General features: G+C 39.7%; 59 protein-coding genes and 1 pseudogene (2 of these 60 running past the window's edge). 28 read left to right on the top strand and 32 right to left on the bottom strand.

The genetic code is table 11. The features are described from left to right. Positions 1-495, top strand: partial view of an FxsA family protein gene (locus EGC82_RS20430; protein ID WP_124732374.1) — the 3' portion only. It extends 156 nt beyond the left edge of the window; only the last 495 of its 651 coding nucleotides appear in the window; the start codon falls outside the window, past its left edge; its stop codon occupies positions 493-495. Between the two features lie 142 nt (positions 496-637). On the opposite strand, the gene EGC82_RS20425 is transcribed toward EGC82_RS20430, so the two are convergent. Beyond that, on the bottom strand, positions 638-1,045 hold the full coding sequence (locus tag EGC82_RS20425) for a hypothetical protein (RefSeq protein WP_124732373.1): 408 nt from the start codon (positions 1,043-1,045) through the stop codon (positions 638-640). A gap of 90 nt (positions 1,046-1,135) precedes the next feature. Next, positions 1,136-2,602 (bottom strand): MATE family efflux transporter, encoded by a 1,467-nt coding sequence (locus tag EGC82_RS20420; protein ID WP_124732372.1) that lies wholly within the window; start codon positions 2,600-2,602, stop codon positions 1,136-1,138. Positions 2,603-2,815: 213 nt separating this feature from the next. Between EGC82_RS20420 and EGC82_RS20415 the strand changes: the two genes are divergently transcribed. Together EGC82_RS20415 and groL are read left to right on the top strand one after the other, a co-directional pair. Beyond that, entirely contained in the window at positions 2,816-3,106 is a 291-nt protein-coding gene (locus tag EGC82_RS20415) for a co-chaperone GroES (RefSeq protein ID WP_011639076.1), read from the top strand. A 57-nt stretch (positions 3,107-3,163) separates the two neighbouring features. After that, positions 3,164-4,801 (top strand): chaperonin GroEL, encoded by a 1,638-nt coding sequence (gene groL, locus EGC82_RS20410; protein WP_124732371.1) that lies wholly within the window; start codon positions 3,164-3,166, stop codon positions 4,799-4,801. 463 nt (positions 4,802-5,264) lie between these two features. Here the strand turns inward: groL and EGC82_RS20405 are convergent, their stop codons facing one another. The 10 genes from EGC82_RS20405 to EGC82_RS20360 form a co-directional block, all read right to left on the bottom strand. Next, positions 5,265-5,930 (bottom strand): DUF4336 domain-containing protein, encoded by a 666-nt coding sequence (locus EGC82_RS20405; RefSeq protein ID WP_059747811.1) that lies wholly within the window; start codon positions 5,928-5,930, stop codon positions 5,265-5,267. A gap of 135 nt (positions 5,931-6,065) precedes the next feature. Beyond that, complete coding sequence (locus EGC82_RS20400; protein ID WP_059747812.1) at positions 6,066-6,965, bottom strand: haloalkane dehalogenase; 900 nt, start codon at positions 6,963-6,965, stop codon at positions 6,066-6,068. Between the two features lie 20 nt (positions 6,966-6,985). Next, the gene (locus EGC82_RS20395) at positions 6,986-7,684 is read right to left on the bottom strand and encodes a DNA alkylation repair protein (RefSeq protein ID WP_124732370.1); all 699 of its coding nucleotides are present in this window, start codon (positions 7,682-7,684) and stop codon (positions 6,986-6,988) included. Between the two features lie 52 nt (positions 7,685-7,736). After that, positions 7,737-8,711, bottom strand: a complete 975-nt coding sequence (locus tag EGC82_RS20390; protein ID WP_208646914.1) for an SDR family NAD(P)-dependent oxidoreductase — start codon at positions 8,709-8,711, stop codon at positions 7,737-7,739. 125 nt (positions 8,712-8,836) lie between these two features. Continuing rightward, on the bottom strand, positions 8,837-9,280 hold the full coding sequence (locus tag EGC82_RS20385) for a nuclear transport factor 2 family protein (protein WP_059747815.1): 444 nt from the start codon (positions 9,278-9,280) through the stop codon (positions 8,837-8,839). A 127-nt stretch (positions 9,281-9,407) separates the two neighbouring features. Then, positions 9,408-10,421, bottom strand: coding sequence for a haloalkane dehalogenase (locus EGC82_RS20380; protein ID WP_124732368.1), 1,014 nt, complete (start codon positions 10,419-10,421; stop codon positions 9,408-9,410). Between the two features lie 18 nt (positions 10,422-10,439). Beyond that, the gene (locus EGC82_RS20375; protein WP_059747817.1) at positions 10,440-11,084 is read right to left on the bottom strand and encodes an SDR family oxidoreductase; all 645 of its coding nucleotides are present in this window, start codon (positions 11,082-11,084) and stop codon (positions 10,440-10,442) included. 78 nt (positions 11,085-11,162) lie between these two features. Next, on the bottom strand, positions 11,163-11,903 hold the full coding sequence (locus EGC82_RS20370; RefSeq protein ID WP_059747818.1) for an SDR family oxidoreductase: 741 nt from the start codon (positions 11,901-11,903) through the stop codon (positions 11,163-11,165). 10 nt (positions 11,904-11,913) lie between these two features. Next, on the bottom strand, positions 11,914-12,825 hold the full coding sequence (locus tag EGC82_RS20365) for a haloalkane dehalogenase (protein ID WP_059747819.1): 912 nt from the start codon (positions 12,823-12,825) through the stop codon (positions 11,914-11,916). A gap of 67 nt (positions 12,826-12,892) precedes the next feature. Next, positions 12,893-13,273, bottom strand: a complete 381-nt coding sequence (locus tag EGC82_RS20360; protein ID WP_124732367.1) for a hypothetical protein — start codon at positions 13,271-13,273, stop codon at positions 12,893-12,895. A gap of 152 nt (positions 13,274-13,425) precedes the next feature. Here EGC82_RS20360 and EGC82_RS20355 point away from each other — a divergent pair, with 152 nt between their 5' ends. Next, positions 13,426-14,028, top strand: coding sequence for a TetR/AcrR family transcriptional regulator (locus tag EGC82_RS20355; RefSeq protein ID WP_059747821.1), 603 nt, complete (start codon positions 13,426-13,428; stop codon positions 14,026-14,028). A 607-nt stretch (positions 14,029-14,635) separates the two neighbouring features. On the opposite strand, the gene EGC82_RS20350 is transcribed toward EGC82_RS20355, so the two are convergent. The 3 genes from EGC82_RS20350 to EGC82_RS20340 all read right to left on the bottom strand — a co-directional run bounded on the left by EGC82_RS20350 (position 14,636) and on the right by EGC82_RS20340 (position 18,000). Next, entirely contained in the window at positions 14,636-16,144 is a 1,509-nt protein-coding gene (locus EGC82_RS20350; RefSeq protein ID WP_124732366.1) for a coiled-coil domain-containing protein, read from the bottom strand. Positions 16,145-16,226: 82 nt separating this feature from the next. Continuing rightward, complete coding sequence (locus tag EGC82_RS20345; RefSeq protein WP_124732365.1) at positions 16,227-17,264, bottom strand: nuclease-related domain-containing protein; 1,038 nt, start codon at positions 17,262-17,264, stop codon at positions 16,227-16,229. Between the two features lie 295 nt (positions 17,265-17,559). Continuing rightward, positions 17,560-18,000, bottom strand: a complete 441-nt coding sequence (locus tag EGC82_RS20340) for a DUF6326 family protein (RefSeq protein ID WP_124732364.1) — start codon at positions 17,998-18,000, stop codon at positions 17,560-17,562. 452 nt (positions 18,001-18,452) lie between these two features. Here EGC82_RS20340 and EGC82_RS20335 point away from each other — a divergent pair, with 452 nt between their 5' ends. The 8 genes from EGC82_RS20335 (at position 18,453) to EGC82_RS20300 (ending at position 25,067) form a co-directional block, all read left to right on the top strand. Then, positions 18,453-19,472 (top strand): helix-turn-helix domain-containing protein, encoded by a 1,020-nt coding sequence (locus tag EGC82_RS20335; protein WP_164839175.1) that lies wholly within the window; start codon positions 18,453-18,455, stop codon positions 19,470-19,472. 71 nt (positions 19,473-19,543) lie between these two features. After that, the gene (locus tag EGC82_RS20330; RefSeq protein WP_415837650.1) at positions 19,544-19,720 is read left to right on the top strand and encodes a hypothetical protein; all 177 of its coding nucleotides are present in this window, start codon (positions 19,544-19,546) and stop codon (positions 19,718-19,720) included. A 332-nt stretch (positions 19,721-20,052) separates the two neighbouring features. Further along, positions 20,053-20,289 carry a helix-turn-helix transcriptional regulator gene (locus tag EGC82_RS20325; RefSeq protein ID WP_124732362.1) on the top strand — a complete coding sequence of 79 codons (237 nt, stop codon included), beginning with the start codon at positions 20,053-20,055 and terminating at the stop codon, positions 20,287-20,289. 2 nt (positions 20,290-20,291) lie between these two features. Further along, positions 20,292-21,593, top strand: a complete 1,302-nt coding sequence (locus EGC82_RS20320) for a HipA domain-containing protein (RefSeq protein ID WP_124732722.1) — start codon at positions 20,292-20,294, stop codon at positions 21,591-21,593. 348 nt (positions 21,594-21,941) lie between these two features. Further along, positions 21,942-22,577, top strand: coding sequence for a peptidoglycan-binding domain-containing protein (locus EGC82_RS21390; RefSeq protein WP_208646913.1), 636 nt, complete (start codon positions 21,942-21,944; stop codon positions 22,575-22,577). Between the two features lie 498 nt (positions 22,578-23,075). Continuing rightward, positions 23,076-23,795, top strand: coding sequence for an ATPase (locus EGC82_RS20310; protein ID WP_124732361.1), 720 nt, complete (start codon positions 23,076-23,078; stop codon positions 23,793-23,795). An 81-nt stretch (positions 23,796-23,876) separates the two neighbouring features. Continuing rightward, complete coding sequence (locus EGC82_RS20305; RefSeq protein WP_124732360.1) at positions 23,877-24,296, top strand: hypothetical protein; 420 nt, start codon at positions 23,877-23,879, stop codon at positions 24,294-24,296. Between the two features lie 432 nt (positions 24,297-24,728). Next, positions 24,729-25,067 carry a hypothetical protein gene (locus EGC82_RS20300; protein WP_124732359.1) on the top strand — a complete coding sequence of 113 codons (339 nt, stop codon included), beginning with the start codon at positions 24,729-24,731 and terminating at the stop codon, positions 25,065-25,067. Positions 25,068-25,111: 44 nt separating this feature from the next. Here EGC82_RS20300 and EGC82_RS20295 read toward each other — a convergent pair whose 3' ends face one another. Further along, positions 25,112-25,555, bottom strand: coding sequence for a TIGR00645 family protein (locus EGC82_RS20295; protein ID WP_124732358.1), 444 nt, complete (start codon positions 25,553-25,555; stop codon positions 25,112-25,114). A gap of 5 nt (positions 25,556-25,560) precedes the next feature. Here EGC82_RS20295 and EGC82_RS20290 point away from each other — a divergent pair. From EGC82_RS20290 to EGC82_RS20280, 3 genes and pseudogenes are all read left to right on the top strand, one after another. After that, positions 25,561-25,716, top strand: a pseudogene (locus EGC82_RS20290) (transcriptional regulator); the annotation flags it as partial. A 501-nt stretch (positions 25,717-26,217) separates the two neighbouring features. Next, positions 26,218-27,591: a type II toxin-antitoxin system HipA family toxin gene (locus EGC82_RS20285; protein ID WP_124732357.1), complete on the top strand. Its 1,374-nt coding sequence runs from the start codon at positions 26,218-26,220 to the stop codon at positions 27,589-27,591. Beyond that, a complete protein-coding gene (locus EGC82_RS20280) occupies positions 27,588-28,211 on the top strand; it encodes a helix-turn-helix transcriptional regulator (protein WP_124732356.1) in 624 nt (207 codons plus the stop codon). Before EGC82_RS20285 ends, EGC82_RS20280 begins: the two co-directional genes overlap by 4 nt. 224 nt (positions 28,212-28,435) lie before the next feature. Here the strand turns inward: EGC82_RS20280 and EGC82_RS20275 are convergent, their stop codons facing one another. Then, complete coding sequence (locus EGC82_RS20275) at positions 28,436-28,924, bottom strand: TIGR00645 family protein (protein ID WP_124732355.1); 489 nt, start codon at positions 28,922-28,924, stop codon at positions 28,436-28,438. A gap of 320 nt (positions 28,925-29,244) precedes the next feature. Here EGC82_RS20275 and EGC82_RS20270 point away from each other — a divergent pair, with 320 nt between their 5' ends. Beyond that, a complete protein-coding gene (locus EGC82_RS20270) occupies positions 29,245-29,646 on the top strand; it encodes a hypothetical protein (RefSeq protein WP_164839174.1) in 402 nt (133 codons plus the stop codon). A 317-nt stretch (positions 29,647-29,963) separates the two neighbouring features. On the opposite strand, the gene EGC82_RS20265 is transcribed toward EGC82_RS20270, so the two are convergent. Continuing rightward, a complete protein-coding gene (locus EGC82_RS20265; RefSeq protein ID WP_124011573.1) occupies positions 29,964-30,713 on the bottom strand; it encodes an IS5 family transposase in 750 nt (249 codons plus the stop codon). Between the two features lie 307 nt (positions 30,714-31,020). Here EGC82_RS20265 and EGC82_RS20260 point away from each other — a divergent pair, with 307 nt between their 5' ends. Next, positions 31,021-31,770, top strand: coding sequence for a class I SAM-dependent DNA methyltransferase (locus tag EGC82_RS20260; protein WP_124732353.1), 750 nt, complete (start codon positions 31,021-31,023; stop codon positions 31,768-31,770). A 285-nt stretch (positions 31,771-32,055) separates the two neighbouring features. Here the strand turns inward: EGC82_RS20260 and EGC82_RS20255 are convergent, their stop codons facing one another. The 4 genes from EGC82_RS20255 to EGC82_RS20240 form a co-directional block, all read right to left on the bottom strand. Further along, positions 32,056-32,334, bottom strand: a complete 279-nt coding sequence (locus tag EGC82_RS20255) for a DNA polymerase III subunit epsilon (protein WP_124732352.1) — start codon at positions 32,332-32,334, stop codon at positions 32,056-32,058. A gap of 158 nt (positions 32,335-32,492) precedes the next feature. Then, entirely contained in the window at positions 32,493-33,599 is a 1,107-nt protein-coding gene (locus tag EGC82_RS20250) for an alpha/beta hydrolase (RefSeq protein ID WP_124732351.1), read from the bottom strand. Positions 33,600-33,644: 45 nt separating this feature from the next. Beyond that, positions 33,645-34,415 (bottom strand): SDR family oxidoreductase, encoded by a 771-nt coding sequence (locus EGC82_RS20245; protein WP_124732350.1) that lies wholly within the window; start codon positions 34,413-34,415, stop codon positions 33,645-33,647. 89 nt (positions 34,416-34,504) lie between these two features. Next, a complete protein-coding gene (locus tag EGC82_RS20240) occupies positions 34,505-35,971 on the bottom strand; it encodes a flavin-containing monooxygenase (protein WP_124732349.1) in 1,467 nt (488 codons plus the stop codon). Between the two features lie 230 nt (positions 35,972-36,201). Here EGC82_RS20240 and EGC82_RS20235 point away from each other — a divergent pair, with 230 nt between their 5' ends. Beyond that, positions 36,202-37,206 (top strand): AraC family transcriptional regulator, encoded by a 1,005-nt coding sequence (locus EGC82_RS20235; protein ID WP_124732348.1) that lies wholly within the window; start codon positions 36,202-36,204, stop codon positions 37,204-37,206. A gap of 176 nt (positions 37,207-37,382) precedes the next feature. Here the strand turns inward: EGC82_RS20235 and EGC82_RS20230 are convergent, their stop codons facing one another. After that, positions 37,383-38,009 carry an excalibur calcium-binding domain-containing protein gene (locus EGC82_RS20230; protein ID WP_164839173.1) on the bottom strand — a complete coding sequence of 209 codons (627 nt, stop codon included), beginning with the start codon at positions 38,007-38,009 and terminating at the stop codon, positions 37,383-37,385. A 353-nt stretch (positions 38,010-38,362) separates the two neighbouring features. Here EGC82_RS20230 and EGC82_RS20225 point away from each other — a divergent pair, with 353 nt between their 5' ends. The 3 genes from EGC82_RS20225 (at position 38,363) to EGC82_RS20215 (ending at position 41,529) form a co-directional block, all read left to right on the top strand. Then, positions 38,363-38,878 (top strand): hypothetical protein, encoded by a 516-nt coding sequence (locus EGC82_RS20225; RefSeq protein WP_124732346.1) that lies wholly within the window; start codon positions 38,363-38,365, stop codon positions 38,876-38,878. A gap of 222 nt (positions 38,879-39,100) precedes the next feature. After that, a complete protein-coding gene (locus EGC82_RS20220; RefSeq protein WP_124732345.1) occupies positions 39,101-40,006 on the top strand; it encodes an ABC transporter ATP-binding protein in 906 nt (301 codons plus the stop codon). After that, complete coding sequence (locus EGC82_RS20215) at positions 40,006-41,529, top strand: ABC-2 transporter permease (RefSeq protein WP_124732344.1); 1,524 nt, start codon at positions 40,006-40,008, stop codon at positions 41,527-41,529. Before EGC82_RS20220 ends, EGC82_RS20215 begins: the two co-directional genes overlap by 1 nt. Positions 41,530-41,629: 100 nt before the next feature. Here the strand turns inward: EGC82_RS20215 and EGC82_RS20210 are convergent, their stop codons facing one another. Beyond that, complete coding sequence (locus EGC82_RS20210; protein ID WP_124732343.1) at positions 41,630-42,523, bottom strand: DMT family transporter; 894 nt, start codon at positions 42,521-42,523, stop codon at positions 41,630-41,632. Between the two features lie 161 nt (positions 42,524-42,684). Between EGC82_RS20210 and EGC82_RS20205 the strand changes: the two genes are divergently transcribed. Continuing rightward, positions 42,685-43,173 (top strand): MarR family winged helix-turn-helix transcriptional regulator, encoded by a 489-nt coding sequence (locus EGC82_RS20205; protein ID WP_124732342.1) that lies wholly within the window; start codon positions 42,685-42,687, stop codon positions 43,171-43,173. A gap of 72 nt (positions 43,174-43,245) precedes the next feature. On the opposite strand, the gene EGC82_RS20200 is transcribed toward EGC82_RS20205, so the two are convergent. Next, positions 43,246-43,497, bottom strand: coding sequence for a DUF2999 family protein (locus EGC82_RS20200; RefSeq protein WP_124732341.1), 252 nt, complete (start codon positions 43,495-43,497; stop codon positions 43,246-43,248). A gap of 388 nt (positions 43,498-43,885) precedes the next feature. Between EGC82_RS20200 and EGC82_RS20195 the strand changes: the two genes are divergently transcribed. Next, positions 43,886-44,644 carry a hypothetical protein gene (locus EGC82_RS20195; protein ID WP_124732340.1) on the top strand — a complete coding sequence of 253 codons (759 nt, stop codon included), beginning with the start codon at positions 43,886-43,888 and terminating at the stop codon, positions 44,642-44,644. A gap of 115 nt (positions 44,645-44,759) precedes the next feature. On the opposite strand, the gene EGC82_RS20190 is transcribed toward EGC82_RS20195, so the two are convergent. Together EGC82_RS20190 and EGC82_RS20185 are read right to left on the bottom strand one after the other, a co-directional pair. After that, positions 44,760-45,149, bottom strand: coding sequence for a hypothetical protein (locus EGC82_RS20190; protein WP_208646912.1), 390 nt, complete (start codon positions 45,147-45,149; stop codon positions 44,760-44,762). Continuing rightward, a complete protein-coding gene (locus tag EGC82_RS20185) occupies positions 45,149-46,732 on the bottom strand; it encodes a S41 family peptidase (RefSeq protein WP_124732339.1) in 1,584 nt (527 codons plus the stop codon). Before EGC82_RS20185 ends, EGC82_RS20190 begins: the two co-directional genes overlap by 1 nt. A gap of 245 nt (positions 46,733-46,977) precedes the next feature. On the opposite strand from EGC82_RS20185, the gene EGC82_RS20180 reads away from it, so the two are divergent. Further along, the gene (locus tag EGC82_RS20180) at positions 46,978-47,691 is read left to right on the top strand and encodes an arginine N-succinyltransferase (RefSeq protein WP_124732338.1); all 714 of its coding nucleotides are present in this window, start codon (positions 46,978-46,980) and stop codon (positions 47,689-47,691) included. A gap of 161 nt (positions 47,692-47,852) precedes the next feature. On the opposite strand, the gene EGC82_RS20175 is transcribed toward EGC82_RS20180, so the two are convergent. Further along, positions 47,853-48,131, bottom strand: a complete 279-nt coding sequence (locus tag EGC82_RS20175) for a peptidylprolyl isomerase (RefSeq protein WP_124732721.1) — start codon at positions 48,129-48,131, stop codon at positions 47,853-47,855. A gap of 333 nt (positions 48,132-48,464) precedes the next feature. Between EGC82_RS20175 and EGC82_RS20170 the strand changes: the two genes are divergently transcribed. Then, complete coding sequence (locus tag EGC82_RS20170) at positions 48,465-50,558, top strand: prolyl oligopeptidase family serine peptidase (protein ID WP_124732337.1); 2,094 nt, start codon at positions 48,465-48,467, stop codon at positions 50,556-50,558. Positions 50,559-50,760: 202 nt separating this feature from the next. Here the strand turns inward: EGC82_RS20170 and EGC82_RS21310 are convergent, their stop codons facing one another. Together EGC82_RS21310 and EGC82_RS20155 are read right to left on the bottom strand one after the other, a co-directional pair. Then, positions 50,761-51,339, bottom strand: a complete 579-nt coding sequence (locus tag EGC82_RS21310; RefSeq protein ID WP_164839069.1) for a hypothetical protein — start codon at positions 51,337-51,339, stop codon at positions 50,761-50,763. A 10-nt stretch (positions 51,340-51,349) separates the two neighbouring features. After that, positions 51,350-52,171, bottom strand: coding sequence for a cytochrome c3 family protein (locus tag EGC82_RS20155; protein ID WP_124732334.1), 822 nt, complete (start codon positions 52,169-52,171; stop codon positions 51,350-51,352). A 465-nt stretch (positions 52,172-52,636) separates the two neighbouring features. Between EGC82_RS20155 and EGC82_RS20150 the strand changes: the two genes are divergently transcribed. Then, a complete protein-coding gene (locus tag EGC82_RS20150) occupies positions 52,637-53,431 on the top strand; it encodes a winged helix-turn-helix domain-containing protein (protein ID WP_124732333.1) in 795 nt (264 codons plus the stop codon). A 4-nt stretch (positions 53,432-53,435) separates the two neighbouring features. Continuing rightward, complete coding sequence (locus EGC82_RS20145; RefSeq protein ID WP_124732332.1) at positions 53,436-53,954, top strand: hypothetical protein; 519 nt, start codon at positions 53,436-53,438, stop codon at positions 53,952-53,954. A gap of 172 nt (positions 53,955-54,126) precedes the next feature. Here EGC82_RS20145 and EGC82_RS20140 read toward each other — a convergent pair whose 3' ends face one another. Continuing rightward, positions 54,127-54,753: an acetate uptake transporter gene (locus tag EGC82_RS20140; RefSeq protein ID WP_124732331.1), complete on the bottom strand. Its 627-nt coding sequence runs from the start codon at positions 54,751-54,753 to the stop codon at positions 54,127-54,129. Between the two features lie 752 nt (positions 54,754-55,505). Here EGC82_RS20140 and EGC82_RS20135 point away from each other — a divergent pair. Further along, positions 55,506-56,012 carry a glycine cleavage system transcriptional repressor gene (locus tag EGC82_RS20135; protein WP_124732330.1) on the top strand — a complete coding sequence of 169 codons (507 nt, stop codon included), beginning with the start codon at positions 55,506-55,508 and terminating at the stop codon, positions 56,010-56,012. Positions 56,013-56,185: 173 nt separating this feature from the next. On the opposite strand, the gene EGC82_RS20130 is transcribed toward EGC82_RS20135, so the two are convergent. Then, on the bottom strand, positions 56,186-56,841 hold the 3' portion of the coding sequence (locus tag EGC82_RS20130; protein WP_124732329.1) for a GGDEF domain-containing protein. The gene runs 511 nt beyond the window's last position; only the last 656 of its 1,167 coding nucleotides appear in the window; its start codon lies off the right edge, out of view — the gene reads right to left on this strand; its stop codon occupies positions 56,186-56,188.

The raw sequence follows: 56,841 nt of genomic DNA, 5'->3' as shown, positions 1-56,841 counted from the left end.
AGCACCTTAATGAGCGTGCAACAAAAGTTAGCCCGAGGTGAAGCGCCTGGGCAGGAAATTGTTGAAGGCATGATGTTGGCTGCCGCTGGAGTGTTATTGCTTATTCCTGGTTTTGTGACCGACTTTATTGGCTTAATTTTACTTACCCCATTTACCCGTGCACCCATAGCAGCGTTTTTATATAAGCGCATGCAACTTCGAGTAGTGGCTAACGGTGGTTTTAAAGCCGGTTTTGGTGGCGGACAAAGTCCTTTTGGTCAATCAGGTCCCTTTGCAGGACAAAAGCCGTTTGATCAGCAGGGAAATACTTTTGATGGTGACTTCGAGCATAAAAAGGATCGCCCACGTAGCCATCAAATTGAACACGATAACCTTGATGCTGATTTGGATAAAAATCAGCATCAAGGTAAACAGGCAACAAGCAAGCAAGACAAGAATGACAATATTATTGATGTTGAGCCGGTTAAGTCAAAAGATGACCATAAGCCGTCTTAATCATAGTAATAATATTGACTCCTTGATTCGTGCTTGCAACGTTTGTTGATTGAATATCGCGATGAGTGAAAACCGTGGCTAGATGTTGATGAGATAGATGTTAATCAAACACTGCGAAAAACAGCCAAATGATGCAAACGCATTATTTGGCTGTTTTGTTTTTTGGTGCAGTATCGGTTTCAGTATCAATATGTGTTTGGCGTTTGAGCTGCTTATCTTGCTGAGCCCCTAACCAAAATGCGCTAATAATACTGAGCCCCCAATTAGTCAAAAACACCCATGTTAACGTCGACATGCTTGAGCTAGCGGTGTTGAGTGCTACGTCTGATACGGCGGCATAAATAGAGGCTAAGTCATTACCGATATCACCGGCCAAAATTTGCTCAGCTATCACTTGTGCCTGGCTGATGATCTGGTTCATTATCACTAATACACACACCAAGCTGACGCAGATAAACCCCCAGCCCAGTCGTTTTTTACCGAGCCAGAGTTGGCCACTACCAGGACAAATAATGCCAGAGAGCAAGGCGGCATAAATAGATTTTTTCATTATAAACCAATTTTTTTGCATTCAAATATAAGCTTATTGATCACCTCAGGGCGATTAAAAAGCAAGTATCGCGGCCATTATTAACACAGTTTAATATTCACGTAAGTGATTGGTTGCTTTTGTCGAATCGACTTGCTCGTGTAGCGCAGCGGCATCTGTAGGCGTGGTTTTATTGTCATTGTTATTATTGCTATTGTCAGGGCAAGGTACGGCATGCTTAATATTTTCTGGCTCGCTAATTTTAGTCGCCAAATAATAGCAAGCTATCCCCATCAATGTGTTCGCAATGGGTAACGCCAATAAAATCCCTTTCACCCCACCAACATACGAGCCTAGCGCCGCCAGCGGTAACATCAATAACATTAAGCGGCACACGTTAATTACCAGTGAACTCAGCGGCCTGTGGTAAGCATTTAAGCTAGTGGCAACCATAATCACTATCGCAAGTGGCCCATAAGAGGCAGGCAGCACCATAATATAAAAACTCAACCACTCAATAACCAGCGGGTCGTGAGTAAACAGCCCGGCAATTGATTCGGCATAAAAATATAACGGAATAAACAATAACGTTTGAAACACAAACGCAAATCGCAACGACATCAATAAGGCTGTTTTAGCGCGATCGTGTTGGCCAGCACCTAAGTTTTGCGCAATAAATGGCATTAAACTTGACGACAGTGCCATTACTACAATTAACAATACCGATTCCAGGCGAATACCGGCACCAAATGCGGCTACCCCAGCATGATCAATTCGAGCCAACATCGCCATAATAATGCCATTGGCAATAGGATTAATCACATTCATTAATGCTGCCGGGCGGGCAATATGAGACAACACTTTCCAATGTAAAATTAACCGACCCATGTCAAAGTCTGCAAACTGCACCAGTTTACGCTTCACTATAATGAGGTGACCAGACAATGACATCGCCACCACCCAGGAAATAGTTGTCGCAATGGCTGCGCCTTGTATTTCTAAACGGGGAAAAGGGCCAATGCCAAAGATAAGTAGTGGGTCGAGGATTAAATTAACAATGGCGGCTAACATCATAATTTTAGCAGGTGAGCGCGTATCACCGGTGGCGCGTAATGCTTGATTACCCACCATTAATAACACCAGTGCCGGTGCGCCTAAATACCAATACCACATATAGTCATTAATTAATGGCAAACTGGCACTGTTAGCACCCAATAAACTGAAAATAGGGTCGATAAAGAGGCAACCTAGTATCGATAAGCCCCAAATAATCACTAAGGTGATGCATAAGGTGTCATATAAAAACACCCGTGATTCGGGCGCATGCCCAGAACCCATTAAGCGACCTAGGTTGGTCGATACGCCTGCACCAATACCAATACCTATACTAGAAATAACCAAGGTCACCGGAAAGGTAAAGCTCACAGCGGTTAGCGCTTCTGTGCCTAACTGACTGATAAAAAAGATGTCTACTAGACTGCCGCCAAGAATGGTCATAATCCCAATCAGGTTAGGTAAGGTCATGTTAAGCAGCACACGACCAATTGGCGCGCTGAGCAACCCGTGTCTGTCTTTCATCTATTCTCAAACGTTTGGTGTTTTAAAGGAGTCGAATTCTATCAGGATTAGCGTTGCTTTAATAAAACAGACTTAAAAAAAGTAGAGTTTTTTTAAAATTCCCCTTGGATCTGTGACCAATCACCCCCATATCACATGCATTAAGGGGGAAACCCTTATTTGTTAGTCAATAGCCTCGCTTTTTGGGCATCACATCATTAGGAGAGTTCATAGATGAATATTCGTCCATTACATGACCGCGTTATCGTTAAACGTTTAGAAGTTGAATCTAAGTCTGCAGGCGGTATCGTGCTTACAGGCAGCGCAGCAGAAAAATCAACTCGCGGTAAAATCCTTGCAGTAGGCAACGGTCGTATTTCAGAAAATGGCACAGTTACACCGCTTGACGTTAAAGTGGGCGACGTGGTGATCTTCAATGAAGGTTACGGCGTGAAGAAAGAAAAAATTGACGGTGAAGAAGTGTTAATCCTGTCAGAAGCTGACCTGATGGCAGTAGTAGGCTAAGCCTCTCGCATCAATCGACTTTCCAATTAATCATTAAATTTAAAGGAACATCAAAAAATGGCAGCAAAAGAAGTCTTATTTGGTAACGACGCACGCGTAAAAATGCTTGCAGGCGTTAACATTCTAGCCAACGCAGTTAAAGTAACCTTAGGCCCTAAAGGTCGTAACGTTGTTTTAGATAAAAGCTTTGGCTCGCCAATGATCACCAAAGATGGTGTGTCAGTGGCTAAAGAAATCGAACTAACAGACAAGTTCGAAAACATGGGCGCACAAATGGTGAAAGAAGTTGCTTCTAAAGCCAATGATGCAGCCGGTGACGGTACCACTACTGCAACAGTATTAGCACAAGCTATTGTTGTTGAAGGCCTAAAAGCAGTTGCAGCGGGTATGAACCCAATGGACCTTAAGCGCGGTATCGACAAAGCGGTTATCGCAGCCGTTGCTGAACTTAAACTCCTTTCTCAAGAGTGTTCAGACACTAAAGCTATTGCTCAAGTAGGTACAATCTCTGCTAACTCTGACGAGTCAATCGGCGACATCATTGCAACAGCAATGGAAAAAGTCGGTAAAGAAGGCGTTATCACCGTTGAAGAAGGCCAAGCGCTTGAAAACGAATTAGACGTTGTTGAAGGTATGCAGTTTGACCGTGGTTACTTATCACCATACTTCATCAACAAGCCAGAAACTGGCAGCATTGAATTAGACAGCCCATTCATTTTATTAGTAGACAAAAAAGTCTCTAACATCCGTGAATTGCTACCAATCCTTGAAGGTCTAGCTAAAACAGGTAAGCCATTGCTTATCGTTGCTGAAGACGTTGAAGGCGAAGCATTAGCAACACTCGTTGTGAACAACATGCGTGGCATCGTTAAAGTAGCTGCTGTTAAAGCACCTGGTTTTGGCGACCGTCGTAAAGCAATGCTTCAAGACGTTGCTATCCTAACTGGCGGTACTGTTATCGCTGAAGAAATCGGTCTAGAACTTGAAAAAGCCACTCTAGAAGATTTAGGTACAGCTAAGCGCGTCATCATCACTAAAGATAACACTACCATCATCGATGGTAGTGGCGACCAAGTGCAAATTTCTGCACGTGTTTCGCAAATCAAACAACAAGTTGAAGATTCAACTTCAGACTACGACAAAGAAAAGCTTCAAGAGCGTATGGCTAAGTTAGCTGGCGGTGTTGCAGTAATCAAAGTTGGCGCAGCAACAGAAGTTGAAATGAAAGAGAAAAAAGCGCGCGTAGAAGATGCATTGCATGCAACTCGCGCAGCGGTTGAAGAAGGTGTGGTCGCCGGTGGCGGTGTAGCCCTTGTTCGCGTAGCAAGCAAAATTAAAGATGTTGAAGTATTGAACGAAGACCAAAAACACGGTGTGGTAATCGCACTACGTGCTATGGAAGCGCCTTTACGTCAAATCGCAACTAACGCAGGTCAAGAAGCATCAGTTGTGGCTAACACTGTTAAAAACGGTGAAGGTAACTTCGGTTACAATGCTGGCAACGACACTTACGGCGACATGTTAGAAATGGGTATCCTTGACCCAACTAAAGTGACGCGTAGTGCGCTACAGTTCGCCGCATCTATTGCTGGTCTTATGATCACAACAGAAGCGATGATTGCTGACGTACCACAAGATTCTGCGCCAGATATGGGTGGTATGGGTGGTATGGGCGGAATGGGCGGCATGATGTAGATTTTAAATCTATTACTTTAGCTCTAACCGTTTAAACGAAGCCTGAATAGTCATATTCAGGCTTTTTTATTCGCTGCTTATCAATATCTAATAATACTTTTGCTATGTCTTAATTGAGGGCAAGCGAAAGCTATCTCCCAGCCGAACCTAATGCTCACTAAGATACGAAACCGGACGTTAACCTTGTCTTATCTAGCGACGAGTAATCTGATGCAAATCAACTCTGCGTCAGATAATAGAATTGTTCTAAATTTCATCAAGAATCTGTCAAATAAAAAATTATAATTTGGTTAAAATACCAAAAGCGGACATTCGATTAACAGTATTTTAGGTATTAAATTTTTAAGAGTCTTTGGCGCTTTGGGGCACAAAGCGACTTAAAAATTTATTTCTGAATGAGTAGTCAAGCCTATGAACCACTATAAATGGCACTCTTTTTAATTGCGGATAATATCGCTATTCTCTAGCCAAGTTCGAGTATTAAATTTCGAATCTGATCAGCTAGCTCAGGTGATTTAATTAAAGCACCATGACAAGGCAGTAAAATTTTAGGCGGTGAAATTTCAATAAGTTGCATTACCGCGCTGGCAAAGACTTTTCGATCTTTAATACCAAAATTAGGAAATACTTTAACCATTTTTACAATGTCACATAGGGGGCCTTCAGTATGTTTTTGGCCCGAAAAGGCATCCACAACATGCCAAATATGGCCAATCTGCGCTGACTCTATAAGCCAAACCTCACCATTTTTCAAACCACTGGGTTCTTCCAAGGTAAGCCCGTCTGGTAGTGCATTGGCTAGCGATGATAATTCTTTGAACGTTAGTCCTGTCTTGCTAGTCAAGCGTGCATGAGCACTCTCAGATGCCACCAGATGCGCTTTGGGGTAGGCTTTTGAGTATTCTATCAAACCAGCATTATGGTAGGTATTGGGGGCGAGTAGATATTGGACTTCGCCTAATTCGATTAGGCTATCTTTAGCCTCTTCACTGAGGCCTGACACTGGACTATATAAACAAACGCCACCTGTTCTCAGTTTAATAGCCGTGCATCTAAGGCTATTTTTGGTGGCGGTATATAATGTAGCAGAGCCATCGACTGCTTCAAACTTGGATAATTTAGCTGCCATCGGTACTTCCTTTGTCGTGGTCAAATTATAGCGGTCAAATTATAGCGGTCAAATAAATCTGCTCATGGTTCCGTAGTCTACCCAATATAACGCTTAAGCATTTTTCTATTTGACCACTAGCCCTATAATTAGTGTTTATTTAATAACTTTTTTATACCAATCGACAATACCTTCACCAATTTCATGTGGATGCGACTCTTGTAGATAATGCTTTCCTTCACCTAAATCTACTGCAGTAATATTTTTCCACGTTTCAGCGATATGCTCACCTAATTCTCGATTAATGATTAGTCCTGGCTCTGCATAAAATAACAACTTAGGCACATCTGAATTTTTGTGGTATTCATTATATGAATTAACAATGTCAGTGGTAAATTTTGGGACGCCATCAAACGAAATTTGACCAGGCCACATAAGCAGTGGTTTACGGCTCTTTTCTTCCAAATAAGGCGCTCGGTAATGGTCCATTTCTTCTTGAGTTAATTCTCTGCCCGCCATCATGGGTAGCATAGCCTCAATAAAGAAGTTGTTTTTAACAATCATTTCATGCCCTTCTGCAGGGTCACGAAATTTTCTAAATAATGTTTCTGTCTCTTTGGTCGTATTTTTCCAATAAGAAACTTGAGACATAGCTTCAAAAAAAACAATCCCTTTTATATTTTCTCTATGCTGATTGGCATAGTTAAAACCTAAAGCAGAACCCCAATCTTGAATGACTATAATGATATTTTTTAAGGCTAACTTTTCAATAAACGCATCTAAATAGGTAATATGGTCTTCAAATGTATAATCTATATCGGGCTTGTCAGACTTACCCATTCCAATAAGATCAGGAACAACCACACGACCTAAGGCACTTACATGAGGAATAATGTTCCGCCATAAATAACTTGATGTAGGGTTTCCGTGTATGAGTAAAAAAGTATCTTTAGAATTTTTGTCTCCTTCATCTACATAATGCATTTTAGAATCTAATACTGCTTGAAATTTAGATTCAAAAGGAAATGCTGCTGATATTGGTTTGTTGTTTGACATATTTATTCCTTTTTAAATGTTTAAATTGAATTTTTGCGATTTAAAACTCTTGCTGCTTTTCTAATTTGCTTCAGTTTTTCTCGTTTTGTTTTATCCCACTTTTCTGTACCCGCGCTATATCCGTAAGCACAAATTTTAGTTGCGTTTTTAAATAGAAATTCTTCCTGCTCTTTAGGGTATATATTTCCTATTTCTCTAAGTGTCCAACCCACTCCTTTTTCAACATAATAAGCGTGGTCAGAAATTAAAGGTGTTACCAAATCTATAAGTACCTGAAAAGGTAAATAGTGTTTTCTATGAGCGCTGTAATAAAGTAAACCCACTATGCTTTGTCTTCTATGCCATGGGTTTTCAGACGTATTCCATTTTTTATATGTTGGCAAAATTAGTTCTGCATGATATTCTACTAATTGAGCATATATTTTTGAAATACTATCGCTTGTTTCCCATCGATTAATTTTGTCTTGCCATAATTTAATCGTTGGCCAAGCGGCCAGCATTTCATCTTTGTTTTTAATATGCTCCTCCAAGAAATACAAACAAAACATTTCTGCTCTATAAACTTTGGTGTTCGTCCAGATATAACTCCATATCGCTAGTTGTTCATAAAAAGACATGTGCTTAAAAGAAAAACCTCTTTCAAAAGCTTTTCTTTGTAAAGGAACGGTTTCACCTGCTTTAGAGGTGATTGTTTCTATTTCTTGAAGGTAGTTTTGCATATTATTTAAAACTCTAATGCAGATTTAAAGAAATTACCAACCGTTTGTGATTTTATATTTTAAATTCACCAACAGCTTTTTCACACCCATTCCAATTGATAGCGACATTAGATTCGTCAAAAAGTAGTTCTTCTGGCTCTAGCAAATTTGGAAAACCACTTATCCCTTCAGTTGGTCCATAAAAATCACCAGATTTTGCCTCTTTATCCATAGCAGCTCTAATAATTCCAGCGGCGCCATCTTCAGCAGACTGTGCTTGGCTCATAACGCCTCCGTTAACATCCATTCCACCTGTTTCAGCTGAAGTTGCTTGAAGGTTGGTTATGGCTACGCCAGGATGCGCCAATAATGAAATAATATTTTTAACGTTAGCCTCTAAAAGTTTCTTTTTTAAACCATAGGTAAAAGTGGCATTTGCCAATTTAGTTTGGTGATAACGTTCCCATCTAGCGCCTTGGAAATTCGCCGTTTCTTCAGGTGTGCCATTACCTCCTAAATTACCTCCATTTTTCTCAAAATAGGCAGGTTCTAAAGGTCCACCTAATCTAGCTAACGACGTTTGGTTTATGACTCTAGCTTCACTACTGTTTTTAAGTAAAGGATACAATTCTTTGGTTAAAAGAAAGTGTGATATGGCATTTGTTTGCATTTGAACATCATAGCCATCTTTAGTCGCTTCATCTTTCACAGCCATAATGCCGGCATTATTGACTAAAACATCAAGAACACTATATTCCGATTTAATTTGTTCAGCTGCTTGTTTTACACTTTCAAAATCTTGCAAATCGCACGTTATTGCTTCAAATTTTCCGCTTGGAACTGCTTCGGTTAACTGCTTATAGGCATTTTCTGACCTTGCACTTGTACGATTGAGCAATAGGACTGTAGCCCCTTTTTTAGCCACTTCTCTTGCGAATACAAATCCCGTACCACTTGTAGTACCGGTAATGGCAACCACTTTACTGGTCATATCTTGAGAATGTTCTTCAAGTACTTTATTAAGATGGATAGTTTTATTTTGAGTCATGATTATTCCTTAATTTGTTTCATAATTCTTCTGAGTGAAAAAACGAATTCAACACATTTACCTGGGAGGAGTTTAAACGACCTTCTAATTCGATTAGCCCAAGGTCAATGCTTGAATGACTATTATTAAGCGCCAAGTACATTAGCCATGTTGAGTCTTAAACTTTTAATACGCCAACCATTTGTCGTTCTAACATAATCATTGTCATAACTGGCAAGCATACAAATTACTTTTTCACCATCAATAGCTGGAGAAAAAAGAATCCATTTTGCTGTCGCTTTATCTTCATTAATTTCAATAATGGGGTTAGTAAAACTATGAATAAAGAATTTATTTTTTTCATCAAAAGATTTAAAGGATTCAATTATTTCTTTGTGCCCATTAGCTAATACTCCAGCTGCTGGCGCTTCCCATAAAGCATCTTCGGTAAATATGTCAGTAAGCTTTTCAATATCCATGTCTTTCCCATTCCAACCTTTATCTACATAATGACCATAGGTAGCTTGGAGTGTTCTTATCGCTTCTAAATCTTCTAATTTTTGAATTCTTTGTTCTAATGCGTTCATCATGGGTTTCACCTTGTTGAATATCGACATAAAATTTAAGTAACTACTCATTATTTTGGTAAAAGCGCTCAGTTTTAATGGGGGCTGAGTAGTTACAAATTTAATAACTTATTTTGATATTATTTTTTAGTTACTTCTTAGCTTGCAAACGACGGTACCAATCTGAAATTGCTCGACCAATTGCATATGGATGGTCTTCCTGAACAAAGTGCAAGCCATTACCAATGTAAACGGTTTCAATATTCTGAGCATGCTCTGTCCAGTAGTCAGCGGCTGCAGGCGTACTCATTATGCCAGGGGTTGCGTAGAGGAATAGCCAAGGAGTATCCGTCTTCTCTAACCAAGCATTGTACTCAGAGATATATTTAGCCGTTGCTGCTGGTTTACCACCAACAGGTACTTCTAGTGGCCATTGCATTACAGCGGTACGTGATTCAATCGTCTTGTAGGGTTCACGATAAACATCGTGAATTTCTTTTTTAAGCGGTCTATCAATCATTGCTGGGATTTCATATTCTACAACCATGTTGTCATCTAACAGAAATTTCTTACCTTCTTCTGTCGTTTGGATCATACGGAAGTAGTCTCCCATTACTTTTGACATAGAATCATAGCTTTTCGCCGGCAACATGGGGGCAAGCACTGCATCCATAGTAACAATACCTTTAATATTATCTGGATTTAGGTGTGCATAATGAAGACCTAAACCAGAGCCCCAGTCATGGACAACAAGCGTAATATTCTTTAAGTTCATTTTTTTTATAAAAGCATCGAGGTATTTGTACTGATCATCAAAAGTATATTTGAGATCTGGCTTGTCTGATTTACCCATACCGATTAAATCCGGCGCGATTATGCGTCCTTGATTTTCAACGTGTGGCATAATATTACGCCACAGATAAGAAGACATCGGGGTACCATGAATGAAAAGAATCGGATCACCTTTTCCCTCATCGATATATGCCATTTTTGAACCAAAAACATCCAGATAATTATAGTCATATTTATTTTCCACTGAAATCTCAAGCGGAGGAATTTTGTATTCTTCGTAAGCGTTAGGCGCTTGAGTTTCGGCAAATGATGCCGTTGTAGTAAATTGAGCAATCGTTGCGACTATGGCAAGTTTGGTGAATTTTTTTAACATTATTTTGTTCCTTATAAATTAATTGCTTGCGGTTAATGCAGTGCTAATCACTTCATTACCATGATAAAGTTCAACTATCTGGTTACTGGCACCGCCGTAATTAATGCAATACTCAATTGATTTAGCGACATCTTCTCTGCTAATGAATAAATCATTTGTAGAAGTTGAACGCGTGGTTGTTATCAATCCCTGACCTTTATCATTAGTAAGGAGTCCCGGTCTAAGAATGGTGTAATTTAGGCCACTGGATAATAGGTACTGATCGGCAAAATACTTTGCCACCAAATAGGGTTTTATTTCTGATTCAAATTCGTCAGGGTCTTGTGCGCCTAAACCACTTACCATTACAAAATGTTGTATGCCTACCTTTAAAGAATAATCAACTGCTTTTTTTGCTGCCCATAAATCTATTAAAAGTGTTTTATCGTAGCCTGTATTACCGCCAGAACCAGCACTAAATACTACTTTATCGCAGTCCTTAAAAGCGTGTTCAAAATCAGTTTCAAGATCGCCAACAACAACCTCTACACCCATATTTTCTAACGTCTCAGCTTGTTGTTTGCTACGAACCATTGCGACAACTGGGCGATCCTGATTGTGAAGCAACTCAACTACTATTTTACCAATCTGGCCATTAGCGCCAATAACGAGTATTTTTTTCATTTTTTATACCTTTAAAGCAATTTTTTTAAATTGACCTGCCAAACGATATATAAAAAGGCAGGATCAACTCACATTAGATTAGAAGTCTTGAATTGTTGGTCTGATAATAATTTCGTTAATATCGACATCATCTGGTTGTTCAATCGCATAGGCGACTGCTTTAGCAATAGATAACGCTGGAATAGCGACTTTATAAATATCTTGAACAAATTGAGAGGTGGCTTCATCCGAACTACCGAATTTTAATTCAGAATCAATTAAGCCGGGTGATAATAGCGTTGTACGTATATTGCCACCCACTTCCGCTCTCAATCCTTCCGTTATCGCTTTAACCGCAAATTTTGTACCGCTATAGACAGCCGAACCCGGTGAAACTTTATGTGCAGCAACGGAAGCGAGATTAATAAAGTGACCACTATTTTGTTTGGTAAACACGGGAAGTGCAGCGGCGATACCGTAAAGTACCCCTTTGATATTAATGTCGACCATGCGATCCCATTCATCAACCTTAACCTCAGCCATTGGGGCAATCGACATCAAGCCGGCATTATTGACCATGACATCTAAGCGTCCAAAGGTCTCAATCGCCTTGTCGACAAGCATTTTAACCTGATCGGATTTGGTGACATCCATCGTGACATATTCAGCTTCGCCACCCTGAGCACGAATATCATTTACGATAGCTGCTAGTTTTTCACTACGACGCGCACCCAATACGACTTTAGCACCTTTTTGAGCCAGAAAACGCGCAGTTGCTTCACCTAAACCACTGCTTGCACCCGTTATAACAATCACTTTATTTTCAATATTTGTATTCATTGGATATAGCCTATTTATTATTCATTTCTAAGTGAACAAGCGCTTTTTCAGCAATTTCAACACCGTATTCTTGAACAAAATGTCCTGCTTCTGCAATTTTTAAGGGCTCAGGGCAGCCTTTAATAAAGCTTCTTAAGTACTCCATCGGGCCTTCGCCTAAAGCTGTATCTTTCATGCCAATCGCCATGAAACTTTGACCGTTCCAGTCTTTTGACCAAAACTCTCTTGCGCGTTTTCCAAGTTCAACGCCATCCATCGTTGGCTCGACAGGCACCATGGCGGGAAAGCGTCTTACGCCTGCTTTATAGCTGTTGTCTGGAAATGGCGCATCGTAAGCTATAACATCCATCACAGACACTGCTGACCCTGCGTCACAGGCAAATAAACCACCGACAGGTATTTCAGGGGCATTTGCGCAGAAATCTCGCCACTGATAAAACCCTTCAGGGGCGGTTTCACCCACCGATATTGCCGTGTTCATAACAATCAAATTTTTGAATCGATCTTGCATATCCATTGGGATTGTTAACCCTAGAATTCCGCCCCAGTCTTGACAGACCAGCGTAATATTTTTCAGATCAAGGCGTTCAATTAATCGCATTAAACTATCACGGTGAAAATCAAAGGTATAAACTGATTCATCAACGGGTTTATCTGAGCGACCAAAGCCAAACAGATCTGGCGCAACAACACGATGACCTGCGCCCGTAAATATAGGGATCATTTTTCGGTATAAGTAGCTCCAAGAAGGCTCACCGTGTAAACATAAAAAAGTGTTTTCAGATGAGGAATCACCCTCGTCGATGTAGGCCATGCGTAAAGACTCAAAACCAGCTAAATCATCAATGTAGTTAGGTTGGTAAGGAAAGGCCGGTAATACAGAGAATCTTTCTTCTGGTGTTCTTAATGCTTTAATCGTCATAATATTTCTCCTGAAAAGTAGTTTATTTAAGTTAATGTTATCAATGCTAAAATTATTAATTTATAAGTTACTGAGTTTTGCCTAAAAATAGCGATTTAAAAGATAGTCCCGATACGCGCATACTGCCAATGACAAAAACAAGCGCAGCAACTAGATCCATGACAGAAATATAGACAAAGATCTTTGGTGCCAAGCCTAATGAAGCGGCATAAGTAACAGTGATAAAGCCGACCATTCTGACTAATCCATTCCAAACAATAAGAGGTGCACGGGTTTTAATGTCTGAAGTAGCCCAAAGTAACGCTGCTCCCATAAGCATAAAAGAGACGCCCAATACCACCGTGATAATTAACGTGTCTGCTTGAGGTGCTATCAATACTGAAATAATCATGCCTAGTGCGACTGGAAAGTTGCATAGCGCCATAATTTGTACGAATTTTTTAAACATTTTTAGTTCACTTATTTTATTTCTATGAAGCGTTCACTTCAGAATAGAACGCATTGTGTAACGATCACTTCAGAATGTCAATAGGGTGAATTGACATTTTGAAGTGACTGCTTCAGAATAGATTTGATTAATATTATTTTTAAGGGCACAGAGTGAAAGCAGGACGAAAAAGAGCGTTTGATAAAGAGGTCGTTTTAGATAAAGCGATGCGGTTATTTTGGGCCAATGGATATTCAGGTACTTCTGTTGCCAATCTTTCTTCTGAGCTTGGCATTAATACGTCGAGCTTGTACGGAACGTTTGTCAATAAAGAGCAATTGTTCAAAGATGCATTGGCACATTATCAAAAACAATATGTAGAAGTTAACTACAGCCATCTAGTAGAGCCATCAAATGCAACATTAAAGGAGCGGTTACAAGCTTGTTTCTATGGGCTTATTGAGCTATTCACCAGCGATGAAACGCCTCGTGGATGTTTGCTTGTAAAGAGTCTTAATGAATCAGATAGTGTGGCGTTTCCAGAAGATGCGGTTGTTTATATAGAAAAATCAGGAACAGAAACTCAGAAAATACTGACGGATTTATTCGTGTCTGGCATTGCGAAGACGGATATGCCCAAAGGTCAAACAGCTGAAAAACTTGCTACGTATCTATTGTCAATTAGTTATGGCATTGCCGTTCAAGCAAAGGCTGGTAAATCGGAAGAAGAGTTAAAGTCAGTCCTTGATCATAGTTTGAATTCTATCCTTGGTTAAAATTGATTAATAATTATGTCGAACTAATGTTGGATATAAATTTATAGTTTTACAAGGCGCTTTGGTGGCTAAGCAGACAATGAATAGGTACAAATTTTGGTTTAATTTAGTATGCTTTTAACAATTGTTGACAAAGTTGACCTAAGAGCTACATTGATTAGTTTTATGTCATATGTGTTAAATTGCTACTCTGTTTTGAAAAGTGATGAAATTTTAAATAAGGCCACTATCTCATTAAATTTTAACTTGTCAGCGAAAGTGTTTAGTTGGTAGGGGTATAAAGTGGGGTATCAATAAAATTCCCATGTTAATAATTTAATATAATCAATCAGATAAATGATATGTGGGCGGGATGATGTAATCTAGCTGGTCTAAATCGGTGATAACTGCGTTGCTTCACCACTCGTTTATGAAAAACTAAACGTCGTGGTAAAGCGCCTTGTTCTAACACGATTTATCCTGCGCTAGATCAAATGTTGTTTTAAAGCCTAAAAGCTTAAAGCTAAACTTCTTGTAAAAAAATTGAGAAAGCCCCGATACCTAACGGTATTGGGGCTTTTTGTTATTGAAAGTAAAAGATGAAATTTAGATTGCATCCATAAAGTGATTATGCAGTTTTTTCATTATCCCCTTTATCTAAAGAGTCCGTTACAGCAGCCATGGCCTTAGAGGCTTTATTATTTGCATCTTTTAATATTTCTTGTGATTCTCTTTCTAATTTAGCTGTAAGTTTTGTAAATCCGGGTATATTTTTCAATTTTTCGATTGCATCACCAAGTTTCACACTCTTTTCTAGCGCATCCATTAGCGGATGATCAGTTGTTTGATAGTCCGAAATTAACTTTCCTGGATTTTCAGAATTAACGTGAAGTAGATTGAAAAGTAGTTTAACTCTCAATTCATTCGATGTTTCACTATCTCCTAATTCTTCAATTTGAGTGGCTAAACCTTCGAATGTCTTACTTAGAACAGCCTTGTGGGTATATTCTTCAATTAGTCTTTTTGATAATTTGACTTTTTTATTTGAAGAGTAAGCCATCCAAAGAATAGGAAGATATAGTGGCAATATCGATAATACTAATTTAGGTGTTTCTGAAATAACTGAGACTAAATCTTTTTCTAAACCAACGAATAGGTATAAATCTGCAAAAAATGGAATTAAAGAAATGCACACAAGCGATTTTATTGCATTTGAAAAGGTTTTATTATGGCTGATTAACTCTGAACTTTCAGAGTTTATCTTTTCATTATAAGCAGCGCTTAGTCCAGTTGTTAAAGCTGCTGGTAATAAAGTTATGATTTTTTTGTAAACTTCGGAATATTGATTTTCGTGTTTTTTAATACTTTCTTCAGTTTTATTTTCAGCATTTTTTAGTAAAGATTGGTAATTAACCTCTGAGTCAGTGTATATCGTTTGTAAGTGATCATTAAGTTCAGAAATATGATTTTCTAAATCAGTATAAGTTGATTCTAATTGATATTTTATCCCATCAATTCTTTGTGATTCACCATCTTCGTTTTCTGTCTCGTAGCCAATAATTTCATCTCTTAACTCTTTTATTTTTGCATGGTTTGTTGTTATGTTTTTTAATATCCCTTGAGCTCTTGAATCTATTTCATTTAATGCTTCTAGCTGTGTTTCTGCACCATTAATACGTTCTTCAAGATCTTCATTATCATCAAGTATTTTTATTGTTGCATTAATTCTTTCTTCTAATTCATTGTGCATTTTACTAATTTCGTTGAGTAAGTTTTCACCATGATTGAAATTGTCGTCGTATAAACCTATCTTTTCATCTAAACTTACAACTTCACTTTGAACCTTTTCTAATAATGAAGTTAATTCAATATTTGTTCTCTGAATTTCTTGATGTAGATTTTCTACATCTTCCTTTGTTCTCTGAATTTTACCGTTATGTTGTGCTGCTGATCTTGCGGCATGCTGAGCATTCTTTTGACTTTCTGAAGGCTGTATAGTTTTTTCTTTTAATAATTCAATTTCTTCTTTTTGTGCACTAATTATTGAACTTAGAACCTCATTAGATTTTTCTAGAGGTACTAAACGTTGCCATAATTGTCCTATTTCGGTAGCATTACTTTTCTCACTTCCAAACATTTTTTATCTTCCTTAATTAATTCTGTATTTATTGAGATGATTTAACTATATACAAGTGAAATAAAAGTAAATTTTTTACCATCTAAATAATCTGCTTTTCAAACTCACAATCTACACAATTCAATGTGTAGGTTTCTTTGCGCTTAGTGACTTTGGTATTTTTACTCATGCATTGTGGGCATGGTAATTTCATCGATGTATTTTTGCTGCATTGGTTGCAGTTGATGTAGTAACCGAACTTGCCATACATTGGGGTGTATTGTGTTGATTCACCGCAATATTTACAGCTTAGTATTGGGTGTTGGTCTGGCGCTAATGTAGCTACTGGTGCAAGTATTGTGGCATTAGATTGAGCTAGATGATGAGTCGGCGCTAACGCTGGTTGAAGCTCTGGCTCAAGTTCTGGTGTATTTGCTATCGCTTGGGTTTGCTTTCGTTCCACCTGAGTATTATTGACTTGCTGAATATTTGAGTCGATATGTTGGCTAATAAGAAATTGGCCGATTGAATCGAGTTCTTGTTGGTTAAAGTCTGGGCGGGTGTCGGTGACGTTCACTAAACGGATTAGTTTGTGTTTAAGCTTCATGATCCTTTTGAGTTCATCGACCAAAAATTCAGTTTTGAAAAGCTTTTCCGAAACGTCTTTGGGCATGGTTTTTCGGTCGATTACAGCATTACTGGATACCGCACATAAATAGTGCCAACAACGTCCATTGAAACCTTGCTGCTTTATACCCAGTAACTTACTTAATATGTCATTCCTATGATGCATGAGCATTTCTTTCAACAAGGCTTGTTGTAGTTCTACTTGCTTGATAGGCGAGGGCATGCCTGACCAATGGCTGTTATAGCTGCGTGTCCATTCGCCCTGGTTGTTTACTTTAACGTGACCTTTTATGCTTTTTGATTCAATTAGCACGAAGCCATAGGTGTATACGAGCAAGTGATCGATTTGAGCCGTTTCATCATTAAAGCTGAATTTGAAGTCGTTGATAACCAGCACTTCAGGATGATCTTTAAATGCGCGGCGTAAGAAGAAGGCCACATCTTGTTCTTGTTTTTGACCGGCAATCGTTTGCGGCGTTTTGGTCATTTGTAGTGTTTTAGTTTTAAGAATCATTTACCAACAGCATCCATTCATAACTTGATAATAATCAAGCTCATGATATCTATGATGTGGATAAAAAAGCCAGTGTTAAATTTAAAAGCAGGGCGTAATCGATTTGATAGTGTAACAACATACACTTTAAACTCGTTCAACTACTTAGATCTTTTAAAAGTGTAGCAAAGTACACTTTGGACTAACGTTATGGTATCTGCACTCAATCAACAATCTTTGGGTTCAATAAGTGGGATCCCTCAGGGTCAGAGTAAACTTTCTGGCCCCATCGATTCTTAACTATTACCGTGAATGCTTAGTCATTGATTGCGCTATCCTTAACCCTCGGCCAGTTCCATGCATACCAAACAATTGCCACTGAAATTAAAATCTCTATTGCGGTTAAAAATAGATAGAACCACCAGCCTGTTTCAGTATTTACAGCAATGAGCAAAACGATATAAAACGCAGCTAATATTATATTCAGCCAACGATTAATATTAGGCTTAACCACTAAGGTAAAAAATATCATCACACTGGGCATTACCATCAATACCGCAACAGCAAAAAACTCTAGCTGAGTTTCAATACTTGATTTAACCATCATCGCATCAGCTATTACACCGGGTACATAAATCTCGATATAGTCGCCATAGACATAACAAAACATAACCGCAATCCAAAGGGCTGAAATCTTCAGTTTTACGTTTATTTGAAAGTCTTCAAAATTTTTTTCTGTACGATTAATTACACTCATTAATAACTCCATGGTATGTATTTTTATTAGTCCCATTGAATGGGTAAATTTAGTGGCAGATAGGGAAATGAAAGGAATTGCCAACCCATAAAACATTCACTGTGTGGCTGCAGAATAAGTGCTTTATTATTGCTACTTGCCGTAACGAGTTAAAATACTATATTTTATAATGGCTTATGTCGTCCGAGACTGAAAGCGCGGACACGTTTTTGTATGGTGAGGATAGAAAGTAGAGTAGAATTAGGGGCTTAAGCAGTTAGAAAATTATTAATGAGCTAAGAATAAAAGGACTTGATTTGACTGACCCTATAGTAATGGCCCTCACCTTGATCATGGTCGGACAAATACTGTTAAGTGTTCCCTTACTTTTGGTTAGAGTAAAAAAGTCTATCGTCTGTTTACCCCTAGCGCTTTTTTTACTTGCTAGCGGTCTTCTGGCAATGGAGCCCATAGTGAGTTTTCAGTTTCCTCAGTGGTATCAATTGTATAGTGCATTAGCACTTCCAAGTCTTTTTATTCTGTGTCCGTCCTTGTGGTTTTATGTTGAAGGCATTACAAGTGAAAGTCCTTGGAAACTTAACTCAAAACAAGGTCGTCATTTTATTTTATTATGGCCTGCACTGGTAATTAGCGTACTGATACTGCTATTGCCAAAGGACCTACACACGGCAATATTTATTGAAGATGCCGATATTGCAGATCCCTTCGCTATTACTTTGCTAATTGGTTTATTGTTGATTATTTTGCTCTGGCTTGCTCAGTGCGTCTACACCATGTTTCTAGTTATTCGCCGTTTATCTGCGTATCGAAAACGACTGAAAAATGTCTTTTCTAATCATGAGGGACGAGAACTTAACTGGATGAATTGGTTTTTATTTGTTGCGATCAGCACTTGGCTGTTTTCGATAGTGACATTATTCTATTCGAGCCTGTTTGATGACCTTTTATTTACGATAAGAACCGAGAGCTTGCTGTCATTACTATTAATATGGAGCATGACTCACTTTGGCTTACAACAAAAGCCGGGATTTCTTGAAGGTAATAATGTTGGCGAGAATATAATGCCTCAACATGATGATGAAGAGAGTAAAGTACTCTACTCTCCAACGAAGTATCAGCGTTCAGCATTGGATACAGAGCAATCAAATCGTATTGCAAAAAAAATAAATGACATAATGAGAAAAGATAAACTCTATTTAGATTCAAGCCTATCTCTGCAAAAGCTCTCAAGCACTATCGCTATTTCACCTAACTATATTTCGCAAACGCTTAATGAAACGTTATCAACAAACTTTTTTGATTTCATTAATAAGTGGCGTATTGAAGCGGCTAAGCCGAAAATATTAGCGAATCAAGATACAGTGCTTAATATCGCCCTTGAGGTTGGTTTTAATGCTAGATCTTCATTTTATAAAGCGTTTAAACAAGAAACTGGAAAAACCCCAAGCGAGTTTCGTAAACACACTATTTAAACATTGATCAACACTAACTAGCTGGTCTATCAGAGCTTTACTATCAAGTGTTTTATATGACTTCCATAGGGATGATGCCGAAACCGTGGTATGACTTAGTCAATGTGGCAATGGATATCGATGATGAATTCGATCCTAATCATATTTATGCTTATCAACTGGCTTCGTTCGCTGAGGTACTGAATTTACTACGAGCATTTAACAAGCAACAAGTGGGGTCAGATCAAACTTTCTGCCTCACTATCTAGATATCCCCATTGTAAGGCCGATAGCACAGATGTGATACGGATGAACGATCTCCACGTAACTTGTTGTTATATATTTATTTATGTCAATATTTGGGTCGATTTCACAATCTGTAGTGATTACATTTAATCAGTAAATCACGAAATAATCGTATAGTGTAACAACTTACACTTTAACTCATTTAACAACCTAGACACTGTGAAGGTGTACTATGTTACACTTTTAACTGAAGCAAAAGGGTAAATTACAATAAAGTGTAGGATGCTACACTTTGCTGTTGAATACTTAACCATTCAGAGATAAAGTGTAGCAAAGTACACTTTGGACTAACGTTATGACATCTGCACTCAATCAACAATCCTTGGGTTTACTCATTAAAGAAACCAGAAACAAAGCAGCACTGACTCAAGATGTGGCGGCGATGTTGTGTGGCGTGACCAAAAAGACCTTAATCCGTGTTGAGAAAGGCGAAGATGTTTATATCTCGACAGTGTTCAAAATTCTTAATGGCTTGGGTATTAACATTTTGGCGACGAAGCCCAGTGATGCTGATTCGAGTGGGTGGTACTAATGATGAGTACCGCTGAAAAACTGACTTTAGATATGCATCTGGGCGATCAGATAATTGGTGAGCTGTCATTTGATCCAGCGACTGAGACATTCACGGTCCAATACTCTCATAGTTGGCAACAAGGTGGTTTCCCTATTTCGCCAATGATTCCCCTAGAGGGAACCGCTAATAGTCATCAAATTGCGATGTTTTTAGTCAACCTATTACCTGAAAATAAAGGCTTAGAATACTTAATTGAATCGCTAGGGGTTTCTCGTGGTAATACATTTGCGCTTATTCGTGGTATCGGCCTTGATACCGCGGGTGCAATCGCTTTTTCGCCAACAGGAACATTACTACCGGCAACAGCCTTAAGGGCGATAAGTGTTGATGAAGTGATTAAGCGAATTGAAGATCCGCAGCTATGGCCAATGGAAGTGTGGGACGGAAAACCAAGGCTGTCAGTCGCTGGGGTGCAGTCTAAATTAAACCTGTTTTATAATGGCAATACTTTTGGCTTTGGTGACGGTTCGCTGGCATCCACACATATTTTGAAGTTTGCACCATACCGTCATTTAGTGATTAACGAGTTTCTTACCATGAGCTTGGCTAAGGCTATTGGTAACGATGTTGCTAATGTCGATATTGTCGAGTTTGGTCAACATAAATCCCTTTGTGTCGAACGCTTTGATCGTCGTTATATATCAGAGGCTCAAAAAGTCTTGAGACGACACATGATTGATAGCTGCCAAGCACTGGGTTTTAGTGTGAGCAAAAAATACGAGCGTAACTTTGGCACCGGTCGTGATGTGAAAGGTATTCGAGAGGGCGTAAGCTTTGCTCGTTTGTTTAGCCTCGCCAGTGAGTGCACTAATCCTGCAGCTGCTAAACAAAATATGCTGCAGTGGGCTTTATTTAATTTACTTAGCGGTAATGCTGATGCCCATGGCAAAAACTACTCATTTTTCATGACTCCCACAGGGATGGTACCGACCCCCTGGTATGACTTAGTCAATGTGGCAATGTATAAGGATTTCGAACAGGAGATGGCAATGGCTATCGATGATGAATTCGACCCTAATAAAATTTATGCTTATCAACTGGCCTCGTTCGCCGAGGAACTGAATTTACCACGACTATTATTAGTCAGTAATTTAACAAAGATGGCAACCAAAATAGAGCAAGTGATAGATGATGTGATTGCGATGCTTCCAGCGTTGGCTAAAGATGAACATGCTTTTGTGGCAGATTATCGCCAGCAACTCATGACAAGGTGCCAACGCTATCTTGATATGACGGCTGAAGTAAAGGCTGTTGAGTTGTAATAATAAAGTGAATGTAATTTAGTTTAGTCAGATTTAGTGATACCTCTGCTAATTTAATATTATGTCTTTTGAGAGGTGATCAATAAAATGATTGCTCTATTCAGCTTTGGATATCTACAATCGCTCAGAGATTCCCTGACGAATAATAAATCTATTCTAAAACTATCATAAGTAATTGTTTTTAATTTTAAAGCTATCATTTCTGATGATTTAACCTGTTTACTATTTCAAGTATATTCTTTCTATAGATTTTCTAGATTTTCTAGATTTTGTTTAGATGCACTAATAAGTTACAAATTTTATAAGTCAGTGCTAATTAAAACGTTTAGACATTTACAAGGAGTAATAATGGCTAAGTTAATAATCACTCAATCTGTAGGGGTGGGCGGTGTAAATACACCAAATGATGTGAAAGCCGTGCAGGGAGCACTAAATAATTTATTAGGACTCATACCGCCAACTAGAAAACTGGTTGAGGACGGTAGATTGGGTTCTCGTCCAGAGCATTCAAAAACAGTCGCAGCGATTAAGATATTTCAAAGTAAATCTGTTGGCATGGTTCGTCCTGACGGAAAAATCGATGCAAACGGTCGCTCCCATCGTAAGTTTAACGAAAAATTAAGTGCATATTTGGCGGCTTCAGTAGTACCTATTTCAGGTTCACTCAAAGTGATTTTGAAGAAAAATCTAGAGAAATATGAGGGGCGGGTACCGCATATGTATTTAGATACTGTTGGTAAAGTCACTGTCGGTGTTGGGCATATGATGACCGGTTTTCAGGCTGCTCAAAAGGTACCTTTTGTTGTGAGTAGTACGGGGGTGCCTGCTACAGCTAAGCAGATTGAAGATGAATTTAATGTAATACAGAAGCGCCCATTTGGTAAAGATTTCGAAGCGAATGAATTTAAAGTGCTCACTTCGTTGATATTGACTGATTCTGTAATGAATAATCAAGTTCAAGAACATATCACTAGGGCCTGTTGATCTTTCAAGGTTATTTTTGCAGCGAATTGTTGGCCATTTGTACAAGGCAGAGACTTTGAGGTGTAGTTATTCTACATAAAAAGTCGATAACACAGTAAAAATGGCCAACAAACGCTGCCCGAAGGGTTCGGCTAAAAACGTTTTACTCTTTGTTGAATGCATTTTGCTTAGATGACTAGGCATCAATCCATTCGCCTCGATTAAAACGTTTTTAACTCGAACAAAATTCAACCAGCAAAGATCAACAGGCCCTAGTTTTGAAGCTGAATTAAAACGTATTTATGGGGCCACTAAGTTTGCTGCGTTTCCCAATGATGTTAAGTTAGCATTGTTTGACATGATATTTAATCTGGGAATGACTAAGCTAAAAAATACCTTTCCTAACTTTAATAAGCACCTTAAAGCTGGTGACTTTAAAAGTGCCTCTTTAGAGTCTTCTCGTACAAAAATATCGGATGAACGTAATGCTTACGTTTGCAATTTACTAGGTAATGCAAAATGATTAAAAAAATTGCTCTGTTAGGTGCACTTATTTTCTCCCATACAGCCTGCGCGAGTAACGAACCGCTCATAGCGCCTAGTTTTACAGAACATAATAGAACTAATGGTTATTTTATGGAGCCTATAATAGCAACGACTTCAACAGATATGGCTGAAGCGTTGGCTAAAGAATGGTCTTATTCGAAAATGATGAAGCATGATTTGGAAATCGTAAAGGTTAACAGTTGCGCGTCACTATTAAGTCTCACTTCATTGGGGTATTTTGCAGCAGACAAGAGTAAACAGGAAATGTTTGATGCTAAGTATACAGTCTGTATGACTTGGCAGACCATGGCTGATTTTAAGGCTTCAAAACAGTCTTTTCTCGGAGAACTTGAGTTAAATAAAGCTTTTGCCAATATGACGCCACCTCAATTGGCATTGGTCATATCTAGAGATGATGAACGTCGCCTAGTTAAATCAGTTAGCTGGGAAAATATGAGCCAAATTAAAAGTGTGGAAAGACTGAATAATGAACAGGCTATTTTTGCCGATTCAACAGGTGGTAGACAAAAAATAACATTAATGGCAAAAGGCGATTATAACGGCGATGGTATCGAAGATGTATTGTTCTATATGGAAAATAGCGTAGAGGGTGGGAGTTACTCGTCTGTGTATGCTTATGTGTTAACACGTCTATCTTCAGAAGCATCCTTTACCTTGTTAAAGCAATGGTAGTAAAACTAGCCCCATTCGATAGGGGCTTATTTTTCATTCTGCTTAGATACTGTCGGTAAAGTCACTGTAGGTGTTGGGCATATGATGACCGATATTCAGGCTGCTCAAAAGGTACCTTTTGTTGTTAGTAGTACGCGTGTGCCCGCAACCGCTCAGCAGATTGAAGATGAGTTTAACCTCATAAAAGCACAATGGGTTAGAGTTCAGGGCGCACAGAAACTACCTAATGCTGCTTATTACAAAAAATTTACTAAGTTGGAACTTCTTAATACAGATATTGATGTAACTAGGGACTCTCATATTGTAAATTTTGAAAAAGAGTTAAAAGGTCTCTATGGATACTCTACGTTCTCGACTTACCCTGACGATGTTAAGCTAGCATTATTTGATATGATTTTTAATCTTGGATTGACAAGGTTGAGTAATAAATTTGTTAATTTTAATATACATATCAAGGCTAGTGATTTCAAAAAAGCGGCATTGGAATCTAATCGATATTAGCTAAGTACAGATCGTAATTTGTATGTGCGTAATTTTTGAGTAATACAAAATGATATTAAAAGTAATGTTAGTAGTAGGATTTGTAGCTGTATTTGGGATTGGGTGTGTGAGTGCAACGGGAAATATAGCACCATCATTATCATCTGATGTAGGTGAATTTTCCTCGAACAAACAAGGGAAATACACAATGCTGATGACTTCAAACTTTTACACAAAGACATATGGGGTTATGAAACAGAGCTGAAACATAATCACCATAAGAAGTTAACGGTTAATACCTGCGCAGATTTAGTTGCGAGTATAGATTTAGGATATGAAGCTTCGCAGTCTGCGGATTATGGGGCCGTTATAATAAATTATAAAATATGTAAGTCATGGCAAGAATTATCTCTGTTTAAGCCGTCGCATCAAAGCTACCTTAGTGTTGTTAATTTGGACCAAAACTTTGCCAAACGTGTTCCGCCGCAATTAGCTTTAATTATCTCGAAGGATGATGAGCGTCGTTTGGTTGTAGCCACAAATTGGGATGAAATGAGTCACATCGTGAAGGTTGAAGCCATCGATGAAACTAGCGCAATTTTTGTTGATAATTCTGGAGGATCGCAAAGGCTTAATATAAGAGCTAAAGGTGACTATAATGGTGACGGTATTGAGGATATGCTTTTGAGCACCAGTAATACCGTCGAAGGTGGGAGCTACCATTCAGTAGATTACTTCATTCTTACGCGTCTATCTTCAGAAGCATCTTTTACCTTGTTAAAGCAATGGTAGTAAAACTAGCCCCATTTGATAGGGGCTTATTTTTAATTCTGCTATTACTTTCGCGTAATCTTATCCAAATATCCCATGGCAAAGGCCGATAACACAAAAGTGACGTGGATGAGCAAATACCACATAATTTTGTCGTTCGCGATATTTTCGGCATTCATAAAGACTTTAAGTAGGTGAATAGACGAAATCGCCACAATAGACGCTGCTACTTTGTTTTTTAGCGAGCCTGCATCCATCTTGCCAAGCCAGTTGAGTTTTTCACTGTTTTCGCCCACATCAAGTTGTGAGACGAAGTTTTCGTAACCTGAAAACATCACCATGATGAGTAGACCACCGACTAAAGTGATGTCGATTAACGATAGGGTGATTAGCACTAAATCGACTTCTTTTATCGAGAAAATATTAGGGATAATATGAAAGATCTCTTGAAAGAACTTTATGCCTAAGGCGAATAAGATTAGGCTTAATCCCAGATAAATCGGCGCCATGATCCAGCGCGATGCTGTGTGGCGTGACCAAAAAGACGTTAATTCGTGTCGAGAAAGGCGAAGATGTTTATATCTCGACAGTGTTCAAAATTCTTAATGGCTTGGGGATTAGTATTGATGTCGCGCAGAATCATAACGCTGATTCTAAAGTGTGGTACTAATCGACAGTAAATAAAAAGCCCTGATGCTGTTATGTATCAGGGCTTTTTATTTTGTGATGGATTGTTATTTATGGGTAATTTTATCCAAATATCCAAATATCCAATGACGAAGACCGATAAGACTGATATTTACCTCGTATTCGTAAGTGTGGGTCGAATTTATTTTTCTTAAATAAGCGTTCAATTTGTTGTTTGGCGTTTTATTTAAGTTTAGTAAGCCAAGCATTTAAAGGATGTTATGTAAACATGCGATTATTGAGTTCTATAATGCTCAATACGTAGTGTTAGGGCTTGTTATTGAGTATTATAAGACGTATTCGCTATCAGCGTAGCAATCTTCTAATTATCCAAATTAACGACAAGAATAAACAACTCAATGAGTCTTATAATACTCAGTAGTTGAGGGTGATAACAGTTATTGAGTACTATAAGTTACTTTTATTGAAAATTTACATGTTTTTGAGTATAATAGTATTCATTAAATATAAGAGAGAGTATTCAATGGAAGATATTAATCTTGAAAATTTAAATGAACTAACTGTACAAGCTTTCATTGATAACTCATGGAAGGATATTGCGAAGATTACATTCCCGAATAATGCTGATTACACATTTAACGCTACCGAAGTCGATTATGAACTTGACTATATAATTGCTAATCTTTCTGCGGATGATCACCATGCAGTATCTATAAATCACCCTGTTGAATTCTATTTTGATGACAATGGACAACAAGGTTGGTTGAAGTTCATTGACGACATCATCCCTAGTGGCTCAAGCCGAAAGTACTGGCTGACTCAAATAGATACAGAGGGGATGTCAGCCAATCAACAAAAGTTCGTGTTGCTAGCATATGGCACTATTTCTCCCATTGGAAATTTGCGTATCAAAGAATCTATAGAAGCAGTTAATAGAGTTCCTACTCAATACTTTGAAGTTTCAGACGTAGCAAGTAGAGCTGCAGACTTTTTGAGTTACGCACAAACTCGGGGGGCCGCTGCTGGTGGAGCTACTGGAGCAGGTGGAGAAGCCCCAAAACTGCTACTAAGACGTAGCAAAAACGATGTTGTGTGGATAGATACCTATCAAGACAATACAAATATCGATGATATGTATTACCTCGTTAAATTCCCAAGAGGGAATAGAAGGGGAGTTAATGATGCGGTGTTAGTTGCCGAGTACCACTATTATCATGAGTTAACCGCTATGGGTTTTAGTACTATACCTGTAGCAGACATGAAACTAGAAAAAGGTGAAAACTATCATTCACTTTGGTTGCCAAGGTTCGATATAGAGACTCAAGTAGATGGGACTACCAAACGTTATGGTATGGAATCTGTGTACTCAATGTTAAAAAAACCGCCAGCTACTATTTTAGATCATGGTGAGACAATACGTGAGTTGGTTGACCTGATCACTCAGAGTAATACAGTCAAAGAGAAGCACCTGCATTTTGATGTTGAGGCATTTATTATTGAATGGGTTCGCCGTGACTTATTAAATATTGCGTTTGGTAATAGCGATAACCACGGACGAAATACTTCATTCTATAAAGATGACAAGGGTATAAGGTTAACCCCCATTTATGACTTTGCGCCTATGAAAGCTGATCCAGATGGTATACCAAGAACAACGAAATGGGCTGCTCCAGATCTTGAACTTGGTGGTAAATTTAATTTTATTGAGATTGCCTACTCTTTAAGTGATTTAATTGATCCAGAACTATTGATAAATGAACTAAGGACAACAGCACATCAACTAGTCGGTTTAAAGCAAAGGCTAATCGATCGTGGTGTTCCTGATCAAATAGTGAATATGCCAACATTTGGGTTTGATTTTCTAGATGAAAAATTAAAACAATGGGAATTATTATGAAAAAGAAAAATTTAACGAATACAGTTAACTTCTTAAAAAAACATAATTCAGATAGCAATATGAAATTTAACAGCGAGGGTGAACGTATACAGACTAGAAGCGACCAAATTATAACGAATCGAGTTGATAACAGCGTTGTCCATATGACTGTTGAAGATGCTGGAAAACCCGTTGTTGTTCAGAGAGGCCCGCTCCCTAGATTGGAGGGAACTCCTAGAGGTAAGTCATTTGCAAGCGATGTAACAACTAGTGATAAAACTCAAACTAGGCAACGTTCGTCTACGAACACGGCTATTAAGGATGCTAAGTTACGTAGGGCAGTTATTAATAATGTTATGACTAAATTACTATTTTCTAACATTACACAAGGAGATGCCTTAATTCAGTTACGAATACAGGTACTCGGTTTGAACCAAGAAAAATATGCAAAGTTAGTGAACGTTTCTCGTAAAAAGCTTTCTGATATAGAAAATAACAGAAGCAACCCAAGCGTTGAGGTTTTGAATAAAGTTTTTAAGCCTTTTGGTTTAAATGTGGGTTTGATACCAATCTCACCCACTGTATTGCAAAACGTTCTAGATGATTGTGATGATGACTTTGCTAGCTATTTACCCGAGTAAGGCTAAACAGAAAAGGCCCTTAATCACTGAGCAATGCTACTCGTAATAAGTTGGGGCAGAGTCTGAGGGATCTCCACAAATTTAATAGCATGCTTGTGGATCCTTGATTAAACCTTGTAACGTCTTAATTCCTGCTAACCTGTGAGACTTCAGTAATAAGTTGGGCAGAGTTAACTTTCTACCCCACTATTTAACTATGCCGTCAGCACCACTAAATTCTGCTATTACTTGCGGGTAATTTTATCCAAATATCCCATGGCGAAGGCCGATAATACAAAGGTGATGTGGATGAGCAGATACCACATGATTTTGTCGTTCGCGATATTTTCGGCATTCATAAAGACTTTAAGTAGGTGAATGGATGAAATCGCCACTATAGATGCAGCGACTTTGTTTTTAAGCGAGCCGGCATCCATCTTGCCAAGCCAGCTGAGTTTCTCGCTGTTTTCGCCTACATCAAGCTGTGATACGAAGTTTTCGTAACCTGAAAACATCACCATGATGAGTAGGCCACCGACTAAAGTGATGTCGATTAACGATAGGGTGATTAGCACCAAATCGACTTCTTTTATCGAGAAAATATTGGGGATAATATGAAAGATCTCTTGAAAGAACTTTATGCCTAAGGCGAATAAGATTAGGCTTAATCCCAGATAAATCGGCGCCATAATCCAGCGCGATGCATACATTAATCTTTCAAACACTTTTTCCATAAAAAATTTAACCCTTCAGATAAAATACGTAGAAATAACTCAAGTCACTCATTCTAAAACAATAACAACATGAACGTTAACAGCGCCGACATGCAGCGGTACACGTGATGATGTGTTGCCTGTACACTTTGCATAATGCACAGTGTATTGCATTATGGTTTTAGTGGTTGATATTTAGTGAGGGCAGAGTAAACGTTATTGCCGTCTAAATCACCTATTGTCTATTCATCCCAGACATTTTTAATCTAAGCCTCAGGTTTATTGATTATACTGTTTTGCTTGGGTACGTATTTCAACACTTAAAAGAGAGATCTATCAATATGGATAAACCTGCCAACGCACCTCGTAAAATGCCTTGGGTTGCGATAAGTGTCATAGCATCCATAGTATTGCTGTTTGGGCTGTTGCTAATGCTGATGCCCAAAGGGTTTACATCTAATCTTGAACAAATCGGTACCGGTAAACCTGCGGTAGTATTTGTCTATGATCCTAACCTTGTTTCAAGTATCACCCAAACAGAGCAGATGAATGAAGCTCGGTCTCATCTTGGTGATAACGTGTACTTTCTGCTTGCTAGAACAGCAACGCCTGAGGGCGATGCGTTTATCGCCAAGCATAACGCACGAGTAACTGAACTATTCCTCTTTGACTCAGCTGGAAGCCTAACTAAAAGACAGCTTGCAGTAATAGATGCGAATGAGCTGATGCGATGGGTACGTTAGTCATTTTAGCGGGATCGCCATCTGTGATTAGCGAGAGATTAAGTGAGTGAGTCAGTTGAGAGAGTAAGTGGGCCTGCTTTAACGTTTCATCTGACTTAAAGCAGCAATAACTGCGTTGCTTCAACACTATTTTATAAAGCCTCGATATTTAATTGTATTGAGGCTTTTTAATAGCAGAACTAATCAACAGTGTATGAAGCTACACTTTATGGCTGGTTTACGGCTTTGTGCCCTGAAAGTGTATGTAAGCAAACTTTTTTGGGGCATGCGAGATCCCAATAAATTATTTCCTAAACTGTTTAGGGGCTGTTGATCTTTCACATTGGCAGCCAAATTATAGAGCAAGCTAGAGCCAGCAGGCTTTCAAAATTAATTTTCAATTTATCATAGCGGGTCGCTATCGCTCTAAAATGCTTAAGCCGAGCAAAAGCATTTTCAACTAAATGCCGATATTTGTATAAACACCAATCGATATCTCCATTTCCTTGCTTCGAATTTTGTCTTCTAGGGATCACTGGCTTGGAACCACATTCACGCACTTTATCTCTAATCGCTTCACTGTCGTAGCCTTTGTCTGCAATAATAAAATGACTTTGTGGCAACAGTTCAATAAGGGCATTAGCTGCTTTACTATCATGAACTTCTCCACCTGTAACAATGAATTCTATCGGTAAACCATAGCTATCTACCGCGAGATGGATTTTGCTTGTATTACCACCACGACTTAGCCCAATTGCTTGATTTTCATCAGATGATGCACCTGAACTGTGTTGATGTGCTTTTACATAACTTCCATCAATAAATTCCCATTCAGTATCACTATTAGTCGATAATGTTTTGAACAGCCTGAGTAAAATACCTTTTCTTGACCACAGTAAAAAACGACGGTAAATGGTATTCCATAAGCCAAAATATTCAGGTAAATCTCGCCAAGGGCAGCCGACACGCAATCGGTAAAGGATCCCTTCCATCGTAAATCGATGCTCTTGCTTGTTATAAACTCTATCATCAAGCAGAATAGCTTTTAGCTTCGACCACATCTCATCAGTGAGCATTAATCGGGGCATGGTAATCTCGTTGTATTTGTTTTTGGCGAAGTGAATTATACGAGATTACCTTCTTCGCACAAAATTCAAACAAAGATCAACAGCCCCTAGTACAAAATGCTTATTCATTGATGATTACCCAAAATTTCCTGTTATTAAACGGTATTTTGGGCTTCTTTTAGTATTTTTGTGAATGAAGGTTCGCTAGATTTTAGTCGTTAGCGATTTTTCATTTCTGATTGCTTATTTCTCACTCCTTATTTCTCAATCGTGCGATTTGATATATGATGCGCCACCCTAAATTTGCCTATGTCGCCGATCCCTCTTTATGTCTACCAATGCCCTTTATACCGATTTGTCCGGTTATTACGATTTAATGTGTTGTGACATTAACTACCTGCAGCAAAGCAATAGTATAGTGCGCTTGCATCAGTTTTTGGGTAACAGTGGTAAACAGCATTTAGATTTAGCCTGTGGAACGGGGCCTCATGTAAGGCATTTTATCGACTTAGGTTTTCAAAGTAGTGGCCTCGACATCAACCAACCCATGCTCGATATAGCTATGCGTCGTTGCCCTGAAGCGCAGTTTAGTTTGCAAAACATGACTGAGTTTTATGTAGAAGAAAAACTCGATTTGATCACCTGCTTTTTGTATTCCATTCATTATTCACCAGGTATTGAGGGGCTTAAAGCCTGTATTGCCAGTGTGCATAAAGCATTAAATACCGGCGGCTTGTTTTGTTTTAACACCGTTGATAAACATAAAATCAATAACAAGGCGTTAGTGAGGCACAGTGCCGAATTTGAAGATAGTCAGTTTGTGTTTGAATCGGGTTGGCATTACAGCGGTGAAGGTGAGATGCAATCGCTCAATCTAAGTATTGGCAAAACTCAGTTTGATGCGACGCAGTTATGGCAAGATTCTCATGCGATGGTCGCCACCAGTTTTACTGAACTTGAAGCATTGTTAAGCCCGTATTTCGATATTCAAATATTTGAACACGATTACGACAAAATCATCCCTTGGGATTTAGCATCTGGCAATGCCTTATTTGTGTGTACGAAACGTGAGATTTAGTGGTTAAGTTTTTAGCTGCTATTCACTAAGGTTTTTAAGCGATAATGCTTATAAGCCGGAATGAAACGTTGATCTTTAGACTATAAATAAGTAGTTCAGACTAATACTTTTAAACATGGACCATTAAACTGCGAAAGTCGAATTGGAGTGAGTGGATTCAATTTAGTCGCATGCCTGTGGAGCTTCACCAGCTTTCAAATACCGATTTTTATAGGCTAGAATTTATAAAAATAAGTATTTGAATGTGGTCAGCCATCATCATTAACAATGGCTGTTGATGGGGTTTTACTGTGCGGTATCAGTAAATTCAGCTTGAACCTTGTCTAATTCTTGCTGATTTTTAAGCTCAACTTGTTGCTGTTTTTTAATGCTGACTTCTTCTATAAGTGCTGCTTGTCTTTCTTTAAGGCTGTATTTCTCATCTTTGGTGAGAAATTTAAACGCTTTTTCATTGGCAAGTGCATACGCAACAACATCTTCGCCCTTTACTCTTCGTTCATCAACACGTTTTGAAAAACGATCGTTATCTCTAGCTTTACGCTCTTCGGCATTTAACTTGCTCATTGGTGTATCCTCATTAGTTAATCACGGTAGGGTTTCACTACACTCAGTCAAACAAATGAGAACTGTTGCACATTCATAAAGCTGATTGGCGCATTTTAGCATAAGTTACCGCGCTAGCTTGAAATACGTGACGTTTGAGTAAACTTTCTCTGCATTAATCAATCATTGAAGCTATTCAGTGCCAGCGCTATATCATGAGTAGCGTTTTTAGCGCGCGCACTTAGTTTGGTGATTGAAATAAAGCCATGCATGCAATCATCAAAATGCTGATGTTGTGTATTGATGCCTGCCGCTTTTAGGCGCTGGGCATATGCAATGCCATCGTCTCTTAATGGATCGTAACCTAGGGTTAAGATGTAACTTTTTGGCGATTCGCTAATGTCTTTTGCTTGTAGTGGACTCACTAATGGCAGAGTGACTTCGTCGAGAGAGTGTAAATATTTCAGCCTGAAATAATCCATTAAATCGCGGGTGAGTATTAACTGTTTATTGAAACGGCGATAAGACTCGGTTAAGCCTTGTAAATCTACCATTGGGTAGATTAAAAACTGAAATTCAGGTGTTACTTTTGCCTGTACTGGTAGTGATGTTTGCAGTGAATGTAAACCGATGATACAGGCTAAATACCCTCCAGCGCTGTCACCACCTACGCCTATGTGTTGTGGATTAATATTAAGTTGTTGATGGTTGGTGTTGATATAGTTCCACGCTTCGATGGCATCACAAATCGGGATGGGGAATTTATGTTCTGGGGCCAATCGATAACCGACTGAGATAATGTTCATGTTGCCATGTTTAGCCAGATAGCGGCAAAAGTGATCGTGAGTGTTAATACTGCCAATAACGCCGCCGCCACCGTGAAAGTACACTAAGGTTTTTTGCGGTTTGGTGGCGCTGGGATGGTAGATGCGAAGCTTTATTCTGTTGGCGATGGTATGGCTGCTATCGCTGGCGCTATGTTCGTTCAAAGGAATAGTGCCCAAAAGAGGAGTGCCAGTACTCACCGGAACCGTTAAATTGATCACTTTATCCATTTCAATTTTAGTCAGCCCCAGTACTCGGTCCATCGCTAGAAATACATATCTGAATAATGTGACTGGCAACTTGTATAGCGGCGCTAATGATAACCACTTGGCGACCATTAATTGTTTCGCTTCAAGCTTGGGTGCTTGTAGCGGCTCGCCTTGCAGTGGTTGGTTTAGTGATGGCTTGTCAGTTGTTGATTTGTCTTGTGACAATGATGTTGGTTTATTAAGGTTATCCATTTCTATAGCCTTTTTATTATTGTTAACTGATTAGAACCGCATGTTTTATCGACTTAGCCACTTCATCGCTAGGCGATTGATAAATGCCGGTGATACGTTACTTAATCTATGCAATAGGCCATAAAAAACACTGACTGTTCTATGGGTTTTAGGGTGTTTTACCTGTTTATCTATCACTGCGACTACGTGTTCTGCGGTGATATTCACGCCGAGTCGTTGCATGACTTTGGCGCTGTTTTTCTGTGCCTTAAGCATATTGGTTGCCACAAAAGGTGGCATAACATCGCATACACTAATGCCATACTTTTGCCACTCAAGTTCCAGCGCCTCGGTAAGGGCTTTTACGGCAAACTTACTGGCCGAATAGCTGGCTAATTCTGGTACACCATAATCGCTACTGGCTGATGACATGTTGATAATAGTACTTGTGCCGGTATTTTTTAAATAGGGCCATGCAGCATGACACAGATTCATGACCCCGATGACATTGACACTTAATGTGCGTTGATGATGTTCGATAGGGATTTCTTCAAAGGGACCGATGTCCAATATGCCGGCATTATTAACTAATATCGCCAAGCAGTTATTATGTTCCGCACAAAATTTAGCCATAGCGTGTTGTACTTGTGAAAAATCACTGACATCCAGTTGAAACAACCTTATTCGAGTTCTATCCCATATTTCGGTGGCCTGTGTTAATTGCGCCAAATTGATGTCGGCCATACCGACCCAATAGCCCTTTTTGTGAAAGTGTTTTGCCGTCGCTAAGCCAATGCCGGAAGCTGCGCCGGTAATAAATATAGTATTTTTATTCATCATAAACCTGGTTGTTTCTAGTATGAGTCAATCAGCACGAGTGAATCAATACGGGTGGATATGTAAGGGTGAAAAGGTGGATAAGCTAACTAAAATGATCGGGTATTAAGGTGTTCCATCTGCGGCTGTTGCATTTCATCAACCCAACGCTGCCAGGTGTATGGCCATAAAATAGGGTCGCCATCGGCATCTAAATACCAACTTTGGCATCCTCCAACCCAGCTAGTGCCCTTTAATCCTTCCTTTATGTAGGCGTTAAAATCGTCAATGGCTTGTAGTTTAGCTTCAAACTCATCAAATTCATGCTCTCGCCATTTATCAATCAATTTGATCACGTAGTCAGTTTGAACCTCGCTCATGGCGATAACGGAGAAGTTACCAATAGGTGTGTTGGGGCCGAGCATTAAAAAGAAGTTAGGGTAATCGCTGAGTAACATTGATCGATATGCTTTGATTTTATGAGCCCAGGCTTTATCAATGTGCAAATTGTTACGCCCAATGAGATTCATTGGGCGCATAAAATTAAATGCATTAAAACCGGTCGATAACACCAATACGTCTAGCTCATGGTGTTTACCGTCTTTAGTGATAATGCCGGTTTCGGTAATTCGCTCTATACCCTCTGTTATTAACTCAGCATTGTGCTTTTGAATGCCTTTATAAAATGTGCTGTTGATAATGACTCGCTTGCAACCGACTTGATAATGAGGACGAAGCTTTTCACGTAATACTTTGTCTTTAATACTTAATCGTAAGTTTGCTTTACATAAAAAGCTCAACAGATGTTTTTGGATAAACTGGCCGGTGACGGCTTTGGTAAAAAAATGCTCTAAAAAAAACTTGCCGGTATTGCGATGAATTTTGGTGATGATGGGAAAGCGAGCCATTAACTTTCGGCTGGTTTTTGAAAAGGTAAAATCGGGCAGGTGCATTAACCATTGTGGAGTACGCTGAAAAACTGAAACCTTAGCACCGGTTTTAATCAATTCGGGTATGGCTTGTGCGGCCGTTGACCCAGTACCTATCACCCCAACACGAGTATTAGCTGATATCTCGACACTATGATCCCATTGTGCAGTATGAAATTTCGCGCCTTTAAAATCGTCTAGCCCAGCAATATTTGGGAATTGCGGATGATGTAAAATGCCGGTGGCACATACCATAAAATCGGCAATGTAGGTTTCACCTTTGTTTGTTTTGACGGTCCATTTTCCATTGGCATATTGGGCGTCGGTAACCGCTTCGTTAAAGCGTATATCCCGTTTTACGTCATATTTATCAGCAACATGTTCAAAGTATTGTCTTATTTCTGGTCCATGGGCAAAAAAGCGGCTCCAGTTTGGATTGGGTTCAAATGAATAGGTATACATATGAGCGGGCACATCGCAGGCTGCTCCAGGGTAGGTATTTTCTCGCCATGTGCCTCCAACAGAGCCTTTTTTCTCTAGAACCACAATGTCAGTGATCCCGGCTTGGCGCAGTTTTATGGCCATTAAGATACCCGTCATACCGGCACCAATGATCACCATCGAAGGATTGCGTTTAACTTGGGTCATGATGCCCTCTATTCTTGTTATGGTTATTTATTAATGAGCTTGGTTGTTAGCTTTTGTTATTAGCCATCTCTATTTTTACTTGTTACGTTGAGCATTAATTTTTCGATAGCGGATCATTCAACAGTTGTTAACAAGTTGTATTATCTATCCAGCATAGGAAACTATTGTTCATTGATCTACGCGCTAAAGGGACGTATATTTGTGATTTTAAGACATGGCAGCCTTAAGTTATGACATTTCGCAGCATTACCAGTGTGCAAATTATTGTGTCCTATGGCATTGAGCTGGGAATTGAGCAAGCGCGGTTGCTGCAAGGGTCAGGTTTGACGGGGGCCCAATTAACTGACCACGAGCAACTGGTTGAAGAAAAACAAGAATTACAGGTGTTAAATAACCTCATGCTCAATACTCCATGCCCATTCAAGGTTGGCATGGAGTTAGGCTGCCGTTATCACCTGACCAGTTATGGCATCATGGGCTATGCTCTATTGGCGAGCAGCACTGCGAGAAAGGCGATTGAATTAGGCTTACGTTATCTAGATTTAACCTATGTTTTTTCACAGATAACACTAACTGAGCTTAAAGATGATTTATCTCTAAGGTTCTCATGCGACATTCCTGGTGAGTTAGGTGAACTGGTGTTAGTCAGAGACATGTTGGGCGCTGCAATGATCCAACGAGAAGTATTTGAAAGTAACGACTTACCGATAAAATTACAATTTACGTCGCCTCAGCCCGCAGGCTTGTCATTCGAAGATATAAAGCAAAAACTGGGTGCTGAGATCCAATTCAATGCTAGTTATAACGGTTTTACTGGATTAGCACCGCTATTAGATCTGCCATTATTAAAAGCCAATGAAGCCACCGCCAGATTATGTGAGGCGCAATGCAACCAGCTACTGCAACAAAAGCAAAACTGGAAACCTGTTGCTAAGTTGGTAAAAGACACCTTAGTACACTTAGGCTTAACAGCATCAATGGAAGATATCGCCCAGCATTTAGCTCGAACGACTCGCACTTTGCATCGTCAACTAACACTAGAACAAACCAGTTGGCGCCAGGTGCGTGACGATGTGCGTTTTGGCATAGCCGAAGCGTTATTATTAACGCCGATGCAATTGGATGAAATAGCTGAGCGACTTGGTTTTAGTGATGGGGCCAATTTTAGTCATAGCTTTAAGCGCTGCAAAAAAATGACTCCAAGCCAGTATCGCAAGCTGGCAAAAAAACAGTAATAGTCACTGCCTAGATAGGCAGGATCTAGTAAGTATTTATGATGGGGCTAAATATGTGTTTTTATCTTTTCTGCCGCAGAGCGGCTTCGTTCAACACCTAAACTAAGAGCTTGGTTTTAGGTGTTGTTGCGCCAGAATATACTGCTAACCTTGTCTTAATACTTAATACTTAATACTTAATTACAGAACTGCCTTTCGCATGGGACTCCATCGCCATCACCATCCATTTCAGTTCCTGGGCAATGACGGATGTAATAGGTCGCTTCAGCACAAGAGCGCATCTGGCTACAGTGAGTTTTACCGGCTTCACACTGAAACTGGGATTGTTGAATAATAACGTTTGGTTTTGACACTGTTGGCGTAACATTCATCTGTTCAACATCTTTATTAGTGAGTACTGGCGTAGTATTCATCTGTTGATATTGTTTGAAGCCCGAAAAAGCCAAACCCAGAATGATCATTATTAGGATTATGCGGTTAACCCGTGATCTTGAATGATGCTGTTGATGATTATGAGAGTGGTTATAAGATTGATTATTTCGATTGTGCTTAGTGGCGTGGGAAGTTGTACGAATGGTGTTAGACACCACCGCAATGCCTTCAATACTGGCTTTTACGGCTTTGACTTTACCATCGGGCTGGTTTTCGCGATGAAATAGTATCTCATCGCCAATCATGGGCTTTCTGGCCATGTGCTTTAAGGTTGATATATGAATAAAGACATCTTTATCATTACCTGTTTCTGGTTTAATAAAACCAAAGCCTTTTTCATCATTCCAACGAACTAACGTGCCTCGTTCCATGGCGATACTATTCCCTAATGGTTATTTGTTAATGTAAAGTATTAATCTAACGTGTTAATTTAATTATCATAAATCATCTTGTAAAGTTAACGACATAATAACTAATTTTTCAGTATGTAAGCTAGATGTTTGATTAACATAATCAGTAAGCTGATAAAATTTGAAGTAGACTTTACTCCGGCGAATCACATTGAGTCAGTTGATGATTGCGTTAACTATATCTCGGTCTTAAAAGAGTTTAGGTCGTTATGTTTGAGCTGAAGTAAATGAAACCCTAGATTATCTTAAAAGAATCCTTTTGCCGCTTAACTGCGTATAAAAGGCCTTAGTATTTATCAAAAAAGGACTTAACCATGCGTTATGTAATGATTATTGTAAGTTTATTGCTACTTAGTGCTTGTAGCACTAGCTATCCAAATCAGGCTATTACAGGGCAAGCTTTCCCGTCTGTGTCAGGGCAAAACCTTGAAGAAAAGTCTATGACCTTACCTGATGACTTAAAAGGTGAGGTGGCGTTATTACTAATTGGATATAAACAGGACTCTCAGTTTGATATTGATCGCTGGTTGATAGGTTTAGACATGACCGAAACGAAAGTAGCGGTATATGAAGTTCCGACCATTCAGGGATTGTTTCCTAGAATGTTCAGTCCTCTGATTAATAATGGCATGCGTGCAGGCATACCTAAACCATTATGGAAAGGTGTGGTCACCATCTATAAAGATGGCGACCAAGTACAAGCCTTTACCGGTAATGAAAATCCTAATAATACTCGAGTCGTGTTACTCAATGAGCAAGGTAACGTGATTTACTTTTATGACCAAGGCTTCTCTGTAGATGCACTCAATCAGTTAAGAGCTTTGCTTTAAATTGCGTTAAAAAGTCGGCCAGGGTAAACGTTTAATCGCTGACCCTGGTTAACTGACTAATAAGTAGTGAGAACCGTCACATTAGTGAATCTAAAAATGAATATATAACCAGCATACAAGCAATATAATATTAGATTAAAATAAGTTGTTGAATATTAAGGAAATAAATTGTGGTCTAATACTTGCTAATCATCTTCCAACTCAACTAGGAAGAGCAATATTATGCAATTGGATATTCAATCACTGAGTCATCAATACCACAGTGGCAAAACCGCTAAACTGGCCATTAACGCGTTATCATTAAACATTAAGCCGGGAATTTTAGGATTACTTGGGCCAAATGGTGCAGGAAAATCTAGCTTAATGCGCATTCTGGCAACCATTATCAAGCCCACTGCCGGCAAAATCTTATGGCAAGGGCAAGACATTGTTAAATCGCCGCAAGTATTACGCAATGAATTGGGTTACTTACCGCAGTATTTTGGCGTATATGATCAGTTATCTGCTATCGAGTTTTTGCACTACATTGCTAGCCTAAAAGGTTTAACTCAATCAAAGGCACATCAAGTCATTGCCGAGTTGATTAATAAACTCAATTTAACTCACGTAGCCAATATGCCACTAAAAGGCTACTCCGGTGGGATGAAGCAGCGTATCGGTATTGCGCAGGCATTACTCAATGATCCCAAATTACTGATTATTGATGAACCGACAGTGGGGTTAGATCCGCATGAGCGAGCTAACTTTCGGCAGCTATTAACTGAACTAGCGGGTGAACGATGCATTATTTTTTCAACGCATATTGTCGCAGATGTTGAGTCTATTGCTAATCATATTGCGATAATGAATGCGGGACAGCTTATCCAATCGGACAGCCCCAATAGTCTGCTACAAAAAATGACCAATAAATGTTGGCAATTAACCACAGACTTTAACGAGCTTAAACACATTCAGCATGAGTTTATTGTTAGCCACAGTGTGCGTAAACAAAATAACGTAGTGCTCAATATTGTAGCCGACCATTGTCCAGATGCTAGAGCCACAGCAAGACCCCCGTCACTAGAAGATGCTTATCTTTATTTTACCAGCATGCAACAGCCGCAAGCAGGTATAGCGAGGGCAAGTTAATGAATAGAATGTGGCAATGTATTATTGCTGACTTTAAACAGCGTACTCGTCAACAAAGCTATGCTGTCGTGTTATTAGCGATGTCGGTTTTAACGCTATTATTTTTCCCATCAGCGGATGCTCAATATCAAACATTAGTGATAAATGGTTACCGCGGCATATACAACAGTGCTTGGCTTGGGGTGTGTTTAGCGATGTTGAATGTGATGTTTTTACCGATAATTTGCTTTTACTTGGTTAAAAATGCGCTTGAATTAGATCGCCAATCAATGACCTGTGAATTAATAGCCGCCACGCCTGTAAGTAAGCATACATTTTTATTATCGAAGTGGTGGGTTAATGTATTGATTTTGGTGTCAATCGTACTGGTTATGCTATGCAGTACAGTATTGATCCAGCTGTATTATGGCGAAAGTTATCAAATAGACCTTTGGGCATTAGCGTGGCCGCAATTGGTATTTGTTTTACCTCTGCTATTGGCTATCGCGTCGATTGCGCTAATGTTTGAGTCAGTTACATGGCTGAAAGGCGGGCTAGGCAATCTGGTGTATTTTTTTATCTGGATAGGTTCGATTGTGCAAACGATTGAAAGCGTTTCAGGTATTGGAAACTTGCTTGATCAATTAGATGCACAAGTGGCAGCACGTTTTCCGTTATCGCAGGGGACAACTAACATAGGTGTTAGCGTTAATCGTGAAGTTAATACCTTTGTATGGCAAGGTATTGAGCCTTCATTCGCGCACCTTTTGGGAGTGTTACCCTTACTATTTATTAGCCTCATTTGTTTGGTATTTGCCTATATATTTTTCGACCGATTTAGCCAGCAAACTATGAGTGTAAGCCAACAACCCCCATGGTTAAGCCGCAAATTGAGTCGCCAATTAGCCATTCCACTGGATAGGCTGTTTGCCTTTATCACCCAGCACTTCGCCTTTACCCGCTTACTGCGTTTAGAGCTCAAATTAATGCTAAAAAGTCAGTCGATTTTTTGGTTTATTGGCTTAATTATTTTGAATATTATTCAGGTGTTTATTAGCCAGCAATTGCTGGTGGGCATATTGTTGCCTCTTGCCTGGTTGTGGTGTGTGTTAGTGATATCACCATTGGGGCAATTAGAAAAACAATCGAATACCTTAGAGCTAATGGCTTACAGTAAGCAATCATCAAAGTTACAAACGGTGGCGAGTTATTCAGCTGCTTGGATTTTACTGGCAATGGCAAGTTTGGCCGGCATAGTGCGCTTTATGGTGATGGCTGAGTGGATGTTGCTGCTGCAATTGATTATTGCCATTTCATTTACAGTATCGCTGGCTTATTTTTGTGGGGCGTTCAGTGGCACAAAGCGTATGTTTGAAGTACTTTATCCTACAATTTGGTACCTAGGGCCGATTCAAATGGCGCTTTATGTCGACTTTTTTGGGGTCAACAGCCAAGCCAGTTGGCAGGCGGGAATGCCTTATGTTATTGCGACTATTTCAGTCGGTTTGCTATTACTCACCGTAGGCGCTAAAAACACTCGCTAATTAACGCTAATTAACGCTAGTTACTATTGAGGTGAACAGGGATTAACAGTGGCAGAGTAAACTAGTTACTCTGCCACCGACATTCATTGCTCCGTTATGGTTAAACGCTAGCAGTCGGGTTGCGTATTCGTTGACGAAATAACTGGATCAAGGTTGGCGCGATAGAGGCTAAAATCATCCCGCTCATTAACAGATATTGATGCGGTGTGTATGACTCGCCCATTAATACTAATCCACAGACGATACCCGCGATTGGGTTAGCAATGCCGCCAAAAGTAAAGTCGACTACCGACATACGTTGCAGCAACCACACATACATACTGTAACCGAGTACGGTGTTGAGTAAAATTATCCAGCTGATGCCAAAACCATTAGTCAGGCTAAATTGGTTTACCACATTGATATATTGTTCAGGTGAAAATAATGCCTGAATACCTGAGGCTACCAGCAATAATGTCCCTCCGATGATCAACTGCCAGGTCAATATGGTCCACCAATGAATACGAGAACCCAGCGCTTTGGTTATTGTGCTGCCGACAATAATGCAACTGATGGCGGCCAGCATCGCCATTAATCCAATAGGATTTAAACTAATCGTACTGGGATCAAATAGCATCCATGCTAGGCCAATTAACATCGCACCAGAAAAGGCTTGTAGCAGATTAGGGCGTTTTTTGCTGTTTACCCAATGAAATAGCATCGCGAAAACCGGCACTGAAATCATTCCAATACCCGAAATAGCTGACGGCAGTGTGAGTGCCATAATAAATATTAAACTGAAAAACACTGCAATATTAATCGCGCCGAGTTTGATTAAAATAGACCAGTCGGCTTGCTTTGGTTTACTTGGCTTAATGGCTAATAATATCAGTCCAGCGGGTAATGCGCGCAGGGCACCAAGTAATAACGCTGGCCAGTCAGGTAAAGTGAGCTGGGTCATCGCATAAGTGGTACCCCAAAAGAATGCTGGGATCATGGCGAGTAAAATATTCATAAACTACCTTTATATTAAATACCTTTTCGTTAAATATCTTTATATAAAGATAAGTGCTAATTCTGGACCGTTAAGTTATTTTTGTAAAGTACCTTTTTATGAAGTATCTTTACGTTAAGGTTTTAACGTGTGTATTGAATGGCTAATTATAAGGGTGATGTATGGAGGATATCGATAGAGTAGTAGCGCAATGGGGTGAACAAAAACCACATTTAGATACCGCGCCAATGGCGATACTTGGGCGTTTTTTACGTTTACAAAAACATATCGAAGCTGAGATCTCTGCTTGTCATAAACAGTTTGACCTGACCATGGGGGAGTTTGATGTGCTAGCGACATTAAGGCGTGCAGGTCAGCCTTATACGTTAACGCCTTCAGGGTTATTGTCGTCGATGATGCTCACCTCTGGCGCAATGACCAATCGGTTAGATAAATTGGAATCGAAACATTTAATTGCCCGAGTACACAGTACAGAAGATAGACGCAGCGTTTCCGTTGGTTTGACTAAAAAAGGCCTCGCGGTAATTGATGAAGCGATAGAACAACATGTACTTATTCAGCATAAATTAGTCAAAAGCCTGCCTGACTCAGACGTTCCAGCGTTAAACCAATTACTCAAAACGTGGTTAACGGGTTTTGAAGGTGATTAATCATGATTAGAAACGCAAAAAACGGCCAGTATCTAAGATACTGGCCGTTTTTGTTTGTGTTGTAGAGCTTAATTATGGTTGTAGCTGTGCTTTTGCTGCTTCAACTTTAGAAAAGTCTAGTCCTAACTCTTCAACGGCTTCTTTGATCAGGGCTGGATTTTGCATCACCATACCCATTAACTGCTGCAGTTGTTCCGCAGGGATCCCTAACTGACCAATAGTCGCCATTGCTGCAAATGGGTTTTCAGTTAACGTCTGGAATAGCTCATTAATTTGTGCGTCACTGATATTGTGTTCTTTGAAGATGGCTAGAATAGGATTCATTGCGTTACCTTGAATGGAGGGAAAGTAAGTATTACGCGATTTTATCACGTTTTACCAATACAGGCGCAAGCCTGATTAGCTCATTACATGATAAGCGTCGATATAGTCTGCCCGACAGACGTTTGCGGTTATAACAATCTTGAAACACACTGACAATGCGCCTAGGTCTATTTGAAGGTTTTATTAGGGGTAGCGAGACTCACTTTATTATTAACTTTATCTATATCTTTAGTGCAACATTGAACACTGACATGAAGGGGTCAATGTTGCCACTCGCTCATGACATATTAATCAGCGGGCATTTTAGATTGAATTTACAATACTGAGGTTTATACTAAGCCCGGTATAGCATGGTGCTGTATATTTAGTTTAATTACACGGATGTTTTATGGATATCATTACCCTCTGCATTACGCTTGTTATTTTTCAGCCATTAATAGTATATTTTGCTTTTTATAAAGATACCGGTTTAACGACCCAAAATAATGAGTTTTATCAATCCTTTTTAGTGCTATCTCCCAGCCTGGCTTTTTTCTATTTAGACCAATATTGGTATGCGTTAAGTTTACTCGTTGGCGTTACCTTATGCGGTTTGCTATTGGCTATTATAGTCAATCGTAAAGCAAGCCATCCTATAGACAGAGATGGTTTGATTGCATTTGCAGTGGCATGGTTAATCATATTTGGCGTGGGTCATTTGATTGCCAGTTTTTTTACTGACTCAACAGTAACCACTACCGAAGTTGCTGTGACAGCAGAGCTCAATTTCACAACGATAACACAAGGGATTTACTCTGCATTAACCAGTTCACTGTATTATTTAGTCATTATGTTGGGAGTATTGCTTGTTCGCATATTAGAAAAAAAATACTCCCTCAAAGAAAAATTTAGTGATTTACTGCTACTGCTCTGCAGCGTCATTGGCGGTGTACTCCCCATGTTGGGTGACTATTTTATCTTGAGTATCATTTTCAACTTTTTTATCTTATTTACCATGAGTCGCATTATCATGACGTTAGAGGGTTCTGACGCTGCAAAAGGCTCAAACGGTGCTATAGGTTTTATGTTTAGCTATTTATTTATGATGGGTATTGGTTTTACCATGATGATAAAAGGCGGAGCTTGGCTTTACAGTATAGTGAGTTAATAGTGAAGTGAATTAGCGGTGTAATGAGTTAACGCGTAACAAAAAGGCCAGAGCATATTGAGATATGCTCTGGCCTTTTTGTGTATTGGCTTATATCAAAATACTCAATTTGATGCTATTGCTCGTCTTCAAGCTTACAACGTGCTTGCGATAAGTTTGCAGTGTTGCCGCTTTGTACATGACGTAATAAGCACCTGTCGCCTTGCTTTAACAGTTGTACCGCATCTGGTATTTCAGTGTTACGGCCCATTATGAGTAAACCATTCTCATCTTTGTGCTGTGCCCGTTCAATCACTTCCTGGCTATATTGAGTAAAAGCGTTGTCGGCAATTAACACATTGCTGGCATCCAATAAGCGCGCGATTACTTGTTGTAATTCCGCATGGACTTGGTCACTTGAGTTTGTCAGTGTGGCCGCTTGTGGAGGGGAGACTGACTCTTTTGCTGTAGCGCCACAGCCGCTTACCGCCAATACGACCAATATGCCTAGTAATTGTTTTTGCATTATTGATCCAAAGCCGATGGCAAAAGAATACGGTTATTTTTAAGCATATTTTGATTACGAGTGTCTTGCAGCATAAAACCTGGATCGACAAAGGTATTTTTGGTTGGCGCTCGTGCAACTGCCGTCGCTGTTGCTGGGCAGCGGTTGTTGTCGCGATAAAATAATGCCGCGCTTAATAATCTTTCGTTGGTGTCACCTAGAGCATGTCCAAGATCGTCTGCGAGCACACAACCTGGTACTTCGCTGTCTATTGTTGGATTGGTTGATGGCATAAATCCGTCAGAATACTCGCCAAATCCTTTGTCATTTACCCCTTTGAACTGGATAGTAAAGTAGGTGGTGGCACAGTTATTAGTTGGGTAAAAACCGTAAGGTTTACCGCAGGTAGTATCGCCTAATTGAATCACTTCAATATCAATACCGCGAAGGGCATTCATTAGAGCTTCACTGGCAGAACAAGTATCTGGCGTTGTTAGTACAAATACCCGCTTAAGATTTAACGTTGGCAGCGATAATCCGCTACGTAGTAATGAAGTATTAAAGCCAACAGACTCAGAAATAAACGGCATTGGCGAGAGCGTTTCACGCGTTACTGGATTGATCGTAGTATACTTTTTATTAAAGCTCGTACGCTCAAATATATGGTTAGCCGTAGCTTCGTCGCCGGCAATCATGTAACCCAATTGACTGGCTAAGGCTAATAATCCGCCGCCGTTGTAGCGAATATCTAACACTAAATCGTTAACTTGGGCGTTGCTTAGCAATGTCATCGCATCGTATAAGCCTTTTTCCGCGGTTGCGATGTGTGAGTTAAATTGTAAATAACCCACTTTACCGTTAGCGGTTTGGATGGTTTTGGTATTTTGTACAGGCTTTGACACTATGTTGCCTGCCGATAGTGTCACTGTGCGGTTAGCTTGAGCACCTAAATCACGAACAATAAACACGGTTTGCTTAGTGCTGGTCATTGGGAATAAACCCGCATTTATGGTGTCGATACTGTCGCTGTCATTAGCATCTGCGACGCTAACGCCGTCAACAGTGACAATAAGGGTACCGCGACTAATGCCTGCATTACTGGCGGGCGAGTTGGGCTCGTTATAAGCCACTGTCACCTGTCTTGATATACCTGGTGAAGGATTACGTAAATTTAACGTCATGCCATAACCAACAGAGGCACCCGAGCCATTAAGTAATTCCCACTCTGCTGTCGACATTGAAAAATGGAAGTTATCTTTTAGGTTGCCAGTGTCAGACAATTCATCGGTTTTAAGTAGCTCAAAATATTCTGCCACGCTATATGGTGCAGGATTACGGTCAGCAATTTCGTTGTACCAAAGATAAGTGTCGTTGCTCCATGATCGTAACCACAACTTTTGGGTTAATGGCGCACTGCACTGATTGGCTAAGGTCGAGTCGTCGGCAAATTGGCCGGTAACCCATTGAGGAGCGGTTGAGCCGCTATTATTATTGCCACCTGATGAACTGTCGCCAATAGACGAGCCACCACCGCCACACGCTGTTAACAATAGGCTGGCGCTAATAATGAATGGAGCTAAGATATTGCTTGAGAGTAACTGCATTAATAATCCTTTATTTTACTCAACTAGGCTGACTGATTTACGTTATGTAGATTGATAATTTTATTACAATTAGCTTGGTTTGTAACTCGATTTGTTAGCTAAGTGTAACATTTAAGCGTTACCTAATTTGCGGTATTGCGGTACTTTTATATGGGTTATCCGTGGTCATGTTCAGTTTATAGTTGGTGTTTAGTTTGAGTGGGTATTACCATGATGGACAAGCACAGAATAAAAAAGGTGAGTTAATGCGAACTTCATTTATCAATTTATCCACGCTGAGTCGTCGGCAGCATGGTGCTTCTGGCGTAAAACTACTGTTGATCATTCTAGCTACCATAGTTGTCTCGGTTGGATTAACATTTTTGATTATCCGTACTTATATCTTCCCATCGCCGCTAACGCCAGTGACATTAAATGCTCAAGAAGAACAAAAACTGGACCAAAAACTGACCCAGTTAGGTTGGCAAGGTGAGCCTAGGCGTCAGGTGAGTCATTCATCTAATCCAAGCGATCGCGGTAATAGCAACCAAGAGTTAACCCCACAGGCGTATCGAGAATTGGATGCCGACCGTCAAGTGACCTTTAGCGAAAAAGAAGTTAACTCAATGATTGGCCGTAATCCTGATTTTGCCCAGCGGGTCGCGATAGACTTTTCAGACAATTTGGCCAGTGCAACGATGTTGATTTCGATCCCACATGATTTTCCAGTGATGGCAGGGGAGATTTTACGGGTGAACACCGGACTCGATATTCATCTTGATGCTAATCGTCGCCCAGTGGTCGCGTTAGTTGGTGTGAGCTTAATGGGCGTGCCTATTCCAAATGCATGGCTTGGCAATATGAAAAACGTCAACTTAGTGGGTGAGTTTGGCGATCGCGGCTTTTGGAATGCATTTGCTGATGGGGTTGATGATATTCAAATTCGTGACGGTGAACTGTCGATCAAACTACGAGAATAAATTTGAAACGGTGGGTGTCGGTAGTAAGCCCACCTTTAACTCAGTGCAGTTCTTGTTCTATACGTCTTAATTTGGCTTACCGTAACGACAAGCGATTCTAGGTTCGACTCACTCCAAGTCACACTTCATTCAAACAAGACGTATTCCAGATTCGATTGATGTTAAGTGCGGTAGATCACCTTGACCACATGCCAGCCAAATTTGGTTTTGACTAGGTGCGGGGTGATTAACTCGCTGTTAAAACACACTTTGTCGAACGGTGGCACCATTTGACCTTTTTTAAATTCACCTAAGTTACCGCCACTTTTAGCAGAAGTGCAGCTAGAATGCTTTTTGGCTAATACATCAAACTTGGCGCCATTATTAAGCTGCTTAATGATGTCTTCAGCCTGAGTTTGGTGTTTCACTAATATATGTAATGCTGCTGCGGTTTTAGCCATGATGTCGGTCTTCATTTCTCTGTGGTTAGCAGATGATTATACCTGTTTCATCCGCTACATTGGCAATAGATCCCTGTACTAATAATCGATTCAATTTCAACATAGGCAAATACCGTAAGGTTTGGATCGAATAATACCTATATTTTAAGGTGTTATTATCGAAATCCGCTGACACTAATGACGCTAATAACGATGCGTTTCATTATGTTACATTACTTACAAGCGTTGAACTCATGCTGAATGGCCAGATAATTAGTCAATTTAGTATTAAATGGATTAAAGTATAGGAAAGTTTGTAAAATACCGCGAGCACATAACGAAAAGGAAATTTTAATGCTTAAGCGAATCATACCTTTATGTATAGCGAGTGCGATGACTATGGCAATACCGGTTCATGCAGAAGAAGACAAATTTATTTGGCTGGAAGATGTTGAAGGCGCTAAGCCTATGGAGTGGGTTAAGCAACAAAATACTTTGTCTGCGACCCACATTAAAGCTTACCCAGGCTTTGATAAGTTGGTGGCAAACAGCCTCGATATTTTAAACGACAAAGCCCGCATTCCTTATGCCACTCGTATTGGCGATTACCTGTATAACTTTTGGAAAGATGAAACCCACGAGCGTGGCATTTATCGTCGCACCACATTAGTAGAATACGCTAAGGCTGAACCTAACTGGGAAACAGTGCTCGATATTGATGCCCTTGGTAAAGCAGAGGATGTTAACTGGGTATTTAAGGGCATTGAGTGTCAATATCCACAAAATGAGCGTTGTTTTGTGTCTTTGTCTCGTGGTGGTGCAGATGCCGCAGAAGTGCGCGAATTTAATTTAACCGCTAAAGCGTTTGTCGACAGTACTCAACAGCCTTTCGTATTAGCAGAAGCCAAGTCGAGGCTAAGTTGGATTGATAAAGATACCGTATTTGTTGGTACCGATTTTGGTGATGCGCTAAGCATGACCGATTCTGGCTATCCAAGTGTAGTTAAGTTGTGGAAACGTGGCACACCGTTGTCTGCCGCAAAATTAGTATTTAGAGGCGATAAAACCTCAGTTGCTGTGTCGGGTTATGTGATGTTTGATGATGAAACACCGCTTAATATCGTTACCGAAAGCTTAACGTTTTACACCGCTAAACATTATGTTTATCAAGATGAAAAGCTAGTATCTCTGCCTATTCCTGAAGATGCTGATTTAAAAGGTTACTTTAAAGGTCAGCTGTATTTAGAGTTAAAAAGTGATTTAGTGACTAAAAACGGTACCTTTAAACAGGGTGCTATTGTTTATACCCCAGTTGATAAACTCATTGAGCAAAAGCCAGTATTTAGTGAGTTGGTATCACCAACCGAACACGCTTCTATTTCACAGGTGGCATTTAGCCAGAATGCTATTTTTGTCACTTGGCTAGATGATGTAAAAAGCAAACTAGTGCGCTACATGCAAAACGATAAAGGTGAGTGGCAAAGCAAACCTGTGCCATTTGAAGCCAATGGCACTTTAAGTGTATTTGACGTTGAACGTGATAGTGATGACTTTTTTGTTAACTACACCAGCTTTTTAGAGCCAGCCAGTTTATATCGCTTAAATGGTGCAAGCTTAAAAACCGATAAAATTAAAGCGATGCCACAACAATTTGGCGCTGATAAGTTTGTGACTAAACAATACTTTGTAAAGTCAAAAGACGGCACAAAAGTGCCTTATTTTGTGGTGATGGCGAAAGACATTAAACTTGATAGCAGCAACCCAACATTACTTTATGGTTATGGCGGTTTTGAAGTGTCGCGCTTGCCCGCTTATTCAGCCACCATAGGTAAAAACTGGTTAGAGCAGGGCGGTGTGTATGTGCTGGCTAATATTCGTGGCGGTGGAGAGTACGGCCCCGCTTGGCATCAAGCAGCATTAAAACAAAATCGCCATAAAGCTTATGAAGATTTTGAAGCGATTGCAGAAGACTTAATTGCCCGTAAAATTACCTCAAGCAAACATCTTGGCATTCAAGGTGGCAGTAACGGCGGCTTGCTAATGGGCGCGGCATTTACTCGTCGCCCTGAGTTATATAACGCCGTAGTGTGCCAAGTGCCGCTGTTGGATATGAAGCGCTATAACAAGTTATTAGCTGGTGCCAGTTGGATGGGTGAATATGGTAATCCTGACATTGAAGCAGAGTGGGCTTATATTAAAACCTACTCTCCGTACCACAATCTGAAAAAGGGTATTAGTTACCCTAAAGTGTTCTTTACTACTTCAACACGCGATGATCGGGTTCATCCTGCCCATGCGCGCAAAATGGTGGCTAAAATGGAAGACATGGGTATCGATGTGTTGTATTTTGAGAACATTGAAGGTGGCCATGCCGGTGCAGCCGATAACACTCAGGCCGCTGAGTTAAGCTCAATGGTGTATGCGTATTTAATGCAGCAACTTCGCTAAATATAGCGCGTTAATGATTACAAAAAGGGTTTCAGCGCTGCTGAAACCCTTTTTGTACTTTAGCGTATTGACGATTAAATGCGCTATGTCTTAAAGCCTAACAAAAAGAGCCGCAGTATTGTGCTGCGGCAAAATAGCCTAAAGCTAATCACAAGATTTTTGTACTCGCCATTAGCTAGGGGGGAGGCTAAATGACAATGAATTAATCTGCACTAATTAATTCAATTGTATTACTGGCAAGCGTGCCTTTAATGTGAACCGCGACCTTATAAATCATGACAGCATTTGCTGATGCTTTACTTTGTAAATCGAGGTCACTGACATTAAATGTATATTTACCCGCCGTATCCGTTGCTTCTAATGTCCCAGTACAACTATCAGAACCATCGCATTGATAGTTTTGAGTCACATGCCAACGTTTCCAAGCCTTAGGTTTTATCGACTGTGATGTTGGATCGGGAAAGCCAAAATAAACAATATCGTAATTGGCTACACCCACAAGTGCTTTACCTTCATTATTGGCAACAGTGAATGATAGTGCGCCAGTGATAGCATCGAATGTATCGAGTTTAACGATTACGCTGCTGGCATCATCAATACTCACGCCATCAGTCACCGGTGGTATAACAACGACTGGAGGTACTACAACGGGCGGCACGACCACTGGAGGAACAACAACTACAGGTGGATCAATAACAACCACGTCATCATCGTTGTCACTATTACAGCCAAACATTAGTAATGAGCTGGCTAATATGGCACTGAGATATGTCACTTTCATCGTGCGCTCCTTAATTGTAATGTCCGGTATGACAGGTGGTGCATTCCATATCACTTTTAACACTGGCAGCAGAGCCCATAGTCTCAGTAACACCATGGCATGATTGACATGCTTGTGCTTCAGCCGACGGTTTCGCTTCTGCTAATATGGAAATATCTTCGCCGCCATGAGCACGGTTAAGCAGTTCGACAATATGATAAGCCATACTGGCAGACAGGCGTTTACAGCGTTCACCTTTTAAAGCGAATGGTTTTCCTGATGCAGCAGACCAATTACTAATAGATGAGTGGCATAGCGGGCTGTTGGCAATCGAGGTTTTGCCTACTTCTAATGATTTTTCTGCTGTTGAACCAATGCCTGCAATGAACTCCGCTGAAGATAAAGGTAAGTCATTAGTTTCATAGTAGCGGAAAGATGCGCCAATAATGGCACTGTTTTGGCCATTTATATCATCAAGAATATTAATTAACATTCCCGATGCATTTAAGTTGCCGCAAAGTGTGCCCTGACCAACAACACCAGCCCAACCATAACCAGCTAATGCTGTTGGTATGGTCGCAAACTTTTCAGCGTCAACACTGCCTGATGCTGCAAGCATAGTGATAATGGCGTGAAACACTTGGTGCATACAACCGCCGCCAGTTTCATAGGCTAACTTAGCCGTTGCCATTGCATCGAGTGGCGCGTATTTCAGTTTTTCGCCTAATGCTAAGCGGTAGTTGCCGTTAGCGTCTGTAGCAGCAAATGCTGACGTACCTAATAGTGTCGCTCCAGCCGCTGCAGTGCTTAATCCAATAATTTTTGTTAATGCTTGGCGTCTATTTATGCTCATTGTTATTACCCTCTGTACCATCATTATTGTTGTGTTCAAGCGCTAAGTTTTGTGCAGACTTAAGCTTGCTTTGATATTCGTTGCTGGCTTAGCTATCGACAGCAACGCGATGACTTAACGATAATCAATGAGGTTATTAAAGATGTGATTTACGCCAGATAAAACCGCTTAAAAAAAACACGTTAATTTAATCAATAAACTTCGGCTACAAAGGTCAAAAGCAAACATCAAAAGCATGTTTTCGTGAGGTAGGTCCTATCATTTATAGGATTTATGCACATTTATCTGAGTATTTATGGAAATTAACTGTATGAAATGATGTGACTAACATCGCAATTACATCACTCTTGCTCTTTATCCCTTACAAAAAATAAGGAATAAAGGCGTGGAGATATCAGGATCACAGATTTCATAAGATTTTCTGCATACACTTTATCAATTATTTGCAGTATTGAGGCAGTTGATATGCAATTGGGTCATTGCAAGTTTGATATCGACAAAGGTGAGCTGATCAATCAGGAAAGTGGCCTGGTGTGGCATCTTCCCAGGGCAGAGTTACATGTACTGACATTATTAGTCGAGTACCAAGGCAAGGTGGTTGCCAAACCCTTATTAGAGTCAGGCCATGAAGATGATTCACATTTTAGTTCTGCTTCAGTTGCCAGAGCTATTTTTACATTACGTTCATTCCTTGGACCGCAATATGAAATCCTTATCGAAACAGTAAAAGGCCAAGGTTACTTGCTGAGGCACCATCGCGCGCGTAAAGAAATCGACGTTAAACGGGGACGTTTTATTATACGACCATTACACGCTTTGCTGGTGGTTATAGCACTTGTTGGCGTATTGCTAAGTTTATGGTGGTTTAGTCAAATTGGGTACTCCATTAGCCCGACTATGCCGCTGAGCATGAAAACGGTGAGCTTAGATTCTGGTCAGCAAGTGGAGGTGATTTTATATTCGCCATCAAACACCAATAATGAGTTATTGATTGACCAAGGACAACAGCTTACACAGAGCTTACTCGGTTGTACTGATACCGTATGGGATAGAGTTTTTTTATCGTTATCCCATGATAAACAAGTATTGAATATTACTTTTAGAGGTGACTATTTTGGTCAGTCAATTATCCGTAATTTAAAAATTAGCGACTTGCGCCAACCTAAGCGATTTATCAACCCAGAATGGCTTGAACAAGTGAATATCTGCGATTCTTTACCTGTGAGGCTTGCCTCTTCTCATCGGACTCAGGGGCGTTAACATAATGGCACGAAAAGGATTATGGTTAATTAATATAGTCATTCTGGTGTGTTTACTGGCCAGTTTTGGGGCTATTTACTCGTTAACATCTAAGGCGCCTAACTTTATGTTGAGCTGTAGTTCTGAATTGTTTAACCATCAAGTTGGTGCAGCAGACAGCGATCATTACTTGTTGGTCGATTTAGTCTCTAAAGACGGTTTGGCGCAAATTAACTATCGCTATTATGACTTAGAGGGTAATTCTGCTGGCACATTAGCGATGAGTGGTAAAGTGAATCGAATTGATGCTCAAAGGCAAATGTATGATATTTCAGTGACCACTAAACAAGAATATTTAGGAAATAAAAGTCTCGATATACCAGAACATTATGCGTATTTGTCATATGTTAGCGGCATAAATTTAAACAAAAATGGCATGCATTCATTAAGTCTTCAGGTGCTTGAACGCGATGAAGCTAAAGATTATGCCGTGGTATTATTTCAACCAAGTAATACTGTATGCGGGTGTCGTTTAGTGCATTAATTTATGCCAACAAAAAGGTCGATGCAATGCATCGACCTTTAACGACATACGCTACGCTAATCATGTCGTTTTTCTACTGTGTTATAAGTTATGTAGAACAATAGAACAATAGAACAATAGAACAATAGAACAATAGAACAATAGAACATTAGTTCAGCCAGAAAGTAAATTGCTATGCTTTAACTGAATGTAACGTTACTTGCTCTGCTTCAACTTGAGGCTGAAATCTAGGTTGGGTTTGAGTTAACTCACCCACAGGCAAAATAGTACGGCCGTATTCGGCATTCAATACTTGTGCCATGGCAAAGTAAATGGCACTGGCGCCACAAATAATGCCTTCAAATCCTGCAATGGTGCCGAGTAAGGCATTACCGGTAAAGTCGCGAGCAGCAAGCAAGAAAAACAATACCGTCAGTGAGGCAAACACAAACTGTTTGGCGCGCGGGTAACGTAACGATCCGACAAACATAAAGGCGGTAAATGTGCCCCATAATGTTAAATACCAACCCATAAAGTGTGCCGGACTGGCCGCAATACCCATGTTGGGCATTAAAATAATTCCAACTAAGGTTAACCAAAATAAGCCATATGAAGTAAATGCCGTGGTACCAAAAGTATCACCACGCATAAAGCACATCATACCGACAATAACTTGACCTATGCCACCATAGAAAATTCCCATCGCGAGGATCATCGAATCAATTGGAAAATAGCCAGCATTATGAATATTGAGCAGTATGGTGGTCATACCAAAGCCCATTAACCCTAATGGTGCAGGATTCGCTAATTTTGTAGACATCGTGTTCCCCTAATGGAAAGGTTTAACGGCTAACATGACGTTGCCGAAAGTTAATCTGTACCCTTATTGGGTAAGGCGCGCATTTTAGATAAAGCGTCTATGGGTAGCAATAAGCCACAATGGGGGGAGTGATATTCATCGTGGAATGGATAATTCACTTAATAAACAAAAGCTTATTTTTGTTTTTTTGCTGTAAATATTTTAAAGATATAGATTATAAAGTGATAAGTTATTTAAATTCAATGAGATACCGAAAGCATCTCTGGCTAGTGTGATATTGTTCAAGGCGTTGCTACTGTTGTGATAAGTATCAAAAACAGCACGTTTCTACTCTTGATTATGACTGTTAAGCGATGACTAATGAACGCTAATTTGTGATATAAGCAGCACTAATTGATTAAGTTTGTATCAGCCTGCAAAAGCAATATTTACTATTAATTAATCAACAATACTCATTTTCTAGCTCATCAAAGCCAGCTTAACGCCACTCAAATTAAGCCATGGGCAAGTGAGTTAACATCTAAGCTAACATCAACCTATTTGGCCTATTTCATCTCAACGTTGTTATTGATTATCTTTCACACCAAAATTAACGTTTTTTACGTTACTGTTGAGCGTCTTTAGCTCATTTATGTGATTTGTGCCCCAGACCACAGACTAAATTTCTAGTGATCGTTAATCTATAGTTAAGGGTTAATTAACATACATCAATAGGCCAAACTCACTTTGGTTTATTTATTATCGGAGGTTATATGCAGCATAAGTTTATTACGACGGTATTAGGTACTTTACAGCCCAATCTTTTGCAGTCACTTGCTCAAGTTAGCCGTGATATAGGTGCAAGTTGGGAAACTAGCAAAGTGATTAAACTCGACGGGCAATTTGTTGCAATGATGCGAGTGATGATTGATGTCGATAAGGAAGCTGCATTAAAACAAGCGTTAGAGCAGCAATTTGGGCAATTAACTTTTGTCTATGCTGAGTTTGAACATGAATCGATTCATTTCTCTGCAGAGTGCAAGATTACTTTAGATTGCAGCGATCGTTCAGGATTAACTCATGATATTAATGAAATATTAGCAGACCTTGACGTGAGTGTAGATCATCAAGAATGTTATCGTGTGCAAGTAACCAGTTTAGGAAAGACGGTATATAGCTCTAAAATGACCTTAAGGCTCCCGGAGAATGTCACCATTGCGTTGTTAATCTCTCAACTTGAAACCTTAAGCGATAATATTCGTATCGATGTAGGCAAGTAATTTCAAGTTGGGATAATAAGTGTTTATTAAACCGTTGTTGGCTGCCCGATAAAGATATTTTTTATATTTGCTTATGTATCCATCCGGTAATCCGAGTTAAGGCTAAGCCAAATGCTAACCTTAGCTTATTGTTTCGATGATGACATAAAAATTAACATCAATATCGATGGCCGTTAAAAGGATTGTGGTTCACTGAACACCACTTTATTTCTGCCACTGCTTTTGGCTTGATATAATGCGGTATCAGCAAGGTCGATAGCTTGCTCTATCGGTATGTTCTGGTCGTTGAGTTCAACCACCCCAAAGCTGGCGGTAACATTAATTTTCTGTTCACCAAAAGGGATGGGAGTATGGTTAATTATTGCTCTTAATCGTTCGGCGACATTTATTGCATCTTGGTAATGGCTGCGGCCAACTAAAATAACAAACTCTTCACCGCCCATGCGGCCAATCAAGTCGTCTTTTTTAATGTGCAGCTTAATTAACTGGGTAATGCTAATCAATACCTGGTCGCCACCGGCATGACCAAATTGGTCATTAATCGCTTTAAACTTATCGATATCCCAATAAATAAGGCACACGTGTTGTTGCTGCTTTTGCAGTTCGAGCATGGTTTGTTTGGCTTGGATGTAAAATCCACGACGATTTAAGCAATTAGTCAGTAAGTCTGTCATTGCCAGTAACTTCATTTCTTCGGCTAAATCAGACGCCAACATATAAATGACAAATACTGACATACCAACATAAGCTGCAGGTAGGGCGGTAAAGTTAACGATGGCGTACCATTTTATCAATTCTACATCCATATCTTTGCCTTGCGCCAAGGCAA

This window comes from Shewanella livingstonensis (genome assembly GCF_003855395.1).
GTDB lineage: Bacteria > Pseudomonadota > Gammaproteobacteria > Enterobacterales > Shewanellaceae > Shewanella > Shewanella livingstonensis.
Note: the sequence above shows the minus strand (reverse complement) of the source record. Positions and strands in the feature narration are given on the sequence as shown.

Excerpts from the sequence above, each read along its gene's own strand:
- EGC82_RS20200 (WP_124732341.1), bottom strand. The coding sequence starts at position 43,497 with ATGAATCCTATTCTAGCCATCTTCAAAGAACACAATATCAGTGACGCA.
- EGC82_RS20275 (WP_124732355.1), bottom strand. The coding sequence starts at position 28,924 with ATGGAAAAAGTGTTTGAAAGATTAATGTATGCATCGCGCTGGATTATG.
- EGC82_RS20330 (WP_415837650.1), top strand. The coding sequence starts at position 19,544 with ATGATGCCGAAACCGTGGTATGACTTAGTCAATGTGGCAATGGATATC.
- EGC82_RS20145 (WP_124732332.1), top strand. The coding sequence starts at position 53,436 with ATGGCACGAAAAGGATTATGGTTAATTAATATAGTCATTCTGGTGTGT.
- EGC82_RS20245 (WP_124732350.1), bottom strand. The coding sequence starts at position 34,415 with ATGAATAAAAATACTATATTTATTACCGGCGCAGCTTCCGGCATTGGC.
- EGC82_RS20155 (WP_124732334.1), bottom strand. The coding sequence starts at position 52,171 with ATGAGCATAAATAGACGCCAAGCATTAACAAAAATTATTGGATTAAGC.
- EGC82_RS20340 (WP_124732364.1), bottom strand. The coding sequence starts at position 18,000 with ATGAGTGTAATTAATCGTACAGAAAAAAATTTTGAAGACTTTCAAATA.
- EGC82_RS20175 (WP_124732721.1), bottom strand. The coding sequence starts at position 48,131 with ATGGCTAAAACCGCAGCAGCATTACATATATTAGTGAAACACCAAACT.
- EGC82_RS20285 (WP_124732357.1), top strand. The coding sequence starts at position 26,218 with ATGGAAGATATTAATCTTGAAAATTTAAATGAACTAACTGTACAAGCT.
- EGC82_RS20180 (WP_124732338.1), top strand. The coding sequence starts at position 46,978 with ATGCGAACTTCATTTATCAATTTATCCACGCTGAGTCGTCGGCAGCAT.
- EGC82_RS20255 (WP_124732352.1), bottom strand. The coding sequence starts at position 32,334 with ATGAGCAAGTTAAATGCCGAAGAGCGTAAAGCTAGAGATAACGATCGT.
- EGC82_RS20230 (WP_164839173.1), bottom strand. The coding sequence starts at position 38,009 with ATGGAACGAGGCACGTTAGTTCGTTGGAATGATGAAAAAGGCTTTGGT.
- EGC82_RS20415 (WP_011639076.1), top strand. The coding sequence starts at position 2,816 with ATGAATATTCGTCCATTACATGACCGCGTTATCGTTAAACGTTTAGAA.
- EGC82_RS20305 (WP_124732360.1), top strand. The coding sequence starts at position 23,877 with ATGATGACCGATATTCAGGCTGCTCAAAAGGTACCTTTTGTTGTTAGT.
- EGC82_RS20425 (WP_124732373.1), bottom strand. The coding sequence starts at position 1,045 with ATGAAAAAATCTATTTATGCCGCCTTGCTCTCTGGCATTATTTGTCCT.
- EGC82_RS20170 (WP_124732337.1), top strand. The coding sequence starts at position 48,465 with ATGCTTAAGCGAATCATACCTTTATGTATAGCGAGTGCGATGACTATG.
- EGC82_RS20375 (WP_059747817.1), bottom strand. The coding sequence starts at position 11,084 with ATGAAAAAAATACTCGTTATTGGCGCTAATGGCCAGATTGGTAAAATA.
- EGC82_RS20220 (WP_124732345.1), top strand. The coding sequence starts at position 39,101 with ATGCAATTGGATATTCAATCACTGAGTCATCAATACCACAGTGGCAAA.
- EGC82_RS20140 (WP_124732331.1), bottom strand. The coding sequence starts at position 54,753 with ATGTCTACAAAATTAGCGAATCCTGCACCATTAGGGTTAATGGGCTTT.
- EGC82_RS20320 (WP_124732722.1), top strand. The coding sequence starts at position 20,292 with ATGAGTACCGCTGAAAAACTGACTTTAGATATGCATCTGGGCGATCAG.
- EGC82_RS20395 (WP_124732370.1), bottom strand. The coding sequence starts at position 7,684 with ATGCAAAACTACCTTCAAGAAATAGAAACAATCACCTCTAAAGCAGGT.
- EGC82_RS21310 (WP_164839069.1), bottom strand. The coding sequence starts at position 51,339 with ATGAAAGTGACATATCTCAGTGCCATATTAGCCAGCTCATTACTAATG.
- EGC82_RS20350 (WP_124732366.1), bottom strand. The coding sequence starts at position 16,144 with ATGTTTGGAAGTGAGAAAAGTAATGCTACCGAAATAGGACAATTATGG.
- EGC82_RS20185 (WP_124732339.1), bottom strand. The coding sequence starts at position 46,732 with ATGCAGTTACTCTCAAGCAATATCTTAGCTCCATTCATTATTAGCGCC.
- EGC82_RS20295 (WP_124732358.1), bottom strand. The coding sequence starts at position 25,555 with ATGGCGCCGATTTATCTGGGATTAAGCCTAATCTTATTCGCCTTAGGC.
- EGC82_RS20150 (WP_124732333.1), top strand. The coding sequence starts at position 52,637 with ATGCAATTGGGTCATTGCAAGTTTGATATCGACAAAGGTGAGCTGATC.
- EGC82_RS20365 (WP_059747819.1), bottom strand. The coding sequence starts at position 12,825 with ATGACGATTAAAGCATTAAGAACACCAGAAGAAAGATTCTCTGTATTA.
- EGC82_RS20270 (WP_164839174.1), top strand. The coding sequence starts at position 29,245 with ATGGATAAACCTGCCAACGCACCTCGTAAAATGCCTTGGGTTGCGATA.
- EGC82_RS20400 (WP_059747812.1), bottom strand. The coding sequence starts at position 6,965 with ATGTCAAACAACAAACCAATATCAGCAGCATTTCCTTTTGAATCTAAA.
- EGC82_RS20195 (WP_124732340.1), top strand. The coding sequence starts at position 43,886 with ATGGATATCATTACCCTCTGCATTACGCTTGTTATTTTTCAGCCATTA.
- EGC82_RS20225 (WP_124732346.1), top strand. The coding sequence starts at position 38,363 with ATGCGTTATGTAATGATTATTGTAAGTTTATTGCTACTTAGTGCTTGT.
- EGC82_RS20385 (WP_059747815.1), bottom strand. The coding sequence starts at position 9,280 with ATGATGAACGCATTAGAACAAAGAATTCAAAAATTAGAAGATTTAGAA.
- EGC82_RS20420 (WP_124732372.1), bottom strand. The coding sequence starts at position 2,602 with ATGAAAGACAGACACGGGTTGCTCAGCGCGCCAATTGGTCGTGTGCTG.
- EGC82_RS20235 (WP_124732348.1), top strand. The coding sequence starts at position 36,202 with ATGACATTTCGCAGCATTACCAGTGTGCAAATTATTGTGTCCTATGGC.
- EGC82_RS20345 (WP_124732365.1), bottom strand. The coding sequence starts at position 17,264 with ATGATTCTTAAAACTAAAACACTACAAATGACCAAAACGCCGCAAACG.
- EGC82_RS20205 (WP_124732342.1), top strand. The coding sequence starts at position 42,685 with ATGGAGGATATCGATAGAGTAGTAGCGCAATGGGGTGAACAAAAACCA.
- groL (WP_124732371.1), top strand. The coding sequence starts at position 3,164 with ATGGCAGCAAAAGAAGTCTTATTTGGTAACGACGCACGCGTAAAAATG.
- EGC82_RS20260 (WP_124732353.1), top strand. The coding sequence starts at position 31,021 with ATGTCTACCAATGCCCTTTATACCGATTTGTCCGGTTATTACGATTTA.
- EGC82_RS20265 (WP_124011573.1), bottom strand. The coding sequence starts at position 30,713 with ATGCCCCGATTAATGCTCACTGATGAGATGTGGTCGAAGCTAAAAGCT.
- EGC82_RS21390 (WP_208646913.1), top strand. The coding sequence starts at position 21,942 with ATGGCTAAGTTAATAATCACTCAATCTGTAGGGGTGGGCGGTGTAAAT.
- EGC82_RS20310 (WP_124732361.1), top strand. The coding sequence starts at position 23,076 with ATGATTAAAAAAATTGCTCTGTTAGGTGCACTTATTTTCTCCCATACA.
- EGC82_RS20190 (WP_208646912.1), bottom strand. The coding sequence starts at position 45,149 with ATGCAAAAACAATTACTAGGCATATTGGTCGTATTGGCGGTAAGCGGC.
- EGC82_RS20380 (WP_124732368.1), bottom strand. The coding sequence starts at position 10,421 with ATGTTAAAAAAATTCACCAAACTTGCCATAGTCGCAACGATTGCTCAA.
- EGC82_RS20370 (WP_059747818.1), bottom strand. The coding sequence starts at position 11,903 with ATGAATACAAATATTGAAAATAAAGTGATTGTTATAACGGGTGCAAGC.
- EGC82_RS20135 (WP_124732330.1), top strand. The coding sequence starts at position 55,506 with ATGCAGCATAAGTTTATTACGACGGTATTAGGTACTTTACAGCCCAAT.
- EGC82_RS20210 (WP_124732343.1), bottom strand. The coding sequence starts at position 42,523 with ATGAATATTTTACTCGCCATGATCCCAGCATTCTTTTGGGGTACCACT.
- EGC82_RS20405 (WP_059747811.1), bottom strand. The coding sequence starts at position 5,930 with ATGGCAGCTAAATTATCCAAGTTTGAAGCAGTCGATGGCTCTGCTACA.
- EGC82_RS20250 (WP_124732351.1), bottom strand. The coding sequence starts at position 33,599 with ATGGATAACCTTAATAAACCAACATCATTGTCACAAGACAAATCAACA.
- EGC82_RS20240 (WP_124732349.1), bottom strand. The coding sequence starts at position 35,971 with ATGACCCAAGTTAAACGCAATCCTTCGATGGTGATCATTGGTGCCGGT.
- EGC82_RS20215 (WP_124732344.1), top strand. The coding sequence starts at position 40,006 with ATGAATAGAATGTGGCAATGTATTATTGCTGACTTTAAACAGCGTACT.
- EGC82_RS20360 (WP_124732367.1), bottom strand. The coding sequence starts at position 13,273 with ATGTTTAAAAAATTCGTACAAATTATGGCGCTATGCAACTTTCCAGTC.
- EGC82_RS20280 (WP_124732356.1), top strand. The coding sequence starts at position 27,588 with ATGAAAAAGAAAAATTTAACGAATACAGTTAACTTCTTAAAAAAACAT.
- EGC82_RS20390 (WP_208646914.1), bottom strand. The coding sequence starts at position 8,711 with ATGACTCAAAATAAAACTATCCATCTTAATAAAGTACTTGAAGAACAT.
- EGC82_RS20325 (WP_124732362.1), top strand. The coding sequence starts at position 20,053 with ATGACATCTGCACTCAATCAACAATCCTTGGGTTTACTCATTAAAGAA.